Origin of the sequence: Micromonospora sp. NPDC049101 (genome assembly GCF_040648675.1) — a bacterium.
GTDB lineage: Bacteria > Actinomycetota > Actinomycetes > Mycobacteriales > Micromonosporaceae > Micromonospora.
In genome coordinates this window covers 56432-114102 of record NZ_JBEZED010000021.1, presented here as the reverse complement: position 1 = coordinate 114102, position 57671 = coordinate 56432, and the positions used below count along the sequence as shown (strand labels likewise).

At 72.1% G+C, this 57671-nt stretch carries 45 protein-coding genes (2 of these 45 running past the window's edge); 13 read left to right on the top strand and 32 right to left on the bottom strand.

Going from position 1 to position 57671, the window contains the following annotated elements; genetic code table 11:
* Window positions 1–5930, top strand: partial view of an SDR family NAD(P)-dependent oxidoreductase gene (locus tag AB0B57_RS26010; protein WP_357074979.1) — the 3' portion only. 2752 nt of this gene lie to the left of the window's left edge; only the last 5930 of its 8682 coding nucleotides appear in the window; the start codon falls outside the window, past its left edge; its stop codon occupies window positions 5928–5930.
* Window positions 5931–5985: 55 nt separating this feature from the next.
* Here AB0B57_RS26010 and AB0B57_RS26005 read toward each other — a convergent pair whose 3' ends face one another.
* The 14 genes from AB0B57_RS26005 to AB0B57_RS25940 all read right to left on the bottom strand — a co-directional run bounded on the left by AB0B57_RS26005 (window position 5986) and on the right by AB0B57_RS25940 (window position 20790).
* Window positions 5986–6927: a kinase gene (locus AB0B57_RS26005; protein ID WP_357074948.1), complete on the bottom strand. Its 942-nt coding sequence runs from the start codon at window positions 6925–6927 to the stop codon at window positions 5986–5988.
* Window positions 6924–8189: an ATP-grasp domain-containing protein gene (locus AB0B57_RS26000; RefSeq protein ID WP_357074945.1), complete on the bottom strand. Its 1266-nt coding sequence runs from the start codon at window positions 8187–8189 to the stop codon at window positions 6924–6926. Before AB0B57_RS26000 ends, AB0B57_RS26005 begins: the two co-directional genes overlap by 4 nt.
* Before the next feature lie 11 nt (window positions 8190–8200).
* Window positions 8201–9490 (bottom strand): MFS transporter, encoded by a 1290-nt coding sequence (locus tag AB0B57_RS25995; protein ID WP_357074942.1) that lies wholly within the window; start codon window positions 9488–9490, stop codon window positions 8201–8203.
* Window positions 9475–10074 (bottom strand): TIGR00730 family Rossman fold protein, encoded by a 600-nt coding sequence (locus tag AB0B57_RS25990; protein WP_357074939.1) that lies wholly within the window; start codon window positions 10072–10074, stop codon window positions 9475–9477. The genes AB0B57_RS25995 and AB0B57_RS25990 overlap by 16 nt, the downstream gene beginning before the upstream one ends.
* Window positions 10075–10162: 88 nt before the next feature.
* Entirely contained in the window at window positions 10163–10735 is a 573-nt protein-coding gene (locus AB0B57_RS25985) for a non-canonical purine NTP pyrophosphatase (protein ID WP_357074936.1), read from the bottom strand.
* A 16-nt stretch (window positions 10736–10751) separates the two neighbouring features.
* Window positions 10752–11432: a YqcI/YcgG family protein gene (locus AB0B57_RS25980; protein WP_357074933.1), complete on the bottom strand. Its 681-nt coding sequence runs from the start codon at window positions 11430–11432 to the stop codon at window positions 10752–10754.
* Between the two features lie 52 nt (window positions 11433–11484).
* Entirely contained in the window at window positions 11485–12141 is a 657-nt protein-coding gene (locus AB0B57_RS25975; RefSeq protein WP_357074930.1) for a class I SAM-dependent methyltransferase, read from the bottom strand.
* A 28-nt stretch (window positions 12142–12169) separates the two neighbouring features.
* Window positions 12170–13276: a pyridoxal-phosphate dependent enzyme gene (locus tag AB0B57_RS25970; protein ID WP_357074927.1), complete on the bottom strand. Its 1107-nt coding sequence runs from the start codon at window positions 13274–13276 to the stop codon at window positions 12170–12172.
* Complete coding sequence (locus tag AB0B57_RS25965; protein ID WP_357074925.1) at window positions 13273–14070, bottom strand: SAM-dependent methyltransferase; 798 nt, start codon at window positions 14068–14070, stop codon at window positions 13273–13275. Before AB0B57_RS25965 ends, AB0B57_RS25970 begins: the two co-directional genes overlap by 4 nt.
* Window positions 14067–15221, bottom strand: a complete 1155-nt coding sequence (locus tag AB0B57_RS25960) for an ATP-grasp domain-containing protein (protein ID WP_357074922.1) — start codon at window positions 15219–15221, stop codon at window positions 14067–14069. The genes AB0B57_RS25965 and AB0B57_RS25960 overlap by 4 nt, the downstream gene beginning before the upstream one ends.
* A 121-nt stretch (window positions 15222–15342) precedes the next feature.
* Window positions 15343–16554, bottom strand: coding sequence for a hypothetical protein (locus AB0B57_RS25955; protein WP_357074919.1), 1212 nt, complete (start codon window positions 16552–16554; stop codon window positions 15343–15345).
* A gap of 1 nt (window position 16555) precedes the next feature.
* Window positions 16556–17500 carry a pyridoxal-phosphate dependent enzyme gene (locus AB0B57_RS25950; protein ID WP_357074916.1) on the bottom strand — a complete coding sequence of 315 codons (945 nt, stop codon included), beginning with the start codon at window positions 17498–17500 and terminating at the stop codon, window positions 16556–16558.
* Window positions 17501–18096: 596 nt separating this feature from the next.
* The gene (gene lipB / locus AB0B57_RS25945) at window positions 18097–18738 is read right to left on the bottom strand and encodes a lipoyl(octanoyl) transferase LipB (protein WP_357074913.1); all 642 of its coding nucleotides are present in this window, start codon (window positions 18736–18738) and stop codon (window positions 18097–18099) included.
* A 219-nt stretch (window positions 18739–18957) separates the two neighbouring features.
* Entirely contained in the window at window positions 18958–20790 is a 1833-nt protein-coding gene (locus AB0B57_RS25940) for a DUF2079 domain-containing protein (protein WP_357074910.1), read from the bottom strand.
* A gap of 225 nt (window positions 20791–21015) precedes the next feature.
* Here AB0B57_RS25940 and AB0B57_RS25935 point away from each other — a divergent pair, with 225 nt between their 5' ends.
* A complete protein-coding gene (locus tag AB0B57_RS25935; RefSeq protein WP_357074907.1) occupies window positions 21016–22269 on the top strand; it encodes a PHB depolymerase family esterase in 1254 nt (417 codons plus the stop codon).
* 183 nt (window positions 22270–22452) lie between these two features.
* Here the strand turns inward: AB0B57_RS25935 and AB0B57_RS25930 are convergent, their stop codons facing one another.
* Entirely contained in the window at window positions 22453–23352 is a 900-nt protein-coding gene (locus tag AB0B57_RS25930) for a TIGR01777 family oxidoreductase (RefSeq protein ID WP_357074904.1), read from the bottom strand.
* A gap of 310 nt (window positions 23353–23662) precedes the next feature.
* Between AB0B57_RS25930 and AB0B57_RS25925 the strand changes: the two genes are divergently transcribed.
* Window positions 23663–24514 (top strand): NmrA family NAD(P)-binding protein, encoded by an 852-nt coding sequence (locus AB0B57_RS25925; protein WP_357074902.1) that lies wholly within the window; start codon window positions 23663–23665, stop codon window positions 24512–24514.
* 28 nt (window positions 24515–24542) lie between these two features.
* On the opposite strand, the gene AB0B57_RS25920 is transcribed toward AB0B57_RS25925, so the two are convergent.
* On the bottom strand, window positions 24543–25541 hold the full coding sequence (locus tag AB0B57_RS25920) for an aldo/keto reductase (RefSeq protein WP_357074899.1): 999 nt from the start codon (window positions 25539–25541) through the stop codon (window positions 24543–24545).
* Between the two features lie 56 nt (window positions 25542–25597).
* Here AB0B57_RS25920 and AB0B57_RS25915 point away from each other — a divergent pair, with 56 nt between their 5' ends.
* Window positions 25598–25975, top strand: a complete 378-nt coding sequence (locus AB0B57_RS25915; protein ID WP_357074897.1) for a MerR family transcriptional regulator — start codon at window positions 25598–25600, stop codon at window positions 25973–25975.
* A 22-nt stretch (window positions 25976–25997) separates the two neighbouring features.
* Here AB0B57_RS25915 and AB0B57_RS25910 read toward each other — a convergent pair whose 3' ends face one another.
* Complete coding sequence (locus tag AB0B57_RS25910; protein WP_357074894.1) at window positions 25998–26522, bottom strand: hemerythrin domain-containing protein; 525 nt, start codon at window positions 26520–26522, stop codon at window positions 25998–26000.
* Between the two features lie 98 nt (window positions 26523–26620).
* Entirely contained in the window at window positions 26621–27958 is a 1338-nt protein-coding gene (locus AB0B57_RS25905; protein ID WP_357074891.1) for a low temperature requirement protein A, read from the bottom strand.
* A 212-nt stretch (window positions 27959–28170) separates the two neighbouring features.
* Between AB0B57_RS25905 and AB0B57_RS25900 the strand changes: the two genes are divergently transcribed.
* Window positions 28171–29106: an SDR family NAD(P)-dependent oxidoreductase gene (locus AB0B57_RS25900; RefSeq protein WP_357074888.1), complete on the top strand. Its 936-nt coding sequence runs from the start codon at window positions 28171–28173 to the stop codon at window positions 29104–29106.
* 61 nt (window positions 29107–29167) lie between these two features.
* Here the strand turns inward: AB0B57_RS25900 and sucB are convergent, their stop codons facing one another.
* Both sucB and lpdA read right to left on the bottom strand, forming a co-directional pair.
* The gene (gene sucB, locus AB0B57_RS25895) at window positions 29168–31009 is read right to left on the bottom strand and encodes a 2-oxoglutarate dehydrogenase, E2 component, dihydrolipoamide succinyltransferase (RefSeq protein ID WP_357074885.1); all 1842 of its coding nucleotides are present in this window, start codon (window positions 31007–31009) and stop codon (window positions 29168–29170) included.
* Window positions 31010–31076: 67 nt separating this feature from the next.
* Window positions 31077–32468: a dihydrolipoyl dehydrogenase gene (gene lpdA / locus AB0B57_RS25890; RefSeq protein ID WP_357074882.1), complete on the bottom strand. Its 1392-nt coding sequence runs from the start codon at window positions 32466–32468 to the stop codon at window positions 31077–31079.
* Between the two features lie 178 nt (window positions 32469–32646).
* On the opposite strand from lpdA, the gene AB0B57_RS25885 reads away from it, so the two are divergent.
* Window positions 32647–32976: a hypothetical protein gene (locus AB0B57_RS25885; RefSeq protein WP_357074879.1), complete on the top strand. Its 330-nt coding sequence runs from the start codon at window positions 32647–32649 to the stop codon at window positions 32974–32976.
* Between the two features lie 108 nt (window positions 32977–33084).
* Here the strand turns inward: AB0B57_RS25885 and AB0B57_RS25880 are convergent, their stop codons facing one another.
* On the bottom strand, window positions 33085–34659 hold the full coding sequence (locus AB0B57_RS25880) for a leucyl aminopeptidase (RefSeq protein ID WP_357074876.1): 1575 nt from the start codon (window positions 34657–34659) through the stop codon (window positions 33085–33087).
* Window positions 34660–34821: 162 nt separating this feature from the next.
* Between AB0B57_RS25880 and gcvT the strand changes: the two genes are divergently transcribed.
* Window positions 34822–35952 (top strand): glycine cleavage system aminomethyltransferase GcvT, encoded by a 1131-nt coding sequence (gene gcvT / locus AB0B57_RS25875; protein WP_357074873.1) that lies wholly within the window; start codon window positions 34822–34824, stop codon window positions 35950–35952.
* 222 nt (window positions 35953–36174) lie between these two features.
* Here gcvT and AB0B57_RS25870 read toward each other — a convergent pair whose 3' ends face one another.
* From AB0B57_RS25870 to AB0B57_RS25860, 3 genes are all read right to left on the bottom strand, one after another.
* On the bottom strand, window positions 36175–37470 hold the full coding sequence (locus AB0B57_RS25870; RefSeq protein WP_357074870.1) for a DUF2314 domain-containing protein: 1296 nt from the start codon (window positions 37468–37470) through the stop codon (window positions 36175–36177).
* 67 nt (window positions 37471–37537) lie between these two features.
* Window positions 37538–38311, bottom strand: a complete 774-nt coding sequence (locus tag AB0B57_RS25865) for an adenosylcobinamide-GDP ribazoletransferase (RefSeq protein WP_357074867.1) — start codon at window positions 38309–38311, stop codon at window positions 37538–37540.
* Window positions 38301–40262, bottom strand: a complete 1962-nt coding sequence (locus AB0B57_RS25860) for a bifunctional adenosylcobinamide kinase/adenosylcobinamide-phosphate guanylyltransferase (protein ID WP_357074864.1) — start codon at window positions 40260–40262, stop codon at window positions 38301–38303. Before AB0B57_RS25860 ends, AB0B57_RS25865 begins: the two co-directional genes overlap by 11 nt.
* Window positions 40263–40541: 279 nt before the next feature.
* Here AB0B57_RS25860 and AB0B57_RS25855 point away from each other — a divergent pair, with 279 nt between their 5' ends.
* Together AB0B57_RS25855 and AB0B57_RS25850 are read left to right on the top strand one after the other, a co-directional pair.
* Complete coding sequence (locus tag AB0B57_RS25855) at window positions 40542–40742, top strand: hypothetical protein (protein ID WP_196918986.1); 201 nt, start codon at window positions 40542–40544, stop codon at window positions 40740–40742.
* The gene (locus AB0B57_RS25850; protein WP_357074860.1) at window positions 40742–41539 is read left to right on the top strand and encodes a site-2 protease family protein; all 798 of its coding nucleotides are present in this window, start codon (window positions 40742–40744) and stop codon (window positions 41537–41539) included. The genes AB0B57_RS25855 and AB0B57_RS25850 overlap by 1 nt, the downstream gene beginning before the upstream one ends.
* Before the next feature lie 109 nt (window positions 41540–41648).
* Here AB0B57_RS25850 and AB0B57_RS25845 read toward each other — a convergent pair whose 3' ends face one another.
* The 6 genes from AB0B57_RS25845 to nadA form a co-directional block, all read right to left on the bottom strand.
* The gene (locus tag AB0B57_RS25845; protein WP_357074857.1) at window positions 41649–42647 is read right to left on the bottom strand and encodes an aldo/keto reductase family protein; all 999 of its coding nucleotides are present in this window, start codon (window positions 42645–42647) and stop codon (window positions 41649–41651) included.
* Between the two features lie 44 nt (window positions 42648–42691).
* On the bottom strand, window positions 42692–47590 hold the full coding sequence (locus AB0B57_RS25840) for a WG repeat-containing protein (RefSeq protein ID WP_357074853.1): 4899 nt from the start codon (window positions 47588–47590) through the stop codon (window positions 42692–42694).
* Window positions 47591–47972: 382 nt separating this feature from the next.
* Window positions 47973–48533 (bottom strand): XRE family transcriptional regulator, encoded by a 561-nt coding sequence (locus AB0B57_RS25835; protein ID WP_357074850.1) that lies wholly within the window; start codon window positions 48531–48533, stop codon window positions 47973–47975.
* 169 nt (window positions 48534–48702) lie between these two features.
* Entirely contained in the window at window positions 48703–49296 is a 594-nt protein-coding gene (locus AB0B57_RS25830) for a DUF3043 domain-containing protein (protein ID WP_357074847.1), read from the bottom strand.
* Between the two features lie 104 nt (window positions 49297–49400).
* The gene (murA, locus tag AB0B57_RS25825) at window positions 49401–50756 is read right to left on the bottom strand and encodes a UDP-N-acetylglucosamine 1-carboxyvinyltransferase (RefSeq protein WP_124820727.1); all 1356 of its coding nucleotides are present in this window, start codon (window positions 50754–50756) and stop codon (window positions 49401–49403) included.
* Window positions 50757–50968: 212 nt separating this feature from the next.
* Window positions 50969–52168, bottom strand: a complete 1200-nt coding sequence (nadA, locus tag AB0B57_RS25820; protein ID WP_357074844.1) for a quinolinate synthase NadA — start codon at window positions 52166–52168, stop codon at window positions 50969–50971.
* Window positions 52169–52235: 67 nt separating this feature from the next.
* On the opposite strand from nadA, the gene AB0B57_RS25815 reads away from it, so the two are divergent.
* The 3 genes from AB0B57_RS25815 (at window position 52236) to AB0B57_RS25805 (ending at window position 55095) form a co-directional block, all read left to right on the top strand.
* Window positions 52236–53375: a glycerate kinase gene (locus tag AB0B57_RS25815; protein ID WP_357074976.1), complete on the top strand. Its 1140-nt coding sequence runs from the start codon at window positions 52236–52238 to the stop codon at window positions 53373–53375.
* A gap of 200 nt (window positions 53376–53575) precedes the next feature.
* On the top strand, window positions 53576–53944 hold the full coding sequence (gene erpA, locus AB0B57_RS25810) for an iron-sulfur cluster insertion protein ErpA (protein ID WP_238661535.1): 369 nt from the start codon (window positions 53576–53578) through the stop codon (window positions 53942–53944).
* Window positions 53945–54114: 170 nt separating this feature from the next.
* Entirely contained in the window at window positions 54115–55095 is a 981-nt protein-coding gene (locus AB0B57_RS25805; protein WP_357074841.1) for a carbohydrate kinase family protein, read from the top strand.
* 104 nt (window positions 55096–55199) lie between these two features.
* Here the strand turns inward: AB0B57_RS25805 and AB0B57_RS25800 are convergent, their stop codons facing one another.
* Both AB0B57_RS25800 and AB0B57_RS25795 read right to left on the bottom strand, forming a co-directional pair.
* Window positions 55200–55433 (bottom strand): sulfurtransferase TusA family protein, encoded by a 234-nt coding sequence (locus AB0B57_RS25800; RefSeq protein WP_357074838.1) that lies wholly within the window; start codon window positions 55431–55433, stop codon window positions 55200–55202.
* On the bottom strand, window positions 55430–56581 hold the full coding sequence (locus AB0B57_RS25795) for an aminotransferase class V-fold PLP-dependent enzyme (RefSeq protein ID WP_357074835.1): 1152 nt from the start codon (window positions 56579–56581) through the stop codon (window positions 55430–55432). The genes AB0B57_RS25800 and AB0B57_RS25795 overlap by 4 nt, the downstream gene beginning before the upstream one ends.
* A 289-nt stretch (window positions 56582–56870) precedes the next feature.
* Here AB0B57_RS25795 and coxB point away from each other — a divergent pair, with 289 nt between their 5' ends.
* A protein-coding gene (gene coxB / locus AB0B57_RS25790) for a cytochrome c oxidase subunit II (protein ID WP_357074832.1) crosses the window boundary here: on the top strand, window positions 56871–57671 show its 5' portion. The gene runs 171 nt beyond the window's last position; only the first 801 of its 972 coding nucleotides appear in the window; it begins with the start codon at window positions 56871–56873; the stop codon falls past the right edge of the window.

The window sequence follows — 57671 nt, the reverse complement described above, 5'->3', positions numbered from 1 at the left end:
CCTCACCCGAAGACCTGTGGGGCCTGCTGCTGGCCGGCGGTGACGCGATCACGACCTTCCCCACCGACCGCGGCTGGCCCGACGACCTCTTCGACCCCGACCCGGAGGCGTACGGCAAGTCGTATGCCACCGAGGGTGGCTTCCTGCACGACGCGGCCGACTTCGACGCCTCGTTCTTCGGCATCTCGCCACGCGAGGCGCTGTCGATGGACCCACAGCAGCGGCTGCTTCTGGAGACCTCGTGGGAGGCTTTCGAACGGGCCGGCATCGACCCCGCCGCGGTGCGGGGCAGCAGGACCGGAGTGTTCGCCGGAGTCATGTACAACGACTACGGCACGCGGATGCCGTCCGGAATGGAGGGTTTCGAGGGTTACCTCGGCAATGGCAGCGCGGCCAGCGTGGCATCCGGCCGGATCTCCTACACCTTCGGTCTCGAAGGCCCCGCGATCACCGTCGACACGGCCTGCTCCTCCTCGCTGGTGGCCCTGCACCTCGCGGCCCAGGCACTGCGTCAGGGGGACTGCACGATGGCGTTGGCCGGCGGGACCACCATCATGTCCCAGCCGTCCCTGTTCCGGGAGCTCAGTCGCCAGCGTGGGCTTGCCAGGGACGGCCGCAGCAAGTCGTTCGCCGCCGCCGCCGACGGGGCGGGCTTCTCCGAAGGTGTGGGAATGCTGCTGGTCGAGCGGCTGTCCGACGCGCGCCGTAACGGCCGTCGGATCCTCGCGGTGGTCCGCGGCACGGCCACGAACCAGGATGGGGCCAGTAACGGACTGACCGCTCCGAACGGGCCTTCGCAGCAGCGGGTGATCCGGCAGGCACTGGCCGACGGCGGCCTGACGGTCCGCGACGTGGACGCGGTCGAGGCCCACGGCACGGGTACGACCCTCGGCGACCCGATCGAGGCCCAGGCTCTCCTGGCGACCTACGGTCAGGGCCGACCGGAGGACGCCCCGCTCTGGCTCGGTTCGCTCAAGTCGAACATCGGCCACACCCAGGGAGCCGCAGGCGTGGCCGGCGTGATCAAAATGGTGCTGGCGATCCGGCACGGGCTGCTCCCCAAGACGCTGCACGTGGATGAGCCGTCCCCGCACATCGACTGGTCCTCGGGCGCGGTGAAGCTGTTGACCGAGGCCCGGCCGTGGCCGGAGACCGGGCGACCGCGCCGCGCGGGTGTCTCCTCGTTCGGCGTCTCGGGCACCAACGCCCACGTCGTCATCGAGCAGGCCGAGGAGGGGGAGGAGCCCGGTGCCGAGCCCCCGGCGCAGGACGTGCTGCCCTGGATCGTGACGGCCAAGACCGGCAGGGCGCTGCGCGCGCAGGCCGAACGCCTCCTCGACCTGGACGGCGCCGATCCCGTCGGGGTCGGCCGGGCGCTGCTGGCGACGCGCTCGACGTTCGACCACCGCGCCGTGGTCCTGGGCCGGGAGCCGGAGGACTTCAGGAACGGCCTGCGTGCCCTGGCCGAGGGTGCGACCGCGCCGAACGTGGCGCAGGGCACGGCCAACCTGAGCGGCAGGGTCGTCTTCGTCTTCCCCGGCCACGGCTCGCAGTGGCCGGGGATGGCGGCCGAGCTGCTGGAGGACTCGCCGGTGTTCGCGGCCCGGATGGCCGAGTGCGCCGCGGCCCTGTCGCCGTATCTCGACTGGTCTCCGCTGGACGTCATCCGGCAGGCGGCCGACGCGCCGTCCATCGAGCGCCTCGATGTGATGCAGCCGGTGCTGTTCGCGGTGATGGTCTCCCTCGCCGAGCTGTGGCGCAGCCACGGTGTCGAGCCCGCGGCCGTCGTCGGCCACTCCCAGGGGGAGATCGCGGCAGCCTGCGTGGCCGGCGCGCTGAGCCTTCCGGACGCCGCGCGCATCGTGGCGCTGCGCAGCCGCCTCCTCGTGGAGGAACTGCTCGGCCTCGGCGCGATGGCGGCGGTCCGGCTGTCCCCAGCGCTGGCGCAGGAGCGGATGGACCGGTGGCACGGCAGCATCGTGGTCGCCGCCGTCAACGCGCCGGGCGCCGTGCTCGTCGCGGGCGACCTCGCTGACCTGCACGAATTCGTCGCCGAGTGCGAGGCGGACGGGATCAAGGCCAGGGTGCTCTCGGCGTCGGCCGCGACTCACTGCCCCGTCGTGGACAGGGTGCGTGAACCGCTGGTGGCGCTTCTCGGCCCCATCGAATCGCGCCCGTCGTCTGTCGCCTTCTACTCCACGGTCACGGGCGGCCTGGTGGAGACCGGCGGGATGCTCGGCACCGAGTACTGGTTCCGGAACATGCGCGAGCCGGTCGCCTTCGAGACGGCGGTACGGGCGCTGCTGGCCGACGGGTACCGGATGTTCGTCGAGTCGAGCGCCCACCCCGCCCTCTGCACGGGGGTGCAGACCATCGCCGCCGACCTTGGCGTGGACACCGTCGTGGTGGGATCGCTGAGCCGCGACGAGGGCGGCTGGGAACGGTTCGCGGGTTCGCTCGCCGAGGCGTACGTGCGTGGTGTGCCGGTCGACTGGAAGCCCGTGCTGGGCCCCGGTGACGTGCGTGGCACGGAGCTGCCGACCTATGCCTACCAGCGGGAGCGGTTCTGGCTGGACGTCCCCGCCCGGCGACCGGGCGACATGTCGTCCGCGGGCATCGACGCCGCGGGCCATCCGCTGCTGGGTGCCGCCGTCGAGGTGGCCGACACCGGCACGCTCCTGCTCACCGGCAGGCTCGCCCTCGCCGACCAGCAGTGGCTGGCCGGGCACGCGCTGCGGGACACGGTCCTGCTGCCGGGCACCGCCTTCGTCGAGCTGGCGATGCACGCGGCCACCGAGGCGGGCAGCGACCTGATCGAGGAGTTGGCCCTGCACGCGCCGATGGTGCTGCCCGAGGACGGTGCGCTTCGCCTGCAGGTCCTGGTCGGTCCCGCGGACGGGTCGGGCCGCCGAACGCTTGGCGTGTACTCCCGGCCGGAGGGGCTGGACCTGCCGTGGACCCAGCACGCGGAGGGCGTGCTGGCCAAGGGCGCTGCCGGTCCGGCCGGAGCTGCCCTGACGCAGTGGCCCCCGGCGGGCGCGGAGCCGGTCGACCTCGACGGCTTCTACGCCGCGGTCGCCGAGGCCGGCTACACCTACGGACCGGCCTTCCAGGGGCTCCAGGCCGTCTGGCGTACCACTGGCGACAACGTCGAGGTCTACGCCGAGGTGGCCCTGCCGGAGGGGCTGCGCACCGCCGCCGGGTTCAGCGTGCACCCCGCCCTGCTGGATGCCGCGCTGCAGGCACTCGCCGCGGCGGGCGGCACCGACCCGGTGAGCCCCGGCGCTCCGGTGCGGCTCCCCTTCTCCTGGACGGGGGTGTCGGTGCACGGGGCAGCCCCGACCAGTCTGCGGGTGCGTCTCGCCCGCGTCGGCCCGGACACGGTGTCGATCGTGGCGGCCGACGAGTCGGGCACCCCGGTCCTGTCCGTCGACACCCTCGTCGTCCGTGCGATTTCCGAGGAGCACATCGCGCAGCTGCGCGGACGCCATCGCGACGCCCTCTTCCAGCCCGACTGGATTCCCGTCGCGCCCGGTCGACTGACGGCCGGGGGGCACCTGGAGGAGCTGGGCCGCGGCCGGTACGCCGATCTCGCGGAGCTGGTCGGCGCGGTGCGGGAGGGCGCACCGGTCCCGGACACGGTGGTGCTGTCCACCGGTGCGTTCGCGGGCCCGGGCGGGAATGCGGCGGCCGCCGCCCGTGCGGCCGCGCACCGCCTGCTGGCGGAGCTCCAGGTGTGGCTGGCGGCGGACGCGCTGGCCACGTCGAAGCTTGTCGTGGTCACGTCCGGCGCGGCGGTGGTCCGTCCGCAGGACGGTGTACGTCTCGATCAGGCCGCGCTCTGGGGCCTGGTCGGGTCGGCCCAGTCGGAGCACCCCGGGCGTTTCGTCCTCGTGGACAGCGACGGGCACGACGCGTCGTTGCGCGCGATTCCGGTCGCGGCGAGTTGCGGGGAGCCGCGGGTGGCCGTGCGGGAGGGTGCGCTGTGCGCGCCGCGGCTGGCCCGGGTGGCGCCTTCCGGCTCCGCCGAAGGCCCGTGGGATCTCGACGGGACCCTCCTGGTCACCGGGGGAACGGGCGGGCTGGGACGGCTGCTCGCCCGCCACCTGGTCCGGGAGCGTGGGGTGCGCCATCTGGTGCTCGCCTCTCGCCAGGGCCCCGAGGCGGACGGCGTGGCGGACCTGGTGGCCGAACTGGCGCAGACCGGGGCCGAGGTGACGGCCGTGGCCTGCGACGTCGCGGACCGCGAGGCCCTGCGGGGCCTGATTTCGGGGCTCTCCCGTCCGCTGACCGGTGTGGTGCACGCCGCCGCCGTCCTGGACGACGGCGTCGTCTCCGCGTTGACCCCCTCCCGTCTCGACGCGGTGCTCCGGCCCAAGGCGGACGCGGCCTGGCATCTGCACGAGCTCACCGCGGATCTCGACCTGAAGACCTTCGTCCTCTTCTCCTCCGCCGCGGGAATCCTCGGCTCGCAGGGCCAGGGCGCCTATGCCGCGGCGAACGCGTTCCTGGACGCCCTGGCACAGCACCGCCGTGCCGCCGGGCTTCCGGCGCAGTCGTTGGCCTGGGGCCTGTGGGAGGACCTGGCCCAGCGGACCGGCGACGACGTGACCCGCCTGGTCCGCTCCGGAGCGGTGGCGATGTCCGCGCAGGAGGGGCTGGACCTGTTCGACACCGCACTCTCCCTGTCGGCCCCGGTCCTGGTCCCCGCTCCCATGGACCCGCCGGCCCTGCGTTCCTGGGCCGAGGAGGGGACTCTGCCGCACCTGCTACGGGGCCTCGTGCCGCCGGCCCAGCAACCGGTGGCGCGTCCCGACGGTCCGCAGGCTCTTCGCAGCAGCCTGCTGGGCCGGGACGCCGCCGCGCAGGAGGCCGTTCTGGTCCAGCTCATCCGGAACCAGGTCGCCACCGTGCTCGGCTTCGGCGATCCGGACGAGGTGCGTTCCGCAAGCGGGTTCAAGGAGATCGGTTTCGACTCCCTGACCTCGCTGCAACTGCGCAACCGCCTCAACGCCGCCACCGGGCTCCGCCTTCCGGCCACGCTCCTGTTCGACCACCCCACGCCGGGAGACCTGGCCCGGCGGCTGCTCAAGGACCTCTCGTCCGACGGCGTGGCCGCGCAGGCACCGCAGCCGTCGTTCGGCTCGCTTGAGGTCATGTTCCGCCAGGCCTGCGAGCAGGGCAGATTCGATCAGGGCCTGGAGTTGGCGGTGACCGCCTCGGGGCTGCGCCCGCACTTCGACGAGACCTCGAGGGAGGTGAAGGTCCCGGACCCGGTCCGGCTGGCTCAGGGCCCGGCCGGCCCCCACCTGGTCTGCTTTCCGTCCCTGGTCGCCCTGTCGGGCGCCTTCCAGTACGCCCGCTTCGCGGCACCCTTCGCGGGCGTCTGCGAGGTCTCGGTGCTGCCGGAACCGGGCTACTCCGCGGGCGACCCGCTGCCCGCCTCGGTGCGCGCGCTGGCCCGCCTGCACGCCGACGCCGTTCGGACCGTCGCGAACGGAACTCCATTCGTGCTCGTCGGGTACTCCTCGGCCGGCTGGATCGCGCAGGCCGTCGCCGCTGAACTCAAGGCGCGGGGCCTCGTCCCGGCGGGCCTCGTCCTGATCGACTCCTACGCGCCGGACAGTCCCGTCCTGGCGTCCGCACAGGCGGGAATCCTTCGAGGGCTCTTCGAGCGGGAGCGGGACCTCGGCCTGATCGACGATGTGTGGCTCACCGCACTGGGTGCGTACTCCAAGATCTTCTCCGCCTGGACCCCGGACCAGACCGCCCTTCCCACCCTCCACATCCGGGCCGCGGAGCTTCTCGGCGGCGGGACCGCTCCCTCTGCCACGGACGCCGTGGAGGTCCCGGGAGACCATTTCACGATGATGGAGGACCACGCCGCCACGACCGCCAAGGCCGTCCTGAACTGGATCAACGCCCATTGAGGGTGCTGAGGTGGGAGCGGATCACCCGGCCGGTCCGGGTGATCCGTTCCCGCGCTCACCGGAGCCCGCTGCCACCCGCATCGTGCGGCGCCGGCAGGTCGAACGTGAGCCCCCGGTAGACGGACGCGTTGCCAGCGAGGCGGCGGCACGCGGCGACGGTCTTCCTCAGCTTCGAGCGGTACTCCGTCTCGGTGCCGTCGAGAAGAATGCCCAGCGTGGTGCCGCTGTGCGCGCACACCACGCCGAGGCCGTCCACGTCCCGGCAGGTCGCTCGCAACGCGGCCAGCAGCCGTTTCGGCCTCAGCCGCTGGTTCATCTCCGCACTGCGGGTCGCGACTCTGCCGACCTCCGTCAGGTTGCCGGTTCGGACCGCGGCGCCGAGACGGTGCAGCAGGTCCGCGTACTCGTGTTGGTCTCGTCGCGAGAAGGGCTTCGGGAGCCGGTTGAACTCAAGGGTGTCGATTTCACCGCCCTCGTCCACGCCGACCACCGACACCGGAGGCAGCGAACCGAGCGTCGACCGGATGCGGACGGCGCGGTGGTGAAAGGCCACCACGCCTGGGTACAGCACGCCGTCGGTCGGCTCGATGCCGCGCAGGTAGTCCTCGAGCTGCGTCGGGGTCAGCTCGATGCCGAGTACGCCGCACACGGCGTGTGCGGTCGCGACGAGGTCCGCCGACGAGCTGGCGAGCCCCTTACCCTCGGGGATGTCGCTGCGCAGAACCAGGTTGCCGCCCGTCGCCCCCGTCGCGTGGTCGGCGGCGATGAGACGGGCCAGGGTGAGGGCCTTGGTCTTGTGCGGTGGCCAGACCGTCACGTCGTGCAGTTCCGGGTCACGCTGGAAGGTCGCTGTGGACCACCGCGCGATGGGCATGGTGACCAGGAAGTCACCGTCCTCTTCCGGTAGCACTCCCTGCAGCAGTTCTCCGAAGGTGCCGTACGCCCTGCCGACGAAACGGTTCCGCGGGCGGCGCGTGCTGGCCTTCGGCGTGGTCATCGCCCCGCCACCACCGCAGACTCTCCCCGCTGCCGGTCCGCCACGGTCGTGAAGCGCAGTTCACCGACGGCCGCCCTGGCCCGGTCCAGGGCCTCGCGTGCCGACGTGCCCGTCGCCCACGCGTACGCGGGCCGGTCACGGGACATGGTCAGCGGCGAGATCCGGTCGCCGCGACCGACCGTCACCGATACGTCCCGCACGTCCGGGATCAGGCGGGCCGCGTCGATTCCGTCGATCGACTCGATGACGCCGTCGGCGGTTGGCTCGGCGTACCAGATCGCGGCGTAGAGCGGTGCCGTGTCGAAGCGACGCTTCGCCACCTCCAGTTCGTCGAGTACGGACATTCCCACGCTCTGCCGAACCAGCGCGTCAGCGAGGTCGATCGACGAGACTCGCGCAAGCATCTGCGGGATCTCGTCGCCGGCCAGCCGCAGGTGGGTTTCGATGATTCGTACGTGGTCCGGCGTGACGATCACCTCCGTGTGCGTGACACCGGTCTGGACCCCGAGGGCGTCGAGGGCCGCCCCGACCGTGCGCTCGATGTCCGAGCGGACCTCGGGCGACAGCGGGGCGGGCAGCACGTGACCGATCTCGACAAAGCCGCTGGCCAGGTGTTTCTCCGTCACACATGCCACCAGGTGTCGCCCGTGTTCGCTGACGGCCTCCACGCTGAATTCCCGGCCGTGGTGGAACCGCTCCACCATCACCTGCGTGACGTCGAGACTCTCGGCGGCGCTCGTGGTGTGTCGGAATGCCTGGTCGATCTCGTCAGCCGACCGGACGAGGACCACCCCGCGACTGCCCACGCCGCTCAGCGGCTTGCAGATCAACGGGTAACCGGCCTGGTCGCCGAAGAGGCGGATGTCCTCCACGGTGTGTGCCACGGCGGCTGGCGTGTCGTCCACCCCGGCCGCTGCCAGGCGTTGGCGCATCGCACACTTGTCGCTGATGTGCCGGTACGTCTCGGCCGAGGGTGCCGTCACGCCCAACGCCTGCGCGATCGCCGCCGTCTTGTCGGTGTCGTACTCGGTGTAGTTCGCCAGCCACGTCACGGGTGCGACGTCGTTGATGAATCTGGCAGCGGCCACCCACTCCGACACCGCCGCCGACTGGGGGAGCACGACCAGGCGATCGATCCGCTCGGGCTCCTGCAGGTACGGCACCGCCTGCTGCTGACAGATCACACTGGTCCTCAGGCCGGGACGAGCCGCCCGGGCGCGCGGCGGGAGTTCGCTGCCCGCGCCGACGATGAGCAGGTGCAACTCATTCCTCCTTAGTGAGCGGCCGGGGCGGCTGGCGCGGTGGACCCGCGGGTGTGCTGCTCGCGAGCGATCCGCTGCCGCTCGACGAGTCGGAGGGTCGATCGTCGGAAGCCGGCGCCACCGAGGACGAACGTGACCCCGAGCAGAGCCCAGCCGTACGGGCCGAAGCTGCTGACGAGCGCGGTCACCGCGGCCGGTCCGCAGACATCGCGGGCGGACTGACCGAGGCCGAACATCGCCAGGTAGGAGCCGCGCGCGTCGCTCGGGGACAGCGCGAAGGAGATCTCCCAGGCCGCGGCGGCGTGCAGGTTCTCGCCGAGGGTCAGCAGCACGGCGGCGACCGACACGAGCACAGCGGTGACGATCGGTCCGGCGATGCCGACAAAGCACAGGGTCACGCTCGACCCGGCCAGCAGGGCACCGGCCGCGACCGCTGCCCACGCCGCCTGGGGCACGGTCCGGGTGAATCTCGTCCACCACACCTGGCCGGCCGCGGTCAGAACGGTGTTGATGGCGAGGACGATGCTCACCATCGCCGTCGGTGCGTCCTTGTCGCTGGCCAGCCACAACGGCAGCGCCACGAACAGGACGGTGTCGTGCAGCGACAGCACGCCATTGAGGGCGCTCAGCCCGAGGTGTCGCCATCTGCCCACTCGCGCGGCGGGTGCGACGACCTCCGGAAGGGCCGCGGATGCCTCCACCGCGTCGGCGGCGGGGCGGATTCGCCACAGCTGGCTGGCGGTGAAGACGAACGACAGGCCGTTGGCCGCCGTCAGGAGCAGGAAGCCGGTGCGGAGATCCACGGTCAGCACGGCGGCGGCGGCGAGCGCGCCACCGGACATGCCGATGTTCTGGGTCGCCCGCATGACGGCCATCGTCTTCGTCCGGGCCTCGCCGTCGAACAGGCTGCCCACGAGGGCCTGGGTGAGGGGGTAGCTGGCCTTGTCCGCCACTCCGATGACGCACACCAGCACGAGGAAGCCGGTGAAGTCGTCCACCCAGAGGTAGGCGAGGTAGACGACCGCCCGCAGGAGGTGCAACGCGACGAGGGTCGGGCGGAATCCGATCCGGTCGGCGAGGGCGGCGATCGGCATGGCGGCGACCAGGCCGGCGGCGCCGGCTATCGAGATGCCCAGCGACACCTCCCAGGCGCTGAGGCCGATGACCCTCGTGAAGTACATGACGTTGCCGGCGTAGAAGAGGCCGCTGCCGAAGGTGCCGACCAGGGCGTTGACGACGAGGATGCGAGCGGGGCCGGGGGGAATGGCACGGGCCATCCGGGTCGCTAACCGCGGGGGCATGAGGGCTCCGCGTGCGGTGCCGTACCGTTCGCGCCGACGTGGTCGGCGGTCGTCGCCTCGATCAGGGCCATCGCCGTGGCCGGGTCCGGTGCGAACCGCACGAGCTGTGCCACCGGCAGGTCGAAGAAGCCGTCCTCCTCCATCCGCGTCAGCTGCTGCTGGAGCCCGTCGTAGAAGCCGCCGATGTTGATGATCACCACGGGCTTGTCGTGCACCCGGTGTCGCTTCAGCTCGATGACATCCGTCGCCTCGTCGAGGGTGCCGGTGCCGCCCGGCAGTACCAGGACGGCGTCGGAGCGTTCGAGCAGCAGCGCCTTGCGGGCGGCGAGATCGGCCGTGACGATCACCTCGTCCCCCTCGTTGAGCTTCTGCCGCAGCACCCAGCGCAACGACTCGACGGAGACCCCGATGAGGCGACCGCCCGATTCCTGGACGGCATCGGCCAGGATCTGCATCAGACCGGCCTCGGAACCGCCCCAGACGAGATCGTGCCCGTGGCCGCTGATCAGATTGCCGAGTTCCCGTACCGAGCTGGCATAGGACTCGTCGGTGTTGGTGGCGGATAGGAATACGCAGATTCGCACTGACGGGTCTCCCGTGTCTGGTCTTCGGTCGGGTCGGCGGTGCAGCGGTAAGCCAGGTCGTGGTGTCCGTGTGGACGGACACCCGGGCTCACGAGGGGTTGCGGTCGGGTTGTCGCTCCGCCAGCCAGGCCACCGCCTGGCGCAGGGGCGCGGCGCGCATGGTGTGGTGCATCCGCTCCGGGAACGACATCTCGCCGAGGGTCATGCCGGTGTCGCCGACCTCGAAGACGGGGGTCCATCCACCGAGGTCGCCGCGCGGGCGGACGATCCGTCCGGTCGTCTGCCCCTGCCACACGCCCGTCTCGTCGCGGTAGACGATCCCGACCGCGCTGACCGCGGTGGCCGCCGTCGGTCCCTCCGCGGTGAGTGCCTGGTACAGCCGGTCCGTGCCGAGTTCCTCGACGAACCACTTGATGAGGGCACCCGGCAGCGTGCGCCAGTGGTGCACGAAGAGCCCGGTGTCCTCGACCAGGACCGGCTTCGTGAGGCCGGCGGCCGCCACCTGGTGGAGCTTGTGACGAACGACCACCGCCGGATCGGGTGACTGGATCTCCGTCAGTTCGATGTCCAGCGGCTCGATCCCGGGGATGATCTCCCGGGCCTCCTCAATCTTGATCTTGTTCTGGCTGGCCAGGTAGGCGACGACCATGGGGGAGCGCATCCTCGGATTAGACGTGTCACAGGACTGGCATGTCGTACCACCGCACGGGTGGGTCGCCATGCGCCAGGGGGAGTACGAACTTGTGTGCCTCCAGCAGGTGGGTGTCGTAGGACTGACCGGCCCGGGCGAAGCGCTTCCGGATGCTCTTTCGCACCCGGCTCGGGTCCCGCCCGAGGCGGAGGTGGAACGAGCTGTCGGGTTGCAGCAGCACGAAGACCTGGTCCGCGATGCCGAAGGTGTACCTGCTGTGGTGGGAGCCGTAGAGCGGGGCGAAGACGGCCATGAAGTAGTCCATACCCGCGTACGACAGACGCCAGCGAGGCTGTTGGACCAGGTCCGGGTCCACCGCACGAGGCTGGCTCGGGTCGCCCCGTAGGAGAGCACGCACGAGGGAGTGTGTCAGGCGGCCGAGGCCGCGCAGGTCGGCGGCGTCCACCAGGGTGAGCGGGAACCGGAGGACGAACGCGTCGAGTCGGTCCCGTTCAGCTCGACCGGTGAAGCTGGTCAGGTCCGCCAGCGCGCGGTCCAGGTGATCGTCGATGGGGCCGCCTCGGTAACCCGGGGCCGCGACGAGGTTGGCTCCGCTGGCGAAGGGGCATCGCGTCTGCGCGGTCAGCGGGCGGATCGCCTGCAGGGCAGGGATCCCGTCCCCGGTGGGCCACCGGCCCGACTCGCTGTTGACAGTAGAGACAGTCACGGCATCGGGCTCCTCCACGAGACTCACAGGTCCGGACCCAGGTGTCGGAGCTCTAGTCGCGGTCGAGGCGACGTTCGGCGAGGACGTGCCCCCACTGGTGGTAGTGGTCGACCGGGTAGTCGAGGTGCGCCCGGTCGAGGGTGGGCGCCATCGCCCGGTTGTGGTGCACGTGCCACTCGGGGCGGCTGTGGAAGTACTCCTTCCACCACCCGGCCTCCGGGCAGTTGGGCCGGCCCTTGTACTTCTCCTCGTAGGGGAGCATGTAGTCCACGTAGAGCAGCCCACCCAGCCGTACACAGCCGCCCACCAGGTCGACCATGTCGGCGAGGTCGTGGCCGATGTTGTTCGAGTACTGGAGCGCACCGCTGGTGAAGACGCCGTCGAACCGACGCTCCGGCGGTGCGTCGACGAAACTGCCGTGGTGGATGTCGACCAGCTCCTCCAGCCCCTCCGTCTTGAGGCGGGCGGCGAGCCCCGGCACATGCACCCTGCCGCTGCTGTCCTCCTTGTAGCCGCCGAAGAGGGTGATCTCGTCGATGTCGGCCGCCCAGACCCTGATGCCCCGCCGGGCGGCGGGCAGCACGAACTTCCCGTCGGCGCAACCGAGCACGGCCAGGGTGAGCGTCTCGCCCGGCGCGGCCGGTGTCAGCCGCCGGAGGAAGTGGTAGAAGCGCTTCGGGGGTGCACCCCACAGACTCGCCGTCTTCATGGGTGTTGTCTCCTCGTTGCCGGGGCTGTCACAGCCCTTTGAATAGGTGAGAGGTGGTGATCAGTACTGTGCGATCGGCGGACGGAATGACGTCGCGTCGCCGTAGGTCGTCGTAGCCGGCCAGCACGGTGCAACTGCTGATCTCCCAGGTGTGCCCGTGTCGGCTCGCCCGCTCGTACCAACTGGTCGCCACGTCTTCGGGCACCACCACGACGCTGCCCGCACTACGGGTCACCGCGGCCTGGGCCTGCACGGTCGTGCTGTCCCCGGCGATCGAGTGGAGGCTTCCGGCGCTGTCGGGGAAGCGTGTCGCGATGTCCCGGCCGGCGAGCACCGCGGACAACCTGGGGAAGGGTTCGACCAGGTGAAGGCGTGGCACGGGACCGCCCGTCCGGGCCGACCACTGGGCGAAACCGAGGTGGATCCCCCACGCCAGGTCGCCACGGCTCGACGGAATCACGACGTGGTCCACCCCGCCGGGTACGTCGGCCGCTATCTCCCAGGCGATGGCCTTGTAGCCCTCGATCCCGAAGCAGCTACTGCCGATGACGATGTCGGCGACGTTGGAGACGGCCAACGAGTCGTCGCGGTCGGCCGCCTCCTTGACGTACCGGACACGTTCCTCGTCCGTGTCGAAGGTGCGCAGGTCCGCTCCGAGCCCGCGCAGCGGCCCCGCGAGCGATTCGGGCAGCCAGGTGAAGCCGGCCACCACGGCCCGCAGGCCGACGGCGGCGGCGAAGGCGGCCGTGGCCAGCCCGGCGTTGCCGGAGGATCCGACGACGACACGCTGGTAGCCCGAGGCCTTCGCGTGGGTCACCGCCATCGCCGCGAACCGGTCCTTGTGGGATCCGGTCGGATTCGCCGCCTCGTTCTTGACGAGCACCCCGTCGAGCCAGGGCAGTGGGAACAGCGGCGTGTGCCCCTGGCCCAGATTGGGGACCACCGGGTACGGCACCAGTTGGTCCTGGCGTACCGCCTCGGCGGGGTAACGGCAGAACAGGTTCGAGCCGTGGCCCGCCGCGGCACAGGAGGGACATCCCAGCGAGTAGTCGCCGACCGGATGCTGGGTGCCACATCGAATGCACTCGAGGGCGGTGACGGCGGTGCCGGTCGGCGGTCGTACCGCGTCCGTCATGTCACGTCCCAGATGTACCCGTGGGCGGAGGCGTGGTCGACGCCGGGTACGCAGAAGACGGACTCGTCATCGGACCGCTCCCACAGGTGCAGGCTGTCCTGGAGAGGCGCCTGCTCCGGCTTGTCACCCCGGTCGTCCCCGAAGCCACTGAACAGGTAGGTGGGTGTGTCCGCCGGCCGGTGCCGCAGGAGCGCGTCCCGCAGGAGCAGGAAGCGCCGGCGGGCCAGGTCGGCGGCCGGCACGTCGGTCGGGTAGCGCTCCGGCTTGGCCTCACCGTTGTGGCGCAGCATGTAGGCGACGACGCCGAGCCCTGCGGCGGCAACGCCCTCGACCTGCCGTCGGATCTTCTCCTCGGTGTGGCTGTAGAGGCAGAGCGAGATGACGCAGATGCCGCCGTTGAACGGCGCCCCCAACCGTGCCGACGCGTACTGCCAGGCCGAGAGCCCGGGGAGGACCCGCACCCGCGGCAGGCTCCGAGCATCGGCGATGGCAGACAACTCGCTGATGAGCGGGCCGGCCATGCCGAGGAGGCCAGGATCCCCGCCGGACACGATGACCACCTGTGCGCCGGCCTGGGCGCGGTCCAGGGCGGAGCGTGCCCGAGCGGCGAAGACGTTGTCGGTGGTGTCGGTGAGCGTCTGCACGTCGAAGCACTCCGCGCCGTCGCGCACCAGGTGCCGCACGGAGGCGATGAAGTCCTCGTGCCCGATGACGACGTCCGCCTCCTGGAGGCTGGTCCGTGCCTCGCTTGTGACATCCCCGCCATAGCCGATGCCGATTACCGAGATAGTCACTCCTGCACCACCAATTCGAGTTCCTCCTGCACTGCGGCCAGGGCTTCTTCCACCTGTTGCTGCGTGTCGGCGGCGACGATCACAAAAGCGGGTCGGTCGCCGAGCACCTCCTCCGTGGTGATCTCGTCACCGACGTGCCACGGGAACTCCAGCTGAACGACGTGCGGCAGGTATCGGGCTCGGTGCACCCCGCTGTGGGCGCGCACCCGGCCGGGCGACGGTCGCAGGAAGCGCACCGCCGCGACGCGGTGGTACTGCGGCGTGAGGTGCGTGGCTGGGGCCAGCCCCAGCCGGGCTGCCAGGGCCAGCCGCACCATGTCGATGCCGAGGGCTGCCTGGACCAGCTCGCGGATCTTGCCGCCGCCGTGGCGGGTGTGGGTTTCGAGGACTTTCGGTCCGTCGGCGGTAAGGATGATCTCGGTGTGGGTCAGGCCGTGGCGTACGCCGACAACGTCCAGGAACGTGCGGACCGTGTCTTCGACCGCACGGGCCTCGGCGGGGCTGAGTGCGACGGGGAAGATGTGCCCGTACGCGACGAACTCGGTGGCGTCGCCCTTCGTCCCCAACTCGGTGCTGGTCAGCCCAATGATCGTGTGCTGCCCGTGCTGGCTGAACGCCTCCACCGACAGCTCGCGTCCGCGCAGTTCCGGCTCCGCCAGATAGGGATAGCCGTCGGACGGCGGCGAGTCGCCGGTCTGGTAGCGCTTGACACCCTCCGAGCCGACGCCGGCGACGGGCTTGACGATGTACGTCTCTCGGGCCTCGCGCAGGAACGCCGCGAACTCATCCTGGCAACCGAGCCGGAGCCAGGGCAGCCGCAACTGCGGTGTCTCGTCCAGGCTTTCCCGCATCAGCGACTTGTCGATCGTGCGGCGGACCACCTCGGGGCTGTTGTCCGGCACACCGAGCAGGGCGTTCACCTCGGCGGACAGGCTCATCGCGACCTCGGTGAGCGTGAGGCAGGCGTCGGCTCCGCCGATTGCGGCACGGGCGATGGCGACGATGGACTCGGGGCCACGTTTCAGGTAATCCGCGTCCGCGAGAGCGCAACTGCCGGCGGGCAGATCCAGGATCGAGACGAATGTGGGCGTGTCGATCACGAGCACGTCGGCGCCGAGACGCGTTGCCTCCTCGACGGTGTGTCGGGTCACGCCGAGGAGAATCAGTTTTGCCTTCACCTGTTTGCCTGTCGGAATGGCGGCATCAATGTAGAGGCCCCTTGTCTGTCGAAGCCAGGACGGGAGGCGCTGTAATTGTTGGTGAGCGCTACAGCTATTCGAGGACGAGGCGAATGTGACGGGCGCCAGCATGCGCCCGGCGCAGCGCCTCGCCGGGGGTGGCACCGGTAGCGGTGACCGTCCCGTAGTTGGCGCTCTGATCTGTCGTGTTCTCCACGACGGTGCCCGGCCCGAACACCTCGTGCCAGCGCACGTTGCCGGGGAAGAATGCCAGATCCTCGACTCCGAGGATCTCAGCAAGGCGTCCGGGACGGGGCAGGTGCTTGTCCACCTGCGCGAAAGCGGCCGCCTGTGGTGCGGTCCTCGCCAGCTCGACGTGCTGCTGGCCCAGGTCCGGGACCAGTGCCTGACTGATCATCAAATGGTAGGGGCTGATCCCGTTCACCATTTCGATGCTCTCGCCGATCAGGCCACCGCCGAGCCGGCTGTTCACCTCGACGATCTCGAAGCCGCTGCCCGTGTCGACGAATTCGACATGCGACGGACCGACGCCACGGTCAATCGCCTCAAGCACCGCCGCCACCCAGCGGCGGACCCGGTCCTCCCAGTCCGTCCCGCGGCCGACCGGATAGGTCATGTCGAGTTCCCGGAAGTCGGGTAGTTCCGAGATGGTCCTGCTGGTGACGCCGCAGAGCAGCGTCCCGGCGGTGGTGGTGTAGGTTTCCGCGCTGTACAGGGGGCCGAAGGCGTAGGGCTCGACGGCCACCCGCTCCGGCGGCAGGCCACCCTCCACCAGCCGCGAGATCATCTTCTCGGCGTCCTCGACGGACCGGGCCAGCAGGACGTCACGGCTACCCGTGCCGGCCGCGTCCTTGACGATCAGCGGCCCGGACCAGGGCTGCTCGCGAAGGCCGAGCCAGTGCGTCGCGCGGGCGGCCCTGCCCTTGCTGAGCCCCGCGTCCACCAGGGTGTTGCGGACCCAGACCTTGTCCCTGAGGCGGTCCGCGTGGCGCAGCACGTTGACGAAACCACGCTCCGCGGCGAGCATTTCGGCAGTCGCTGCCCAGGTGTCGGTGTTGGAGATAAGGCCGTCCACGGGGGCGAGCGCATCCAGGGCGCGGCGAATCGCGTCGATGTCGAACGTGTCGACGTCGACCACCCGCACGTGGGGGTGCCTGGCCAACTGCCGCCGGTAGTACTTGCGGTCGAAGGTCATCAGCACCAGATCGATCCCGCGCTCCTCGGCGGCGCGGGACAGCCGATCCAGGCCGAAAGCCAGAGCCTCCAGCAGCACGACCCTCGTCATGTCACAGGCTCCGCTGTGGCGTGGAGAAGGCGGTGCCGTGCCGCACCCAGTCGGTCCTGCACCAGGGCAGACGAAGGTCGTCCTGGTGGGTGATGAACAGCGGCAGCGACGGGTCCCGGGTCACCACCGGATCGGTCGAGGCGAAGACCTCCGGTACGTAGCGGTGCCCCGTGTCGGCGGCGACGAAGACGACCGGCTCACCGCGCCTCGTCGGACGCTGCTCCAGCGCCCAGCCCGCGGTCAGGTACGCGGCTCCGCTGGACAGGCCGGCGAACACGCCGTGGTGGCGCAGCAGGTCGACGCTGCCGGATCGGGCGTAGTCGAAGCCCATCCAGTGCACGGACCGGAAGGCGGCGTAACGGATGTTCCCGAAGTAGATGCCACTGCCGAGACCGGAGATCAGGAACTTGGGATCGTTGATGTCCTGGCTGCCGAAGGACACGCTGCCGAAGGGCTGGACGCCGATCAGGTCGACGTCGACGCCGACCTCACCCAACGCCGTCGCCAGGCCACCGGAGGACGCCCCGCTGCCCACTCCGGTCACCAGCGTCACCCGGTCGGCGCGCAGGCTTTCCGCGAGTCTGTGGGCGATCGGCTGGTAGCCGGCGTAGTGGACCGGGTCGTGATACTGGCTCATCCAGTGCGCCCGCTGGTGGTCCTTGACGTATTCCACCACCCTTTGGACGCGCTCCGCCTGATCGAGGCTGGCATCCCGCGTGGCACGTGGCTGGTCGACCGTCGCGCCGAGGAACTCCAATTGTGCCTTCAGTGTCAGGTCCACACTGGGAGACGCGACGATATGGCATTTAAAACCGAACTTGTGGCACGCCAGCGCCAATGAGTAGGCATAGATTCCACTGGAACTGTCGACAAGCGTGTCCCCGGGCCTGATGCGGCCCTCGTCCATCAACTGCTGAACAGCGCCCAGTGCGGAAGCAACCTTCATGGTCTCGAATCGGAGAACATAAAGGTTGTCTCTCAGGCGTATCAGATCCTCACGCGCTAACGCGTCGGCAACATGGTCAAACAAATTATCCCCCGTTATTTCAGCCAACCCTCATGTGCGGGTTCGCGGATATCGTCGCCACTCACTGCTGGAGCTGGCGCAACTGGGACCACGGGCTACATGCCGGGCTGTCACAGCTCCATGCGAGGCGACGTCATCGTGACGGGAACGTTAGTCGCAACAGGCATAGACGGCAACCCCAGTATGACTGTCAGATAGGTAATCGCGATCTACCTGCGAAAACACTGTCTTCTATGGCTGTTGCCGTTCGCCTGGACAGTGCGAATCCGATGGCCGGGCCGTCGTTGAGTCGCGCGGGTTACGCCCCCCGCCCGCCCGCCCAGCCCGGGCAGGCTGGCACCGGCGTCGCGCAGTGACTGGTCGAGCGGGAAGCCGCCGCTCGGCGTCGTGTCGCCGTCAGCCGAGCGGACTCACGCGCCAGGGGAGCGGATGGCCCGCCGCTCGGCGTCGTGTCGCCGGCCGCTGGGCGGACTACACGCGTCAGGGGGAGCGGACGGCCCGCCCTGGCGCGTGAGTCAGGCCGCGATGAGGGTGCCGAGTCGGCGCTCGACCACCGGGAGCACGTCGGCGACAGTGATCGGGCGGCCCAACTCGGCGGTGAGCGAGGTGACCCCGGCATCCCGGATGCCGCACGGCACGATCCGGTCGAAGGAGGTCAGGTCGCAGTCGCAGTTGATCGAGAAGCCGTGCAGGGTGACGCCCCGGGCGACCCGGATGCCGATGGCGGCCACCTTGCGGGCCGGCCCCCGGTCGTCCTCGGGCACCCAGACACCGCTGCGCCCCTCGACCCGGCCGGCGGTCAGCCCGAACTCGGCGCACACGTCGATGAGCAGCTCCTCCGTGCGGCGGACGTACGCGACCACGTCCACCGGGTCGGGCAGCCGCAGGATCGGGTAACCGACGAGCTGCCCCGGCCCGTGCCAGGTGATCTTGCCGCCGCGGTCCACGTCGACGACCGGAGTGCCGTCCGTGGGCCGGTCCCACGGCTCGGTGCGCTTGCCCGCGGTGTAGACGCTCGGGTGCTCCAGCAGCAGCACGGTGTCGCCGCGCTCGCCAGCGACAACCGCCTCGTGCAGGCGCCGCTGCTCGTCCCAGGCGGCCTGGTAGTCGAGCAGGCCGGCGCGGACGGCCGTCAGGCCGGGAGTCGTCGTCGTCACGGCGTCCAGCCTAGTCCCGATGTCGGCAATCGTCCCTGGTGAGCCGCCTCACCGGCGGCCCCGCCGCACCGACTCGGGCCCCCGACACCGGGTCGGTCGGGCGGCGACGGCGCGGGCGGCCGACGACGGCCGAGCACGACGCCCCCGGTAGGTGGGCGCGGCGTCGCGGGCCGGCAGCGGGAGGCTCGGAGGCAAGCCGGTCCCGCGTTTCCGGCGCGGCTACCGGTCCGCCGGTGGGATCCGCCAGAGCCAGACGTCGTCGACCCGCTGCGGCTCGCCGAACAGGGCGGTGCCGGTACGAAGCAGCGCCTCCTCGTCGACCTCGAACTTCGCGCCGTGCACCTGGTCGGCGAGCACCACCGTCTCGATCCGCCAGTGCCGCAGGTCCGACTGCACCTCCCGGATCGTTCCGTCGGTGACGATCGGCACCAGCCCGGTCCGGCCGGCCTGGTCCATCAACGCGCTCAGCGTGCGGGGCACCGGGCCGATCCGGCCCCGCCCGTCCGGCCCGCCGGGGCCGAGGAAGAATCCGCCGGGGATCTCGAACTCGCCCTGCCGGTGCGCCAACGCGTACGCCTGCCAGCGTTGACCGTCCGGGTAGATGTCCACGGTCAACGGCACCGGGGTGAGCACCCCGTCCGGTGAGACGTAGTCCCGCCAGGTGCCCGAGGTGATGAACCGGGGAATGGGCTCCCGCTCGTCGGTCAGCAGCGGGGTGGGCAGCAGCGGCACCAGGGCCACCGCGAACCCGATCAGCCAGGCCAACTCCGTGGAGCGGTGCCGGGGTGGTGCGGCGCGCAGGTGGTCGACCGCGTACGCCAGCAGCAGCCCGATCACCGGCGCGACCACCAGCGCCAGCCGGGCCGGCAGCGCGGCGTTCACCACCGGCAGTTGCCCGAGCAGGTCGAACGGCATGGGCAGGTCGATGCGTCGCCCGTCGACCTTGGCCACCGGCCCGAAGGAGAGCACCGCGAAGATCAGCGCGAGGACGCCCAGCGCCCAGAGGGTGGCCCGGCGGCCAGCGTCGGCCCACCGCCAGAGCGCGACGAAGCAGACCACGGTGAGCACCAGCAGCGGAACGCCGAAGAACGAGTTCTCCTCGGTCGGGTTCGGGGCCAACGAGGTGCCCAGCCCCGCCTCGCCGGCCAGCGAACGCCGCGGGAACGCGGCGAACGCGGCGATGTCCTCGGAGTGGATCACCGGGTCGAAGCCGGTGCCGTGGAACCGTTGCGGCCCGGCGAAGTGCAACCACAAGGGGTACGACAGCAGCACGCCGGCCACCACCGCGGTCACCCCGAGCCCGCGCAGGAAGGTGGGCAGCGCGGCGCGGGCCTCGGCCCGGTTGACCGGATGCAGCGCCCAGACCGCGACGAACACCCCGAGCGCCAGCGCGGTGAAGAAGAGCCCTTCGGCGGCGATGGAGAAGGCCACCGCGACCAGCACGCCGAGGAGCACTCCGTCGCGCAGCCAGTGCCCGGGGCGGCGCAGCGCGAACAGGCGCCAGATCAACAGCGGCACCAGCCAACCGGCGGTCCAGTTCAGATGGGCGTTGGCGTGCGAGACCATGCCGGGGGAGTAGGCGACGAACAGGCCGCCCACCCCGGCGGCCAGCCGGCTGCGGACCAGGTGCCGGGAGAGCAGCCAGTACCAGACCAGTGCCGTGGCGAGCAGGTTCAGGGTGAGGATCACCAGGAACGTGGCCGGCGGCCCGATCAGGTACGTGAGCGGGGCGAAGACCACCGCGTACACCGTGATCGAGGTGTTGACCGCGAGGTTCACGCCGTCCGGGACGTTGATCAGGTACGTGAAGAGCGGGTTGTCCCCGTGGGTGACCGCGTGGCCGCCGAAGGCCAACAGCCACTCGAAGAGCGCCTGGTCGCTGGAGTTGACGGTGATGGTGCGAACGTTCGGGTCCCGCCACAGCCCGCTCGTCACCCAGACGGCGAGCGCGAGCGCCACCAGCACGACGATCAGGTCGGCCCGGCGGTCCCGGACGACGCGCGGCGGTGACGCGGGTGCGGGCCCGGTGGCCAGCGACGGGGAGGACGGCACGCAGCGGACGTTACCAACCGGACCTGGACAGGCCGGTCAGACCTGCGAGGAGGGGACCGTTGTTGTCGCGTGAGGCTGGGGAGGACTCGCGTCGACGGTTCGGCGTACACCTCGGCGGCCGTGAATGTGTGAGCGCGCCCCATGTCAGGGCGGCGACACATCGTCGTAACGTCACGGCAATTCGACCGTGACCCAGTTCACAGTCCGCTGCCTCAGGAGGCCGCCGTGCGCCGCTCCTCGTCCATCCTCACCCGGCTGATCGGCGCGGGCGTCGGGCTCGTCCTCGCCGCAGCCGGCGCGGTCGCCATCGCCGCACCCGCCCAGGCCGCCACCCTCACCCAGGTGACCGGGTTCGGCTCCAACCCGGGCAACCTCGCCATGTACGCCTACCGGCCGGACAACCTGCCGGCCAACTCCCCGGCCGTGGTGCTGTTGCACGGCTGCACGCAGACCGCCGCCGGGTACTTCGCCAACTCCGGCTACCAGAAGTACGCCGACCAGTGGAAGTTCTCCCTGATCGTCGCCCAACAGCCGGCCGGCAACAACGCCAACTCCTGCTTCAACTTCTTCGAGGCCGGCGACACCGCCCGGGGCCAGGGTGAGGCGCTGTCCATCAAACAGATGGTCGACCACGCCAAGGCGAACTTCGGGGTGGACGGCTCCCGCGTCTTCGTCAGCGGGTTGTCCGCGGGCGGGGCGATGAGCGCGGTCATGCTCGCCGCGTACCCGGACGTCTTCGCCGCCGGATCGATCATCGCGGGCATCCCGTACCGCTGCGCCACCAGCATGGTCAACGCCTTCAGCTGCATGAACCCGGGCGCGGACAAGACCCCGGCCGCCTGGGGTGACCTGGTCCGGGGCGCGTACTCCGGTTATGCCGGCCCGCGGCCCCGCGTGGCCATCTGGCACGGCACCTCGGACCCGACGGTCGCCCCGCTCAACGGCACCGAGTCCCGCGACCAGTGGACGAACGTGCGCGGCATCTCGCAGACCCCGACCAGCACCTCGTCCCTGCCCGCCAACACCAGCCTGGAGGTGTACGGCAACGACGAGGTACGGCTCTACCGGGTCTCCGGCATGGGCCACGGCACCCCGGTCGACCCGGGTTCCGGGGCCGACCAGTGCGGCACCGCCGGGGCGTACTTCCTGGACACCATCTGCTCGACGTACCGTGACGCGCTCTTCTTCGGCCTGAACGGCGGCGGCACCACCCCGCCCCCTACCCCGACGGCCACCCCTACCCCGACCCAGACGGCCGCCCCGACCCCGACCCAGACGGCCGCCCCGACCCCGACCCCGACCACGCCCCCGACCTGCGTGACGGCCAGCAACTACGCGCACGTGGCGGCGGGCCGGGCCTACCAGTCCGGCGGCTACGCCTACGCCAACGGCTCCAACCAGCGCATGGGCCTCTACAACACCTTCTACACCAGCACCCTCAAGCAAACCGCCCCCACCCACTGGGTAATCGGCTGCTAACCCCCTGCCCGCCCTGCCCCCCACCCCCCTGCCCCCGTTGATCATGGGGTTATTGCCACGACACGCCGATGGGAGTGGCAATAACCTCATGATCAACGCGGCGGGCGGGCGGCGCGGCGGGCGGCGGGGCGGCGCGGCGGGGCGGCGGGGCGGGGCGGGGCGCGGCGGGGCGGCGGGGCGGGGTTAGTTGGTCAGGGCTTTTTGTAGGGCTGCCGGGAGGGTGGGGTGTTGGTACGGGAAGGCGGCTCTCGTCAGGACGGCGGGTAGGACCCTGGTGCTGGTGAGGGCCTCGTGGGCGAAGCCGCCGAGGGCCACCTTGAGGGCCAGCGCGGGGATCGGGATGACCGCCGGGCGGTGCAGCTGCCGGGCCAGCTCGCGGGTGAACTCGGCGTTCGTCACCGGGTTCGGGCCGACCACGTTGACCGGGCCGGCGATGTCATCGCGGTCCAGCAGGAAGAGGGTCGCGTCCAGCCAGTCGACGAGCGAGATCCACGGCAGCCACTGGCGGCCGCTGCCCAACCGCCCGGCGATGCCCAGCTTGAACGGCAGCAACTGCGGCTTGAGCAGCCCGCCGTCGCGGTGCAGCGGCAGGCCGGTGCGCAGCCGCACCACGCGTACCCCGGCGTCCTCGGCCGGTCGGGTCGCGGCCTCCCACACCCGGCAGACGTCGGCCAGGAAGCCCTCACCGGCCGGCGCGTCCTCCTCCACGGCCCGGTCGCCGGTGTTGCCGTACCAACCCACGGCCGAGGAGTTGAGCAGCACCCGGGGCCGGTCCGCGGCCGGCAGCCCGGCGATGGTGGTCGCGAGCGTGGTGGTGCTGTCCACCCGGCTGGTCCTGATCAACCGCCGGTAGTTGTCGTCCCAGCGCTTGTCGCCGACGCCCGCTCCGGCCAGGTTGACCACCGCGTCCGCCTCGGCGACCACGGCCGGGTCGAGCTGCCCGGCGGCGGGGTCCCACCGCCGCTCCTGCGAGTCGCGCGGCGACCGACGGACCAGCCTCGTGATCTGGTGCCCGTCCGCCGTGAGCCGTTCGGCCAGCCGAGTGCCGAGGAAGCCGGACGCGCCGGCCAGAAGGATGCGCATACCCCCATCTTCGTCCAGAACGCGCTTGGCGGATGCGTGGGGCCGGCCACGGGGGTGTGTCCGGCAAGAAATCTGTGCCAGCACGCCGACCCGCGTGGAAAACGCAGGTCAAGGGGCGTCCCGGCCGCCGAAAAAGGTGTGCCGCGCGCATTCGGGGTCACCGCGTTTCCGCAGGTCAGAGCAAACATGAATACGTTATTCGCAATTGCTTCCGGCGCGGATCTGACCGACCATGAGCCAATCCGAGAGCGCTCCCGTTTGGCGGGGTTGGCTCGCCGTGCCCGCCGACGGGCGACCCTGAGGAGGAACCATGCCGATTCTGGTGACCGGAGCGACCGGGACTGTCGGAGGCAGCCTGGTCCGGCAACTGGTGAACGCCGGCCACGACGTACGCGCGCTGACCCGCGATCCCGCGTCGCCGGCGGCCACCGCGCTGCCCGCCGGGGTGGAGGTGGTGGCGGGCGACTTCGCCAGGCCCCACACGCTGGTTGCGGCGCTGCGCGGCGTGACGCGCATGCACCTGGTCGCGATGGACGGGTACGGGCCGCTGACCACCGGCGCGGAGATCCTGGAACTGGCCCGACAGGCCGGCGTTCGCCGGGTCACCCATCTCGGCCACAACGATCCGAGTCGGGCGGACGACGATCCGATCGAGGCACCCCACCGGCCCCTGCACCGGGCCGTCGAGAACTCGGGCCTGGAGTGGACGCACGTCTTCCCTGGTGAGTTCATGGCCAACACCCGCGACTGGGCGGCCGGGATCCGCACCGAGGGGGTGGTGCGGGCACCGTTCGGGGACTGGAACAGCGCGCTGGTCCACGAGGCGGACATCGCCGCGGTCATCGTGGCCGCGCTGACCGAGGACGGCCACGCCGGCCGCGTCTACCAGCCCACCGGGCCGGAGCCGGTCCGCCGCCGCGACGCGGTCCGGATGATCGGTGAGGCGATCGGCCGCCCGGTGCGCTTCGACGAGCTGAGCCCGGAGCAGGCCCGCGAGCACTGGAGGGACCTCTACCCGGCCGAGGTGATCGAGTGGTTCCTGGAGATGGGGCGTCATCCCGACGGCAGCGGCTGGGTCGCCCCGGACGTCGAGCAGGTGACCGGCCGCCCCGGGCGCACGTTCCGGCAGTGGGCCGCGGAGCACGCGGACGACTTCCGGTGACGGCGCCCGGGGCGAGGGCCGTTGACGGTCAGGCCGCGTGGACCGGTCGCAGGTCGGCGAGCAGTCGCTCCACCTCGGCGTACGCCTCGGCGCTGAGCGGGCCGAGCGCCAGGGTCGCCAGGTTCTCCTCGGCCTGCGCCACCGTGCGCAGACCGGGAATCGGGACGGTACGCGGGCTGCGCGCCAGCAGCCAGCCGAGCGCGCCCTGCGCGAGGGTGCGCCCGTCCGCCGTGAGCGCCGCGCGGACCTGGTCGACCCGGGCCGCCCAGCGTGGCGTCGGTCGGCCGTCGGTGAACCACTCCAACCACTCCGGGGCGCGCCCGCGCACATCGTCCGCCCCGACCGCCCGGGTCGACCCGGTGAGCAGCCCCATCGCCAGCGGCCCACGGTTGAGGCTGGCCAGATCGTGGCTGTCGCAGACCGCCAGCACCGCCGCGTTGTCGCGCAGCACCGACTCGTCGTGCTGGATCGCGGCGCAGTGCCGGCCGGCGGCCGCGAACGCCTCCGCCGAGGCGGGATTGTCGGTGCTCCAGCCGTACGCCCGGATCTTGCCCTGGTCGACAAGGCCCTCCAGGGTGTCGACCAGGTCGAGCGCGGCGGGCACCGGCAGCTCGTTGATGTGCAGTTGGTACAGGTCGACGTGATCGGTGCCGAGCCGGCGCAGTGAGTCTTCCAGGCTGCGGACCGCGAACGTCGGGCTGGCATCACTACCGAGCCACCGCCGGGTCTCCTCCTCGCTGACGTTGCCGAACTTGGTGGCGATCACCGCGCGGTCCCGCCGGCCGGTCAGCGCCCGACCGAGGATCCGCTCGCTGTGCCCGGCACCGTAGTTGCTGGCCGTGTCGAACAGGGTCACCCCGAGATCGAGCGCCCGGTGGATGGTGCGGATCGACTCGTCGTCGTCCACCTCACCCCAGCCGTACGGCTGTCGGTCGTCGCCCCAGAGCGGTCCACCGATCGCCCAACACCCCATGCCGATGGCGCTCACCTCGATGCCGCTGTGTCCCAGCGTCCGTGTCGTCGTCATGGCGACCAGCCTCCAACCTGGAGCGCACTCCAGGTCAAGCACTACCATCGCGGAGCATGAACGGTTACGCCCCCTCAGAGGCCGCCCGCCGCAGTGGCTTCAGCCTGGACACCCTGCGGTACTACGAGAAGATCGGGCTGCTCGCCGACGTGGAGCGGACGGCGGGTGGGCAGCGGGTCTTCACCGACGACGACCTCGGCTGGCTGGTGCTGTTCCGCTGCCTGCGCGACACCGGGATGCCGATCGCGCAGATGCGCCGCTACGCGCAGCTGGCCCGCGAGGGCGAGCACACCGCCGACGAGCGGCGCGACCTGCTGCGCCACCACGCGGCGCGGGTGGAGGAGCAGATGCGCCTGCTCCAGCGCCAGTACGACCACCTGCGGGAGAAGATCCGCTTCTACGAGCGGCCGCCCGGCCCGGCGTCGCCGGAGTAATCGGCGCTGGGCGGGCCGTCCGTCAGGTCGGCGGTGCGGTCAGGCCGAGGAGTTCCTCGGTCGTCCCGGGTTGGCCGGTGAGCGCGTTCAGCGCGCTGACCAGCCGTTTCTCCTCGTAGCGGAAGTGCGACTCGAGCAGCGCGGCCAACCCGTCCAGCTCGGCGCGCACCTGGGCGAGTGGCAGCGCCGGGTCGCCGGCGAGCAGCGCCTCGACCCGTTCCAGGATGCCGGCCACCACCTCGTGGTCGGTGATCAGGTTCGCGATGACCGGGCGCAGCTCGGGGACCTGGTTGGCGAGCAGTCGGAACGCGCCCGCGTCCTCACCGGAGTGGTGTCGGCCGAGTGCGGCGCAGAAGGTCAGGCAGTGCGCCCGCAGGTCCCGGGACGCCCGCGCGTCGCCCGAGGTGTCGAGGCCGGCCCGAAGCCGGGCCAGTTCCGCGCTGAGCCAGAGGTGGATCTCGATCATCTGATTGCCGACGGCGGCGAGCCGGCCGGCCGGTGAGTTGCCCGGGTGCACGTTCGTCCCATGCTGTCCCCGCGCCTCCATGCCCACGGCGGCCTTCGAGCCGGGTGCACCGCGACGCTGCGCCGGAGTCTAGCTTGACCGGCCCGCCCGGTCGCACCCCGAACCGGGAATACCGGCGGTCACGGGGTGGTCGGCTCGTCGGTCTCCCGGACGTCGTGCCAGCGGGCGCGCCAGGCGGCCTCGTGGGCCTCGTGGCTGGTGCGCTCCTGGAAGACGGCGGCCCGCAACGCGTGCCGGGAGTCCGACAACACCAGCACCTCCACCGCCACCAGCCCCACGCAGATCACTGTCGCGAGGGTGAGGGCGCCCAGCCCCGGCAGGTGTTGGCCGACCGGCAGGGCGGCCGTCAACACCACGATGACACCGACGCGGGTCCAGGTGACGGTGTGCAGGGTACGTAGCTGAAACAGCAGGTTGACGGCGAAGTAGCAGATCAGCCCGCCGAACAGCATCGGCACGGCCGGGCCCTCGACCCGCTCGGCGATCCCGCCGGCCGGGTCGGTGATCTTGTGCAGGATCTGCTCGTTGCCGATCGAGAAGAGGATCACCCCCGCGATCATCGGCAGGTAGAGGTACGCGTACGCGTCCCGGGCCATCGCCACCCGCGGGCTGCCCTCGGACGAGTGCAGGGCGATCCGGGCGGCCGGCCCGACGAAGTCGAAGTGCGCCCACCAGAGGGCGGCCGTGACCACGATGCCGAGTGCGGCGGCCGTTACCGCCGGCCAGGTGACCGGCTTGCCGAGCAGGTTGCCGCCCACACCCGTGGAGATGATCGACTCGCCCAGCGCGATGATCAGGATGAGGTCGTAGCGCTCCGTCCAGTGTTCGGCGCTTGTCACCCCCCACCCCCAGGTGCCGACGATGAAGCCGGTGGCGTACTGCACCACCACCACCGCGATCCACAGCCCGTCGCGGACCAGGGCGGCCCGGTCCGGGTCGGTGATCTGCGGCGGGATCAGCGCGGCGGCCAGCAGCAGCACGATGCTCACCGCCAACTCCGGGGCGAACCGCCGCAGTTGCCGCCGCTCCTGCGGGCTGTCCCGCACCACGTGCTGATACAGGTACATGTGCACGGCCCGGACCACGACGTAGCTGACGGCCACCAGCATCGGGCCGCCGGCGCCGCCCTTCGGGTCGCTGAACGCCTGCGGCAGCGCCAACGCGAACGCGAACAGGGCCACCATGGCGATCACCATGAGCACCGGCACGTAGCCCTCACCGAGCCGGACCCGGGTGGCGACCAGGCTGTGCACCACCCAGATCCACCAGAGCACGGCGAGCACCAGACTGGCGTGCAGCAACTGTCGACCGGAGATGTTCGCGGCGGTCGCCCGGGTGATGATGAAGAACGAGAAGACGAAGACCAGGTCGAAGAAGACTTCGAACTTGTCCACCCGGGCACCGGGGGCGATCGGGACGGCGGGGCCCAGTTGTCCGCCCCGCCGGTAGCTGCCCACGGTCCCACTCTGGCAGCGTCTGGCCTGCTCGAAGGCTCGAACGGCGATGGCGGTGCGGTCGAGCGTTACCTCCGGCCTGGGGCGGGAAACCGCCGGGACCGGCCCTCGTTCGGTCCGGAGCGCCGTCGGTCGGCGCGGAGGCCGAATCACGGCCGCCAACGGCCTCCGGCAGCGGGCCGGTCGGTCCGACCCACCCCGGACAAGGATGGATCATGACGACGAACAACCCGATTACCACCTCGTTCGCCCATCACTCCACGGCCACGGACGTGATCCGGGGCGTGGACCTCGTCCGGCGGCGGGCGATCGTCACCGGCGGGTCGTCCGGCATCGGCGTGGAGACCGCCCGGGCCCTGGCCAGCGCCGGCGCCGAGGTCACCCTGGCCGTCCGCGACACCGACGCCGGGCAGCGTGCCGCCGACGACATCACCGCCACCACCGGCAACGACCGGGTCATGGTCGCGCCGCTCGACCTCGCCGACCACGCTTCGATCGCCGACTTCGTGGCGAACTGGGACGGCCCGCTGCACATCCTGGTCAACAACGCCGGCATCATGGCCGCCCCGGAGATGCGCACCCCGCAGGGCTGGGAGATGCAGTTCGCCACCAACCACCTGGGGCACTTCGCGCTCGCCACCGGGCTGCGACCGGCACTCGCCGCCGGCGACGGGGCCCGGATCGTCTCGGTCAGCTCCGCCGCCCACCTGCGCTCGCCGGTGGTCTTCGAGGACATCCAGTACGAGCGCCGAGAGTACGAGCCGTGGCAGGCGTACGGGCAGTCGAAGACGGCAAACGTGCTCTTCGCCGTGGAGGCGACCCGCCGCTGGGCCGACGACGGCATCCTGGCCAACTCGCTGATGCCCGGCGCGATCCAGACCAACCTGCAGCGCTACGTCAGCGAGGAGGAGCTCAACCGGATCCGGGCGGGCAACGCGGCGGCGTGGAAGACAGTCGAACAGGGTGCCGCCACCTCGGTGCTGGTCGCCGCCTCACCACTGCTCGACGGTGTGGGTGGGCGCTACTTCGAGGACTGTCAGGAGGCCGCCCCCGCCCAGCCCGGCGGGCGCACGGGCGTCGCGGCGTACGCGCTGGACCCGGAGGCCGCCGAGCGGCTCTGGAAGGTCTCGACCGACCTGCTGAAGAGCTGAGCGACGCAGACGAAGAGGCGCCCCGGTCGACGACCGGGGCGCCGCTACGCGATGCGCGGGATCAGGACAGGCCCAGCTCCGCCTCGAAGTTGCCGGCCTCCAGCCGCTCCTTGATCGCGACCAGGAAACGGACCGCGTCGGCACCGTCGATCAGCCGGTGGTCGTAGGACATGGCCAGGTAGACCATCGACCGGACCGCGACGACCTCGCCCAGATCCGGGTCGTTGACCACGACTGGCCGCTTGACCACGGCACCCGTGCCGAGCATCGCCGACTGCGGCGTCGGCACGATCGGCGTGTCGAAGAGGGCGCCCCGGCTGCCCGTGTTGGTCAGCGTGAAGGTCGCCCCGGCGATCTCGTCCGGGCTGATCTTGTTGATCCGGGTCCGCTCGGCCAGGTCGGCCACCCGCTTGGCGATGCCGCCCAGGTTGAGGTCACCGGCGTTGTGGACGACCGGCACGACGAGGCCCCGCTCGGTGTCCACGGCGATGCCGAGGTGCTCCGCGTTCGGGTAGCTGATCGTCCCCTCGGCCAGGTCCATCCGGGCGTTGACGATCGGGTACGTCTGCAGCGCCTCGACGGTGGCGAGAGCGAAGAACGGCAGGAAGGACAGCTTCACGCCGTGCCGCTGCTGGAACGAGTCCTTCGCCTGCGCCCGCAGCTTGGCGACCCGCGTGACGTCCACCTCGATGACAGTGGTGAGCTGCGCCATCTCGTGCAGCGACTCGTGCATCCGCTTGGCGATCGCCTTGCGGGTCCGGGTCAGCTTCTCGGTGGTGCCCCGCTTGCCGCTCGGCTGCGGCTTGACGGCCGGCTTGGCCGCAGCCGCCGACGGTGCGGCGGCCGGCTGCGCGGCGGGAGCGGGAGCGGCCTTGGCGGCCTTCGCCTTCTCGGCCGCGTCGAGGACGTCCTGCTTGCGGATCCGGCCACCCACGCCGGTGCCGTTGAGCGTGGACAGGTCGACGCCGTGCTCACTGGCCAGCTTGCGCACCAGCGGGGTCACGTACCCGGCGGCCTCCTCGCCGGCACCCGGCGCCGGGGCGGACGGGCGCGACGGCGCCGAGGTCGCCGCGGCCGGCTGCGCGGCCTGCTCGGTCTTCGCCGGCTGCGCCGAGCTCTCGGTCTCCGCGGCCGGTTCGTTGTACGACATGCCCGGCGTGGGCTCGTCGACCTTCGGCTCCTGCTTCGGCGCGGCCTTCGGAGCCGGCGCCTCCGCCTTCGGCTCGGGCTTCGGCTCGGGCTTCGCCTGGGTGGGGGCCGCACCGGCAACGCCGATGATCGCCAGGTCGGCGCCGACCGCCGCGGTCTCGTCCTCGGCGACCCTGATCTCCAGGACGGTGCCGGCGACCGGCGAGGGGATCTCGGTGTCCACCTTGTCGGTGGAGACCTCCAGCAGCGGCTCGTCGACCTCGATGGTCTCGCCGACCTGCTTGAGCCAGCGCGTGACAGTGCCCTCGGTGACGCTCTCACCCAGGGCCGGCATCTTCACCGCGGTGCCCTCGCCCGAGGAGGCGGCGGCCGGAGCCGGTGCCTCGGCCGGTGCCTCGTCCTGGGCCACCTCGTCGGCGGTGCCCTCGGCGGCGGCCGTCGGCTCGGTGACCGGCTCGACCGACTCGGCCGGGGCCTGCTCCTGCGGGGCGGCCTCGCCACCGCCGGTCGACTCGCCCTCACCGGCGATGACCGCCAGCTCGCTGCCGACCTCGGCGGTCTCGTCCTCGCCGACCACGATCCGGCTCAGCACGCCCGCCGCGGGCGACGGGATCTCGGTGTCGACCTTGTCGGTCGAGACCTCGAGCAGGGGCTCGTCGACCTCGACCGTGTCGCCCTCCTGCTTGAGCCAGCGAGTGACGGTGCCCTCGGTGACGCTCTCGCCGAGCCGGGGCATGGTGACCGATACCGGCATGTTCTGAGACTCCTTCATTCCCCTGGTGGGATCTTCGCCCGTCGCCGGACGCCGCGGTTGTGGATGATCAGGCGTGCGCGTGCAGCGGCTTGCCGGCGAGGGCCAGGTGCGCCTCGCCCAGGGCCTCGTTCTGGGTCGGGTGGGCGTGCACGAGCTGGGCGACCTCGGCCGGGTAGGCCTCCCAGTTGTAGATGAGCTGCGCCTCACCGATCAGCTCACCCACCCGGGCGCCAATCATGTGTACCCCGACCACGGGGCCGTCCTCCACCCGCACCAGCTTCACGAAGCCGGTGGTCTTGAGGATCTGGCTCTTGCCGTTGCCGCCCAGGTTGAAGTTGACGGTCTTGACCTTGTCGGCGCCGTACTGCTCCTTGGCCTTCGCCTCGGTCAGGCCCACCGACGCCAGCTCCGGGTCGCAGTAGGTGACCCGCGGGATGCCGACCTCGTCGATCACGGCCGGGGTCTGCCCGGCGATCTCCTCGGCGACGAAGATGCCCTGCTGGAAGCCGCGGTGCGCGAGCTGGAGGCCGGGCACGATGTCGCCGACCGCGTAGACGTTCGGCACGCTGGTGCGCAGCCGCTCGTCGGTCAGCACGTAGCCGCGGTCCATCTTGACGCCCTGCTCCTCGTACCCGAGGTTGGCGGTGTTCGGGCCGCGACCGACGGCGACCAGCAGCAGCTCCGCCTCGACGGTCTCGCCGCCGGAAATGGTCAGCTTGACGCCGTTCTCGGTCTTCTCGACCTTCTCGAACGGCTTGCCGACCTTGAAGTTGATCTTCCGCTTGCGGAACGCCCGCTCCAGCGCCTTCGACGACTCCTCGTCCTCGGCGGCGACCAGCCGGGGCAGCGCCTCGACGATCGTCACGTCCACCCCGAAGGACTTCCACACGCTGGCGAACTCGACGCCGATCACGCCGCCACCGAGCACGATCACCGACGACGGCACCCGGTCCATCATGAGCGCGTGGTCGCTGGTGATGATCCGCTCGCCGTCGACCTCCAGGCCGGGCAGGCTCTTGGCGTACGAGCCGGAGGCCAGGACGATGTTGCGGCCGGTGTAGCGCTTGCCGTCGACCTCGACGACGTTCTTGCCGACCAGCTTGCCCGCGCCGGCCACGAAGGTGATGTTCTTCGAGCTGCCCACCAGGCCCTGCAGGCCCTTGTACAGGCGGGAGATCACACCGTCCTTGTACGAGTTGACCCCGGCCATGTCGATGCCGATCAGCTCGGCCTTCACACCGAACTGCTCCGACTCGCGGGCCTGGTCGGCGATCTCGGCGGCGTGCAGCAGCGCCTTCGTCGGGATGCAGCCGTTGTGCAGGCAGGTCCCGCCGAGCTTGCCCTTCTCGATCAGCGCGACCTTCAGGTCCAGCTGGGCGGCGCGCAGCGCCGCCGCGTAACCGCCGCTGCCACCTCCGAGGATGACGATGTCGAAGGTCGCTTCGTTCGGCTCGCTCACGTCCAACTCCCAGGTCGCGTCGCTGCATCGGGGGTCACGGGGGTGTAACACAGACACACCCCACCTCGGTCATCTTGTCACCACCGGGCACAGGGTGCGTACCGAGGTGCCCAACGACACGTCATCGACACGTACCCTTGGCACCGTTGTCGATGACGCACGGTGGGGGAGAGGTCCGGTGGGGTTGTTCCGGCGCCGCAAACAGGCGGCTGTGCCGAGCCGTGATCGTGTCGCCGATCGTGGCGACCTGGACCATCTGGAGAACTTCGTCCGGAGCCGGCGTGGCGTCGAGGCGTTCATCGAGCCGCGGACGACGGTGACCGAGACCACCGTCATCCTGATCGCCGACGACGGGGAGTGGACCCGGCGGCGCATCGACGGCCCGGACGGCGCCCGGCGCTTCGCGTACCGGATGGGCATCCCGGTGTACGACGTCCGGCTGATGGGCTACCCGCAGCGGATGCGCGACTTCAACGAACGGCGCAAACGCCGCCCCGAGCGGCACTGAGGCGCGAAGCCCGCCCGAGCGGCACCGAGGCGCGAACGCCGCCGCGAGCGGCAGCGAGACGTGCGGAAGGGCCGCCCGCGTCGGCGGGCGGCCCTTCCCGGAGCTTCGTCAGCCGTTGGCGGCGACGTCCTCGACGAGCTGCACCAGCATGCGGACCGGGACGCCGGTGCCGCCCTTGGTCCAGTAGCCGGTCGGCTCGCCCGAGTGGTAACTCGGGCCGGCGATGTCGATGTGCGCCCAGGCCACGTCGTCGGTCACGAACTCGCGCAGGAACACCCCGCCCTGCAGCATGTGACCGGCCCGGTCCATCCCGGCGTTGACCTGCGAGATGTCCGCCACGTCGGACTCCATGCCCTTACGCACGTCGTCGGGCAGCGGCATCGGCCAGGCGGGCTCGCCGACCGCGTCGCCGGCCACCTGGACCCGCTCGCACAGCTCCGGGGTGCCCATCACGCCGGCCACCCGCTTGCCCAGCGCGACCACCTGGCCACCGGTCAGGGTGGAGGTCTCGAACAGGTAGTCCGTGCCGTCCGCGCAGGCACGGGCCATGGCGTCGCCCAGGATCATCCGGCCCTCGGCGTCGGTGTTGAGCACCTCGACCCGCTTGCCGTTGAACATGGTGATCACGTCACCCGGCCGGTAGCTGGTGCCCGACGGCATGTTCTCCGCCATCGGCAGGTAGGCGCTGACCGCCACCGCCGGCTTCAGCGCGGCGATCGCCAGCATGGCCGCGCCCACCGCGGCCGCGCCGCCCATGTCGGACTTCATCTCCCACATGCCCTGCGCCGGCTTGATCGAGATGCCGCCGGTGTCGAAGGTGATCCCCTTGCCGACAAGCGCGACCCGCTTGCCGTTGCCGCCGTTCTGCGGCGTGTAGGTGAGCTTCACCAGCCGGGGCGGGGCCTCCGAGCCCTGACCGACCGCGACGATGCCGCCGTAACCGCCGGCGGCCAGCGCCGCCTCGTCCAGCACCTCGACGCCGAGGCCCGCGTCCCGGGCGGCACCGGCGACCGCGTCGGCGAACGACGGCGGCCGCAACTCGTTCGGAGCGGTGTTCACCCAGTCCCGGGTGAGCCGGACCGCGTTCGCCACCACCTGCGCCCGGGTGACCTCCGCCTGGGCGCCCGCGTCATCGGCGTCCGGCACCGCGATCAGCACCTCGGTCACCGGCTCCCGCCGGGTCGGCTGCGGACGGGTCTTGTAGCCGGCGAACCGGTACCCGCCGAGCAGCGCGCCCTCCGCGACCGCGCGCAGCTCGGCCGACGCGTCCGCGTCGTCCGGCAGCGGCATCGCCAGCGCGACCCTGGGCGCGCCCGCCAGGGCCCGGATCGCCGAACCGGCGGCCCGGCGCAGCGTCTCCGGGGCCGGGGCGGCACCCGACGGCTCCGGGCCGAGCCCGACCGCGGCGACCAGCGGGGCGGTCACGGTGCCCAGCGTGGCCAGCTTGATGACCTCACCCGGCCCACCGGTCGCGCCGAGCAGCGCCAGCGTCTCGGTCAGCTTTCCGTCGAACGCGGCGGCGATGCTCTCCGCGCCGCTGGCGAGCAGCAGGGTGCCGGCGAGGCCGCTCGTGGCGCCCTGCTCTCCGGTCTGGCTGTGCACGCCGATCACGATCGCGTCGACGGCGAGCTCGGCCGGATCGGTGTCGACCAGGCTCAGGTTGGTGGTGCGGGGCGATGTCACTGAAGCTACTCCGGGCGGGCCGGGCCGGTCGCGGCGTCGCGTACCGGCGGTGAAGGTCTTCGGCGGAACGTACCCGCCGAACGTCATGGTTGTCCCGCCGACAGCGCCAGCGGGCTCCCGCCGATGCTAACCAGCGACCTGGCCCCCGGTAAGTTGCCACCCATGACCGACGTGACCTCCGACGCCGCCGCGACCCGGCTGCGTCGTTCCCCGCTGCACGAGCGGCACACCGCCGCCGGCGCCAAGTTCGCCCCCTTCGGGGGCTGGGAGATGCCGCTGGAGTACGCCGGCGGCGGGGTGCTCAAGGAGCACACCGCGGTGCGGACCGCGGTCGGGGTCTTCGACGTGTCGCACCTCGGCAAGGCCCGGGTCAGCGGCCCCGGCGCGGCCGACTTCGTCAACTCCTGCCTCAGCAACGACCTGGGCCGGATCGGGCCGGGCCGGGCGCAGTACACGCTCTGCTGCGACGACGCCACCGGTGGCGTGGTGGACGACATCATCGCCTACCTGTACGCCGACGACCACGTGTTCCTCATCCCGAACGCCGCGAACACCGCCGAGGTGGTGCGCCGGTTGCGCGCCGCCGCGCCCGCGCAGGTCACCGTCACCGACGAGCACGACGGGTACGCCGTACTGGCCGTGCAGGGCCCCCGCTCGGCCGAGTTGCTGACCGCCCTCGACCTGCCCACCGAACACGGCTACATGAGCTTCTCCGCGGCGAGCCTGGCCGGGGTGGAGCTGACCGTCTGCCGTACCGGGTACACGGGCGAGCTGGGATACGAGCTGGTGGTGCCGGCGGAGCACGCGGTGACCGTCTGGGACGCCCTCTTCGCCGCCGGGGAGGCGTTCGAGCTGCGGGCCTGCGGCCTGGCCGCCCGGGACACCCTGCGTACCGAGATGGGCTACCCACTGCACGGGCAGGACCTCTCGGTGGATATCACCCCGGTGCAGGCCCGCTCGGGCTGGGCCGTCGGTTGGGACAAGCCGGCCTTCTGGGGCCGCGACGCGCTGCTCGCCGAGAAGGCCGCCGGCCCCCGGCGTACGCTGCGCGGCCTGGTGGCCGTCGACCGGGCCATCCCCCGCCCCGGCATGACCCTGCACGTGGGCGACACCCAGGTCGGCGAGGTGACAAGCGGCACCTTCTCCCCAACCCGCAAACAGGGCATCGCCCTGGCCCTGCTGGACACCGACGCCAACCTCGCCGAAGGCGACGAGGTCGAGATCGACATCCGAGGCCGCCGAGCCCCCCTGACCCTAACCAAACCCCCCTTCGTAACCCCCTCAGTGAAGTAACCCACCCCCACCGTCCCCCGTCCCCCCGTCCCCCCGTCCCCCGTCCCCCTCCCCCCACCACCGTCCCAGGCCCCGTTGATCATGGAGTTATAGCCGCCGCCGCCGGCGTGTCATGGCTATAACTCCATGATCAACCGGGGCGGCGGGTGGGGGTGGGCGGGGCGGCGGGTGGGGGTGGGGCGGGGGTGGGTGGGGGTGGGGGTGGGGGCAGTTGGGGTGGGGTTAGCGGGTGGGGGTGGGGGGTTCGCCGGAATCTAGGACTGCCTGGGTCCAGCCGCCTTCGATGACGCCTGTCGCGTCCAGGATGGCCCAGTCGACTACGTCTGCCGCCTCCACCACCACCGGGGCGCCGATGCGCACGCTCGGGTCGGTGTTGGCGTCGCTGGCGCTCACGCCGACGATCCGCTCCGGGGCCTCCCAGGTGGTGACGCCCGCCCAGACGTACTCCGGGCCGTCGTCGCCGGGCAGGCCGTACTTGACCACCAGCTGCGACTCCGCGGGCAGCCGGCCGGCGACGAACCGGGCCCGCGCGTCACCCAGCGCCGCCCGCGCGGTGGCGACCGCCCGGCTCATCGCGTCACCGGAGCGGGCGTAGCGCACGTCCGGCTGGATTCCGGAGAACAAGGTCGCGCAGGCGGCGGCGTAGTAGCGCCCGTCCGGGCCCGGGTGGCCGGCGGGTGGGCGCAGGCTCAGGAACGAGTCGGCCTCCGGGTCGGTCGCCGGGTCCAGTTCCAGGCGCAGCAGCACCGGGGCCGTCGCGCCGTGTTGCTCCGGATTGCCGTACGCCACCGCGATGTCGTGCCCGGTGACCGTGGCCAGCACCGGCAGTTGCACGAACGCCGGCACCTCCTCGCCGGTGAGCCCGTCGGTCCAGTCCCGCAGCAGTCGACGGGCCGCCCCGGTCATCACCGCACCCCAGGCGCGGGTGAGGTGGTCGGGCACCCCCTGGGTCTGCAACTCGAGCAGCCCGAAGCGGCGCAGCCCCTTGGTGGTGAACCACAGCCCCTCCCTGTCGGACGAGTACGGCACCAGCACCCAGTCGACAAGTCGGACGCGGCCCTGCTCGTCGGGGAGCGAGCGCAGCGCGGTCGCCGGGTCGAGGAACTGCAGGCCGAAGACGTCCACCACGTCGCTGTCGACGGACTCCGCCACGGCGGCCGCGACCGCGCGGGCCGCCCACTCGTGCGCGGGCGGCCAACCGGGCCGGTATTCGGCCTGTACGACCACCAGGTGGCTCGCCGCGGCCAGCCGGGCCAACTGCTCCTCGGTGGCGCCGAACGCGGTGAGCAGGTCCGGCGGCAGCTCGGGAAAGTCGGCGATCGGCCGGGTGTCGACGCTCATCAGCGGGCTGTCCAGCATCTGGCGGGCCAGCCCGTGCACCGGCTCGGCCAGCCGGCCGGTCAGGGCCGCCACCGCGGTCTTCGCGCTGACCTTCGGCAGCCCCGCCATCGGCACCAGGTAGGTCGCGCTGAGCGACTCCGGCACCGGTACGGGCAGGAAGTCGTCCGTGATGAGCATGCTTGTTTCCCCCGGTGGCCGTGCCGGTGCTGTCGAGCCGAACGCTACCCGGCCCGCCGGGCCCGGTTCAGGCGGACAGCACGACACCCAGGTAGACCAGCGTGGTGACCACCTCGACGGTCGCGCCGAGCACGTCGCCGGTGATCCCGCCGAGCCGGCGTACCACGTGGGTCAGCAGCGCGAGTGCGACGGCGAGCGCGGTGGCGACGGCCAGCGGCCCCTGCCACGGGCGGCCCGGCACCGCGGGCACCGCCAGCAGCGCGACGGCGACCGCGCCGACGGCCACCGCCACCGGGCCGACCGTGCCGGCCACCAGCGCGCCGAGCCCGTCCGGTCGGGCCGCCGGCACTCCCCGCCGGCAGGCCACCGTGACCCCGAACCGCCCGGCAGCGGTCGCCGCGACCACCGCCGCGAGACACGCCAGCCCGGACCGCCCCACCAGGTCGGCGAGCGCCGCCGACTGCACCAGGAGTACGACCACCAGGGCGACCACCCCGAACGGGCCGACGTCCGGCTTCTTCATGATCTCCAGTGCGGCTGCCCCCCGCCGGTACGAGCCGAGCGCGTCCACGGTGTCGGCCAGCCCGTCCAGGTGCAGCCCGCGGGTGAGCAGTGCGGCCGCGCCGACCGTCACACCCGCGGCCACCAGTGGGGGAGCGAACGCGCTGGTCAGCAGCAGCACCCCGGCCAGCAGGACGCCGAGCAGCGCGCCGACCACGGGGGCGAGTGCCATCGCGATGCCGGCGACCGGGCGGTCGATCCGCCCGGCCCGCACCGGCAGCGTGGTGAACGTGGTGACCGCCAGCCGGGTTCCCGCGAGGAACCGCGTCTCAGCCGGCACGCCAGCCCGACGCCGGCTGCTCGTCCGCCCCGGTGCTGGCCGGACCCGGGCCGGCCGGCTCCGGCTCGGCGTAGTCGGGCTCGGCGTAGGCCGACTCCGGTTCGTCGAGGACCGGGTCGGACTCCTCGTCGCCCCCGAGCGACGGGTGGACCGGCAGTGCGGCGGCCAGGGCGAGCACCGAGCGCAGCAGCGGGAGTGCGACAAGCGCGTTCGCGCCCTCGCCGAGATCCATCCGCAGGTCGAGCAGCGGGGTGAGGCCGAGCACGTCGGCGGCGAGCCGCACCGACGGGTGACCGCCGTGGTCGGCGAGCAGGCACCAGTGCCGGGCCTGCCCGGCCAGGTCGCGGCTGACCATGCCGGCGGCCACCCCGACCGGCCCGTCGAGCAGCACCGGCACTCGCCGGGCGGTGGCGCCGAGCAGCACGCCGGTGGCCACCGCCACGTCGCCGCCGCCCAGCTCGGCCAGGATGTCCTTGGCGCCGCGCGGCGAGCGGTGGGTGCGGTGCAGCGCGTCGCGGACCGCCGCGCAGCGGATCATCCACGCCGCGTCGTCGATCTCGCCGGAGTCGGTGATCACCCGGCCCAGCACGGCGGGCGGCTCCGCGCCCGCGGTCGCGGCGAGCACCGCCGCGGCCGCCGCCTCGGTGCCGGCGCCGCACGCCCCCAGCACCAGCAGCTGTACGCCGGCGTCGGCGGCCTGCTCGGCGAGCCGCCAGCCGTAGCGCAGCGCCGACTCCACCTGATCGAGCGAGAGCGCCGGCTGGTCCTCCATCGGCGCGGCGGTGGGAGTGTCCACCACCTGCAGGCTGGCGCCACTCTCGGCGGCGAGTCGCGCCAACGCGCCCCGGCCGGCGCGGGCCTGCGCGGCCCGGCGCGCCGACTCACCGGCGACGGTGCCGGCCGACGCCCCGCCGGCGTGGTCGCCGTGCAGCAGCAACACCCGCACCGAGCCCCAGGCCTGGGGGGTGGGGGTGCCCTGGGTGGTGGCGGCGAAGCCGACCACCCGGTCCAGCACACCCAGCCCGGCGCCCGGTACGTCCAGCGTGGCCAGTCGGTCCACCGCCTGCGGGCCCGCGAACTCGTCGGGCATCGGCAGCTCCATGCCCGGCTGGATGACCAGCCCGGTGGCCACCATCGGTAGCGCCATGGTCGGGGCGGCCCAGGGGTTGCCGGGCTCCTGGGTCGGAACGACCGGCGGCGCGTGGGTCAGCACGTCGGGCAGCTGCACCTCGGGGGTGGGCTCGGCGTCGGCCAGGCTGCCGGGGGCGGCTGGCTCGCTCGCATTGCCGGCGGCGGTGGCGCCGCCGGGGGCGGTGGCGCTGCCCGGGGCGGCCGGGGTGGTGGCGCGGCCGGGGGCGGCTGGCTCGGTCGTGCTGCCGGGGGTGGCCGGGGTGGTCGTGCTGGCGGCCGGCTTGAGCCACACCGGCTGGCCGGCGACCACCAGGGCCACCGCGTCGCAGGCGTCGGCGACCGCGCGGTTGGCCGCGCCCAGCGCGTCGGTGAACGCCCGGCCCAGCGGGGTGGTCGGCACCAGTGACAGCCCCACCTCGGGGCTCACCAGCACCACCCGGGCCGAGCAGGTGCGGATCGCGTCGGCCAGCTCGTCGATCGTCGCCACGTCGTTGGCCGGCTGGTGCGCCGGGTCGAGCAGCACCGTCACCCAGCCGCCGAGGTCGTCCACGAGCAGCGTCTCGTTGGGCTCGGCGGACGCGAGCACGTCGGCCAGCCGGCGCGGGTCCTCGGTGGTCTCCTCGGTGGTCCAGCTGCCCGGCCGCCGGGCGCGGTGCGCCGCCAACCGGGTCGCCCACTCGGTGTCCTCCGGGTCGCCCTCGGGCGCGGTGGCGAGGTAGCGGACCACCGGCGCGTCGGTGACCAGGGACTCGGCGAACTCGGACTTGCCGGACCGGATCCCGCCGAGCACCAGGACCGTGTTCCACCCGTCTACGGACATGCCCGTACCTTAGTTCGCCTCGTCCGAGTCCGGGCACGTCGCCCCAGCCCTCCCGAAGATCCGCGTCCCGCCGCGCCGATCTTGCACTTTCGGTCGCCGAGATGCGTGGAATGCCTTCTATATCCCGGCAGAAAGTGCAAGATCGCGGAAGGGGCGGGTGGGCGGCTCGATTGATCTTGCGGGGTTCTGCGGGGTGAGCGCGCGGCTGTTGTGCTTTGGGCCGACTACGCTGGCGAGGGTTCGTCCCACGGGGACTTCAGCGGCGAGGGGAGACGCGGCATGGCGTGGAGCTGGCGGTACGAGGGCACGGACGGCCAGACGGTCGAAGGACCGGCGGAGTCGTTCAGCAGCCAGGCCGATGCCGAATCCTGGATCGGTCAGACCTGGCGGGAGCTCGCGGCGTCCGGCGTCACCTCGGTCGCGCTCGTCGAGGACGACCGGGTGGAGTACCGGATGAGCCTGCTGCCCACGGCCGAGTGATGGCCTACGACCGGCCGGGAGCCGACGGGCTGGTCCTCGGCGTACCCAAGGCGGCGTTTCGGCCCAGCCCGGTCTTCCTCGGCCTGGTCGCCCTCTTCGCGGTCAGCGGGGTGCTGGCGTGGAACGGTTACGGCAGCGTCCGGTTCAACGTGTTCCTGTTCGTGGTGTCCGGCTGGCTGGTCTCGCTCTGCCTGCACGAGTACGCCCACGCGGTGGTGGCCTACCGGGCCGGCGACCGGGACATCGCCCACCGCGGCTACCTGACGCTCAATCCGTTGAAGTACACCCACCCGCTGCTGTCGATCGTGCTGCCGGTGGCGGTGGTGCTGCTCGGCGGCATCGGCCTGCCCGGCGGGGCGGTCTGGGTGGACCGGCACGCCATCCCGGGCCGACTGCGGCACACACTTGTCAGCCTCGCCGGGCCGGCGACAAACGTGCTGTTCACGCTGGTGCTCGTGTTGGCGGTGCGGCTCGGCACCCAGTCGGGCGGGCCGGTGGAGTTCTGGGCGGGGGTGGCGCTGCTCGCCTTCCTGCAACTCACCGCGAGCGTGCTGAACCTGCTGCCGGTGCCCGGCCTGGACGGCGGCAACATGATCCAGCCGTGGCTCAACCCGCAGTGGCGCAAGATGTACGACCTGTTCGCCCCGTACGGCTTCCTGCTGCTCTTCGCACTGTTGTGGAACCCGCGCATCGGCGGCTGGTTCTTCGACGCGGTCTTCGCGATCGGTGACCTGCTCGGTCTGCCCTCGTGGCTCTACGCCACCGGCCTGGAGCTGATCCGCTTCTGGCAGGGCTGACCGCCCCGGCGAGGGGCAGGGCTGACCGCCCCGGCGAGGGGCAGGGCTGAGGTGACCGGACCCGGCCCGGTCGGCGCGAAACCCTCGCGCCGGCCGGGCCGGAACGGCGTCAGGGACGCTGCGCGGGGGACTCGGTCTTCGCCGGGTCCCGCTCGACGATCGGCTCGACGATGTCGTCGATCGCCTTGAGCAGGCCGGCGTCGAGCTTCACCCCGGCCGCCTTGACGTTGTCGTGCACCTGCTCGGGGCGGGACGCCCCGATGATCGCCGACGAGACGTTCGGGTTCTGCAGGACCCATGCCACGGCGAGCTGGGCCATGCTCAGCCCGGCCTGCTCGGCGAGGGGCTTGAGCTGCTGCACCCGGGTCAGCACGTCGTCGTTCATGAACCGGGAGATGAAGCCCGCGCCGGACTTCTCGTCGGTGGCGCGGGAACCGGCCGGCGGCGGCTGCCCCGGCAGGTACTTGCCGGAGAGCACGCCCTGCGCCATCGGCGACCAGACGATCTGTCCGATGCCCAGTTCCTCGCTGGCTGGTACGACCTCGGTCTCGATTACCCGCCAGAGCATCGAATACTGTGGTTGGTTGGAGACCAGCGGGACGTGCAGCTCCCGGGCGAGCGGGTGCGCGGCGCGCAGTTGCTCGGCGGTCCACTCGGAGACCCCGATGTAGTGCGCCTTGCCGGCGTGCACGACGTCGGCGAACGCCTCCATCGTCTCCTCCAGCGGCGTGCTGTAGTCGTACCGGTGGGCCTGGTAGAGGTCCACGTAGTCGGTACGCAGCCGGCGCAGCGAGCCGTTGATCGACTCCATGATGTGCTTGCGGGACAGGCCACGGTCGTTGCGGCCCGGTCCGGTCGGCCAGTAGACCTTGGTGAAGATCTCCAGGCCCTCCCGGCGTTCGTTCTCCAGCGCCCGGCCGAGCACGTCCTCGGCTCGGGTGCCGGCGTACACGTCGGCGGTGTCGAAGGTCGTGATCCCCGCGTCGAGTGCGGCCCGGACGCAGGCGAACGCGGCGTCCTCCTCGACCTGCGACCCGTGGGTGATCCAGTTGCCGTACGAGATCTCGCTGACCATCAGGCCGGAACGGCCCAGGTGTCGGAATTCCATGTACCGACCCTAGCTCTAGTGGATCACCGGTGGCGATCGGCGACTCAGAGCACCGGGTTGGCGTCGGTGAGTAGCCGGTCGATCTCCTCCAACACCTCGGCGCGATCGCGGTGCACCGGGTCGATGAGCGGCACACCCCGCCGGTCCAGTGCGCCCCACCGCCCGTTGCCGCTCTCGACCAGGAACGCCACCGGGTGGATGACCAGCATCGGGTGCGCCGGCGGGACCAGCACCGTGCCGGTGCGGTCCACCACACCGCGCCGGCCGGCCACGTCGACCACGGCGAGCCCCTCGTCGGTGAAACCGTCGACCTGCCGACCGTCGGCCAGCTCGGTGACGAACCCGTGGTAACGCGTGGGCACGACGATCCGGCCCGTCCGGTCGACCGCCCCCCACCCCTCGCGCCGCACCGCGGCCAGCCCGCGGCGGAACGGTCGTACCTCGGCGAAGTTGGGCGCCACCTGCACCGCGCCGGTCGCGTCGATGGCCGTCCAACCGCCCTCGCCGACCACCCAGGCCAGACCGTCGCTGAACGGGTGCGCGGCCCGGTAGGAGGGCGGGATCACCGTCGTACCGAGCAGGTTGATCAGCGACCACCGGTCGGTGTCCGGCCGGCGCACCCAGGCCAGCCCGTCGTGGAATGGTTGCGCCTCGGCGTACCGGGCCGGGATGACCACGTCGCCGTCCGGGCCGGTGTAACCCCACAGCGGCCCGTCCCGGTCCGGCACCGGGGGCCGGTCACGGTCGAGCACCTCGTCCCGACCCCGGCGGTACGGCCCGAAGCCGTCCGCCGTGGCCCGGACGGCGACCGCGTCGAGGGCCACCCGGATTCGGTCCAGCAGTTCGGCGTCGCCGGCGCCGCGCAGGTCGAGCGCCTGCTCGAAGTGCTGGCAGGCTTCCATGAGCCGTCCCTGGTCGTAACACGACCGTCCGGCGTGCTCGTGGAGTGCGGCCCGCAACCGGTCGGGTAGCTCGACCGAATTGGCCTGGGCGAAGAGCTGGTCGGCCTCGGCGAAGTTGCCGCGCCAGCGCAGGACGTGGGCCAGTCGCGCCTGGGCCAACGCGGTCCGGCGCAGCTCGCCGGTGGCCTCGGCGTAGGTGAGGGCGAGCCGACCATCGGCCAGCGCGTCGTCCAGGTCGCCGAGGATCCGCGAGGTCACCGCGCGCAGGCTGAGCAGTCGGGCCCGGGCGCGGTTGTCGATCGCCGAGCCCAGCTTCTCGGTCAGCCGCCGCCGGATGGCCCGCAGGTCGTCCGGCTCCGTCAGCTCCTCACGCAAGGTGACCGGGTCCAACCGCCAGCGGTACGCCGCGAGAACCTGCTCCGGGTCGCCTGGGTCGGCCAGTGACGGGCCGATCGCCGCGGGCGCAGCGTCGCCGGGTGGTGCCGAGACGGGCGCGTTCTCCCCGCGCGAGCCGGTCCTCGGGCCGGGAACCGATGAGGCAGGCGGTCCGGAGACGGGCGGTGCGTAGGCCGCGTGTGTCGACGCGGGTGGTGCGGAGTCGGGCGCTGCCGGGGCGGCGGGCGGTCCGGAGACGGGTGGTGCGTAGGCCGCCTGTGTCGACGCGGGTGAGGGGGACTCAGGGGTAACGGACGCCGACTCTGTCGACGCGGGTGGTGCGGACACGGGCATGGGGGCGATCGGTGGTGCGGGGACGGGCGGTGGCACCGAAGATGGCGGCGCGTACGCGGGCGGCGCATACGCGGGCGGCGCAGACACCGGTGTCGCGGAGACGGGTGCCCCGAAGGTCTGCTCCGCGGAGGCGGGCGGTGCGGAGACAGATCGCGTGGCGGCCGTAGGCGCGGGCGCTGGCGGTGCGGAGATGGGTGCGACGGGCGGCGTCAGGGTCGGCGGTGTGTGGTCGTCCCGGCCCGGGGCTCCCGGGATCCGTGCTCCCGAGCCTGGCGGTCCCGGTATCGGTGCATCGTTGTCATCAGACATTGCGGGCGGGGCCGGCAGTGCGACGTCGTCCGACCAGTCGTCGGCTCGCGAACCGTCCGTCAACCCGGTGGTGCTCGGGTCGCCCTCGGCATCGGACGGCGGGGCGTCGTCCGTCCGGTCGGGCGTAACGGCATCGGTGTCCCCGACCAGGCGAGCGGCGGCCGGTTGGTCGTCGACCTCGACTACGGCTTCGGGCTGGTGAGCCGGCGTCGCGGTGGAGGGGGCACCGGAGTCGGGCCGGTCATCGTTCTGCACCGATTCGGGCCCGACAGTTGCCTGCGCGTCGTCGAGCGGGTCGCCAGCCCAGGTGCCGGTGGTCGGGCGAGCGGGCGGCGCGGACACCGACCCAGGAGAGTCAGCCGCTGTCGACCTGCCTGCCTGCTCGTCGATCAGATCGCGACGCACGTCAGTGGTCGATGTCGACAGACCCCGATCCCCCGTGCCCGGTGCGGTGGACAGCTCGGGGTCGCCGGCCGTCGACTCACTCTCGGTCGACTCGGACCGCTGCGGGTCACTCTCGGTCGACTCGGACCGCTGCGGGTCATTGTCGGTCGGCTCGGACCGCTCCGCGGCATTGTCGGTCGGCTCGGACCGCTCCGCGTCAAGGTCGGTCGGCCTGGACCGCTGCCGGTCATCATCGGTCGACTCGGACGGGCGCGGTTCGTTGTCGGCTGACTCGGACGGTTGCCGGTTCGGCGCGGGCTCGCTCGGATCGGGGTCGGCGGGCTGAGCGGGGCTGAACCACGCGTCCGGCCCGCGGGTACCCACAACCTCGTCCGGGTCCGAAACGGGGGCGACCGGCTCTTCCGAGGGCGGCGGCGGTACGTAGCGGCGCGGTGTGCCAGGGGCGAGCGGGAGTGCCACCTCGGCGGCCGGGGGTTCCGGCGCCGTCGGTGTCGGGGCGGGCGGGGTCGTCGCCGGGGCCGGGACCTGCCAGGTGGGCGGTGGCGCGACAGCCGGCCGCGCGACCGCCGGCGGAGACATCCGATCCGTGGGGTGCGGCCGGTCGGTGGGGTGCGGCCGGTCGGTGGGGTGCGAGCGGTCGGTGGGGTGCGGCCGGTCCGTGGGGTGCGGCCGGTCCGTGGGGTGCGGCCGGTCCGTGGCGTGCGGCGGCCTGCGGTGGTCGGTGGGAGAGCCGGTGCCCGACCCGTCACCGAACTGGCGGCGGTCTGCGGTCGGCTCGCCGTCGCGCCGCTGGTCCGCGGTGTTCGGGCCGGGGTAACGCGGCGGTGGGGTGGGGCGCACCCCGGCAGTCGGTGCCGGTTCGGCCGGTGTCCGGCGCGCAGGCGGCAGTGGGACGTCCGAGCGCTCGTCGGAGGTGGGCGGGTCCACCGGCGCGGGCAGGTACTCCAGCCGAAGGCTTGCGGCGGGTGGACCCGAGACGGGCACCTCGGAGGCTGGGGAGACCGGGGCAGCCGACACCGGTCGGTCCCGGCCGGGTGCGGCGGGGGAGACGGGCGATGGCGGCATCGTTCGCTCCGGCGGAACCGGCACGACCCGGCTGGACGGCGACGGAGCCGTCGCCGCTGGGCGTACCGGGCGCTCGTCGTAGCGCGACGGGGTGACCGCCGGTCGCTCGGGCCGGGCGTCCGGTCGCGCCGGGGTACCCGACTCGGGGGTGCGGTGCGGGTCGCTGCGGTGGCCCGGCTCCCGGGTGCGGTCCGGGCGCAACGGACCCGGCGGCGGCCAGGGCAGGCTGCCGTCCGGCCGTTGACTCGACTGCGGCCGAGGCTCGCGGTAGGCGTCGTCGTGCGCCCGTTCGTCGCGGTACGCGTGCTCGCGCGGCCGTTCGTCGCGGTAGGCGTTGTCGTGCGCCCGTTCGTCGCGGTACGCGTGCTCGCGCGGCCGTTCCTCGCGGTACGCGTTGTCGTGCGCCCGTTCGTCGCGGTACGCGTGCTCGCGGTGGCCGTCCGGGCGGGCTTCCTCACGCGGGCGCCGGTCCGGGTACGCCTCGGCGCGGGCCGCGGTCTCGCGGGGCTGCTGCCGGTGCGGGTCGCTGTCGGCTCGACGCCGATCGTCGTCGCGGCGGGGATGATCGGGCAGCTCCGGCTCGGGGCGGTGCCGTCGACCGCCGTTGGGTGGCGGTGGTGCGCCGGCTCCCTCGTCGGCGTGGTAGCGCCGATCCGGGCGGCGGGCGTCGTCGGCGGCGCGGTCCGGGTGCCCGTCGGCGCGGTATCGCGGGCGGCCGTCCACGGCTGCCCACTCGTCGGCCCCGTCGGCGACCCGGTCCTCGGCCGGCCGGCCGTCGCGGTCCCGGGTGGGTCGTCCGCCGTACCCGTCGCCGGGGTGGCGTTCGTAACCGGCGGCCGGTCGCTCGTGCGTGCCGCGCCGACGCGGCGAATCGTCCGGCTCCGGCACCCAACCGGAGTCGGACCGGGGGGCGGGGGAGACCGGTGGCGTGCCCGGGTGGCCCCGGTCCCGCTCGGCGGGCTCGGGCCGCTGGCGGCGGCTGTCGTACCGCTCGGAGGAGGGCTGGTCCGGGTGCCAGGCGGCCTCCCGCGCCGGGCCTCGCTCGTCGCTGGGCCGTCGGTCGGACCAGGCGGTACGCCGGTCCGACTCGGGGTGGCGACGATCGTCGCGTCGGGGCGGTTCGGGGAGTGGCCGGCGGTACGGTTCATGGTCGTAGGTGCGGGGGGCGGTGCCGTCGTTCCGGCCGTAGGCGGACGTGTCGGCCGAGCGGGCGTCGCTCCGGGGTCGGCCGTAGCTCGGTGTCTCGCCCGGCTCGTCGTCCACCCAGGACCGGCCGTGGACCGCCGACTCCTCCGGTGGTTCGTCGGCCCAGGACCGGCCGAGGTAGGTGCCGTCCGGGCGGGTGGGCGCGAGCGACGGCACCTCGGCTCGGCCGCTCACCGTCGCGCGGCCGCGCGGTGGCGGCTGGTGCACCGCGCCGATGTCGCCGGGATAGCGCTGGCCGGGGAACTGGGGGTGCCACTCGGTGGTCGGCTCGACCACCCAGGACGGCTCGTTCGGGTCTGACCACCGGTCGGGGTAGCGGCCGCTCATCGGCCGAGCCTGTCGCCGTGCCCGGCCGCCCGGCCGGTTCCCGCCGGAGGCGAGCCAACCGCAACCGCAACCGGGTGCTCGCCGGGCGTCCGGTCGCCGCCTGCCACGCCCCGGTGGCCGGCTCGCGTCCGCTCGCTCACGGCGTTGTCACCTCGTTGCAAATTGTCGTGCGGGGGCCTCGCGTGCCGGTCAGGTCGCCCGCGCCGACGGGCCGTGGCTGCGGATGGAGGGTAACGGCGTGGACTTGCTCACCGCCACTGTGGTGCCGCCCACGGGCGCAAACGTTATCCCAATGGTTTCGGACATTTGGTCCTATAACCCAATCTGGTCTTCGACCCTACCGCATTCGACTGCCGCCTGGCTCGGGCGGATCGTCGTCCGGTCAGGGATGCTCCAGGATGAGGACGGCGAACGTGCCGGGTGCGAGCGCCTCGTAGCGGTGTGGGGCATCGCCGGGGAACGCCGCGTAGTCGCCGGGGTCGAGTTCGATCGGGGCCGTCTCAGGGCCGACCCGCAGCCGGCCGGCGGCGACCACCACGTGCTCGACACTGCGCGGGGTGTGCCCGTCCGCGGCGCGGGCCGCGCCCGGTTCCAGCTCGATCAGGTAGACGTCCCGGCGCAGGTGTGCCGTCCCGGCGCTGAGCAGTGTGCCGGTGAAGTCGGCCTGCTCGGAGCGGACCCGAGACCCGTCCCCGGCCCGGATCACCCGTACGGCGGCGTCGAGGGGCTCCACCAGCCGGCTGAATGGCACGCCGAGTGCCACACCCAACGCCCAGAGCGTCTCCACGCTCGGGTTGCCGGTGCCGGACTCCAGTTGGGAGAGGGTGGACTTGGCCACCCCGGCCCGGCGGGCAAGCTCGGTCAGCGAGATGCCCACCCGTTCCCGCTCCCGGCGCAGGGCGGCGGCGATGGTGGCCAGCGGGGCGGCGGGTTCCGGAGGCATGCGTTCGCTCCATTGGATCAGCGTTCGTTGCGACGAACAGCAGCAGGTGCTTGCCAGCGTCCCCCTGGCCGAGCAAGATCCGCGCAACTAACGGGAAACTGCTGCCTCCGAGACGTCGGAGACAGCAGTTTCGCTGAAGTCGTGGTGGTGCGTGGACGGGGAGCCGGGGTCAGACCTTGTCGCCGAGGTTGACCTGCGGGGCCGGGGCGCGCATCCGCCGGAAGGTGATCGACCGCATGACCGCGTAGAGGAAGAGCGAGCCCATCCGCTGGTCGGTCTTCGGGAAGCGCTCCCGGACCAGCTTGCTGATCTTGCGGCAGATCAACACCGAGTCGATGACCACGCCCAGGGCCAGCGCGCCCCAGAGCACGTTGGAGATCAACCGGACCGGGTCCGGCATCGCCGCGTTCGACCCGATCAGCACGATCAGCGCACCGCCGAAGAACCAGGTGCCGACGGTACGCCGGGAGTCGACCACGTTGCGGGCCAGCAGCCGCTCCGGGCCGCGGTCGCGGGGGCCGCCCTCACGGCGGAACTCCGACGCGGCCTCGGCGCGCAGTTGGCGGCGACGCTCCCGCTCCTCCTCCTTGGTGAGGGGGCGAGTGGGGCCGGCCGGGCGACGGCCGACGGTTGGCCGCTTCGGCGTCTCCCGACCCTTGGCCGGGGTGTAACCCCGGGAACGCTCGGCGGTCTCCTCGGTGGTCACCGATGAGACGGCCTCGTCGACGAGGTCAGTGGACTTGCGGCGAAAGAGCGACGGCACGCGGCAAGGGTAGCCAACGATCCGCGCCCGGTGCACATCGCGGTGCACCGGGCGCGGATCGAGGTCGCAAGCGCGGCCGGGTGACGAACGGGAGGTGTGCGAGGTTACGGACGCTCGGCGTGCGCGCCCAGGTCGGCGAGCTTCGCCTCGAAGTCCTCGTAGCCGCGGTTGATCAGGTCGACGCCGTACACCCGGGAGGTGCCCTCGGCCGCGAGCGCCGCGATCAGGTGGCTGAACCCGGCCCGCAGGTCCGGGATGACCAGGTCGGCGGCGTGCAGCTTGCTCGGCCCGGCGATCACCGCGGAGTGCTTGAAGTTGCGCCGGCCGAAGCGGCACGGGGTGCCGCCGAGGCAGTCCCGGTAGACCTGGATGTTGGCGCCCATCGAGTTCAGTGCCTCGGTGTAGCCCAGCCGCTGCTCGTAGACCGTCTCGTGGACGATCGACAGGCCGCGGGCCTGGGTCAACGCCACGACCAGCGGCTGCTGCCAGTCGGTCATGAACCCGGGGTGCACGTCGGTCTCCAGCGCCACCGCGTTCAGCTCGCCGCCGGGGTGCCAGAAGCGGATGCCGCCCTCCTGCCCCGGGTCGCCCAGCTTCGGCGCACGCGCGTCGGTGACCTCGTACTCGCCACCGACCGAGCGGAAGATGTTCAGGAAGGTCATCATGTCGGCCTGCTGCGCGCCGAGCACCTCGACGTGACCGCGGGTGGCCAGGGCGGCAGCCGCCCAGCTGGCGGCCTCGATCCGGTCCGGGATCGGCCGGTGGGTGTAACCGTGCAGCTTCGGCACGCCCTGGATCTCGATCACCCGGTCGGTGTGGACCTTGATGATCGCGCCCATCTTCTGCAGGATGCAGATCAGGTCGATGATCTCCGGCTCCACCGCGGCGTTGCGCAGCTCGGTGACGCCCTCGGCCATGACCGCGGTCAGCAGCACCTGCTCGGTGGCGCCGACGCTCGGGTACGGCAGGGCGAACTTGGTGCCGTGCAGGCCGTTCGGTGCGGACAGGTGCAGGCCCTCCGGCCGCTTCTCGACCGTGGCGCCGAACTCGCGCAGCGCCTGGAGGTGGAAGTCGATCGGGCGCGGGCCGATGTGGCAGCCGCCCAGGTCCGGGATGAACGCGTGCCCGAGCCGGTGCAGCAGCGGGCCGCAGAACAGGATCGGGATCCGGCTGGAACCGGCGTGCACGTTGATCTGGTCGGTGCTGGCGCTCTCCACGTTCGCCGGGTCGAAGACGAGCTCGCCGTCCTCGGCGCCGTCGGTGACCTTGACGCCGTGCAGGCCGAGCAGACCCCGGACCACCTCGACGTCGCGGATCTTCGGCACGTCGAACAGCCGGCTCGGGCTGTCGCCGAGCAGCGCGGCGACCATCGCCTTCGATACCAGGTTCTTCGCGCCGCGCACGCGGATCCGCCCTTCGAGCGGAGTGCCTCCGTGCACAACCAGGACGTCGTCGGTCAACGCAACCTCCAGCGCGTCGGTGCTGCCGTGTTGTTGGTGGGGCGCCTGAACGCTGTCGCTACCCCGGATGCGGCCAAGTCGAAACGGCCCGCGTATGTCGTCGCTCCGGCAGCATAGCCCTCGGTGACGAAAAAGGACTCGGTCACATCGGCGTGTGTGGCATTAATCGGTGATCCGGCGCTTTTGCGTACCAAGAGCACTACGGATCGTGATCAGGACGCCGCCGGCGGCGGGGTGTCCGCGCCGGGCAGGGCGAGCATCTGGTCCAGTGCGACGCGGGCGTGGTGGGCGGTGTCCGCGTCCACCGTGATCTGGTTGACGACCCGGCCCGCGACCAGCTCCTCAAGCGCCCAGACCAGGTGTGGCAGATCGATCCGGTTCATCGTCGAGCAGTAGCAGACGGCCTTGTCCAGGAACATGACCTGCTTGTCCGGGTGCGCCAGCGCGAGACGGCGGACCAGGTTCAGCTCGGTGCCGAGCGCCCACGCCGAACCGGCCGGAGCCGCCTCGACGGCCTTGATGATGTACTCGGTGGAGCCCACGTAGTCGGCCGCGGTGACCACCTCGTGCCGGCACTCCGGGTGGACCAGCACGTTGACGCCGGGCACCCGCGCCCGTACGTCGTTGACACTCTCGAGCGTGAACCGGCCGTGCACCGAGCAGTGCCCCCGCCAGAGGATCATCTTGGCGTCGCGCAGCTGCTCCGGGGTGAGCCCGCCACCGGGCTTGTGCGGGTCGTAGAGCACGCAGTCGTCAAGCGACAGGCCCATCTCCAGCACCGCCGTGTTGCGGCCCAGGTGCTGGTCGGGCAGGAAGAGCACCTTCGAACCCTGCTCGAACGCCCAGTCCAGGGCGCGCTTGGCGTTGGACGAGGTGCAGACCACGCCGCCGTTGCGGCCGACGAAGCCCTTGATGTCGGCCGAGGAGTTCATGTACGTCACCGGGACGGTCTCACCGGCGATGCCCAGCTCGGTAAGCGTGTCCCACGCGGCCTCGACCTGGCCCAGGACCGCCATGTCCGCCATCGAGCAGCCCGCGGCGAGGTCCGGCAGGATCACCCGCTGGGCGTCGGTGGTGAGGATGTCGGCGCTCTCGGCCATGAAGTGCACGCCGCAGAAGACGATGTACTCCGCGTCCGGACGGGCCGCGGCCTCCCGGGCCAGCTTGAACGAGTCGCCTGTCACATCGGCGAACTGGATCACCTCGTCGCGCTGGTAGTGGTGCCCCAGCACGAAGACCTTGCTGCCCAGCTTCGCCTTCGCGGCCGTGGCGCGGGCCACCAGATCCGGGTCGCTGGGCGCCGGCAGGTCGCCCGGACACTCGACGCCGCGCTCGGTGTCGGGGTCGCTGCCCCGACCGAGCAGCAGCAGAGCCGTCGCGGTGTTGGAGGGTTCCACCCAGGTCGAAGTCACGTAGCCATGGTCCCACAGCAGGAGCGCGACGCAGCTTCGCGCGGTGTGGGCTGCCACACTGCTCGGCATGCGCGTGCTGCTCTGCCCGGACAAGTTCGCCGGCACCCTGTCCGCGCCGGAGGTGGCCGCCGCGGTGGCTGCCGGTTGGCGCACCGTCACCGACCGCGACGAGCTGCTGATCCGGCCGCTCTCCGACGGCGGGCCGGGCTTCGTGCAGGTGCTCGCCGAAGCCCTCGGCGGCCGGCGGGTACCGGTGTCGACAGTTGATCCGCTGGGCCGGCCGGCGGCCGGTGAGATCCTGCTCACCGCGGACGGCGCGACCGCCTACCTGGAGAGCGCGCAGGCCTGCGGGCTGCACCTGCTCAGCACCGCCGAACGCGACCCGAAGACCACCACGTCGTACGGGCTGGGCCTGCTCGTGGCCGCCGCGGTGGAGAGCGGCGCACGGACGGTGGTGATCGGGCTGGGCGGCTCCGGCACCAACGACGCGGGAGCCGGAATGCTCGCCGCGCTGGGCGTGACCCCCCTGGACGCCACGGGCGCCGCGCTGCCGTACGGCGGGGCGGCGCTGGCCCTGGTCGACGCCCTCGACGGCGCGCCCCGGCTGCGCGGCGTCCGGCTCGTCGCCGCCACCGACGTGGACAACCCGCTGCTCGGCCTGCACGGCGCGAGCAACGTGTTCGGTCCGCAGAAGGGCGCCGACCGGGCGGACGTGCTGCTGCTCGACGCGGCTCTGGAGCGCTTCGCGGCCGTGGTGGGGCGGGATCTGCCCGGCTGCCCGGCCGGGCTCGGTGCGCTGCCCGGCGGCGGCGCCGCGGGTGGCCTCGGCGCGGCCGTCCTCGCCCTGGGTGGAGGCTGCGAGTCGGGCATCGACCTGGTCACCCGGGCCACCGGACTGGACGCCGCACTGGACAGCGTCGACCTGGTGATCACCGGTGAGGGATCGTTCGACCACCAGTCGCTGCGCGGCAAGGTGGTCGCCGGAGTGGCCGGCGCCGCCCGCGACCGGGGGGTGCCCTGCGTGGTGGTGGCCGGGCAGGTGAGCACCGGCCGACGCGAGGCCGCCTCGGCCGGGGTCACCGATGCGTACAGCCTGGTCGAGCACTTCGGTGGCGACCAGGGCGGCGGGCTCGACGCCGCCCTGAGCCGGCCCGCGGAGGGGTTGCACGACCTGGGCGCCCGGCTGGCCCGGCAGTGGAGCCGCTGAGGCTTCCGAGCGCCCGCCAGCGGGGCCGCTGAGGCTGCCGAGCGCCCGCCAGCGGGGCGACCTGCGGCGGCGATCACGCCACGCGGGTGAGCCTGGCCGGGGCGGCGTACCATCAGCGGAGGACCACAACCGGGAATCACTGGACGGCGCACGGCGTTGGCCAGTGCGTCCGGACCCACACCGCGCAGGGAGACTTCCACGTGACCACGCCAGCGCAGACCGAGTCGACCGAGGCCCAGGCCCCTACTTCCGTCGTCCTCACCGACGTCGCGGCGCAGAAGGTCAAGGCCCTGATCGAGCAGGAGGGCCGCGACGACCTGCGGCTCCGCGTCGCGGTGCAGCCGGGTGGCTGCTCCGGCCTGCGGTACCAGCTCTTCTTCGACGAGCGTTCGCTCGACGGTGACGTCGTCACCGACTTCGGCGGTGTCGGGGTCGTCGTCGACCGGATGAGCGCCCCGTACCTGTCCGGCGCGACGATCGACTTCGCCGACCGGATCGACGCCCAGGGCTTCACCATCGACAACCCCAACGCGGGCAACTCGTGCGCCTGCGGTGACTCGTTCAACTGAGTCACACCACTCCAGCGCAGACGGGGCCGTCCTTCGGGACGGCCCCGTCTGCGCTGGTGGGGCTGGGAGCGGTCCCGAAGTGGCGGTGACGGGCCGGTCACCGAGGTCCCACCGGCAGGTTGCCGGGCCGGTAGGCTGACCGCGCCCTGCTCCCTACCCCGAGGGTTGATATGAAGATCGCCGTGACCGGCTCGATCGCCACCGATCACCTGATGAGCTTCCCCGGTCGCTTCGCCGACCAGCTCATCGCCGATCAGCTGCACAAGGTGTCCCTCTCCTTCCTGGTAGACGATCTGGTGCTCCGTCGCGGCGGCGTGGCGGCGAACATCGCCTTCGGCATGGGGCAGTTGGGCCTGCGCCCGGTGCTGCTCGGCGCGGTGGGGGCGGACTTCGCCGACTACCGCTCCTGGCTGGAGCGTCACGGCGTCGACTGCGACTCCGTGCACGTCAGCGAGGTGGCGCACACCTCTCGGTTCGTCTGCACCACCGACACCGACATGTGCCAGATCGCGTCGTTCTACGCCGGCGCGATGAGCGAGGCCCGCAACATCGAGCTCGCCCCGGTCGCCGACCGGATCGGCGGCCTGGACCTGGTGCTGGTCAGCGCCAACGACCCCGAGGCGATGCTGCGGCACTCGGCCGAGTGCCGCACCCGTGGGTACGCGTTCGCCGCCGACCCCTCCCAGCAGCTCGCCCGGATGCCCGGCGAGGACGTGGTGGCGCTGATCGAGGGCGCCGACTACCTGATGACCAACGACTACGAGAAGTCGCTGTTGCAGAGCAAGGCGCAACTGACCGACGCCCAACTGCTGGACCTGGTCAAGGTGCGGGTCACCACGCTGGGCAAGCACGGTGTGGAGATCGTCGGGCGGGACATCGACCCCATCCACGTCCCGATCGCCCGCGAGACCCGGGCGGTCGACCCGACCGGCGTGGGCGACGGCTTCCGGGCCGGGTTCTTCACCGCGCTCTCCTGGGGTGTCGGCCTGGAGCGCGCCGCCCAGGTCGGCTCGCTGCTGGCCACGCTGGTGCTGGAGACCGTCGGCACCCAGGAGTACGACATCCGCGCCGACCTGTTCGTCAAGCGCCTGGCCGAGTCCTACGGCGACGAGGCAGCAGACGAGATCCGCCCCCACCTCCTCCCGGCCTAGCCCTCACCCCAGCTTCGCCGATCTTGCACCTTGTGTCGCCGTATCGCGGCTTTTGTGTCCTTTAGCCGGGGCAGAAAGTGCAAGATCGGCGTGGGGCTTGGGGGTTAGTGCAGGCGGCGGACGTCGTAGGCGGGGCCGTCTGGGCCGTTTACCGCGCCCACGAACTCCTGGCCGCGCATCCGGCACCAAGCGGGGATGTCGACCGCCGCCGCCGGGTCGTCGGCCAACACCCGGACCACCGTGCCGACCGGCACCTGCGGCAGCCGCCGGGCCGCCGCGATCACGGGCAGCGGGCACCGCTGACCCCGACAGTCGATCACCTCGTGTGGCATCGTCACAGCCCCACCACCCCAGCCTCGGCCCGCAACCCGGCGACGATCCCCGGCAACTCGCCGAGGAACCGCTCCACGTCCGCCTCGGTCGTCTCCCGATGCAGGCTGACCCGCACGTTGCCGTGCGAGAGCACCCCCATCGCCTCCAGCACGTGCGACGGGCGCAGCGTCGACGACGTACAGGACGAACCGGACGACACGGCGAAGCCCCGCCGATCCAGAGCATGCAACAGCGCCTCCCCGTCGACGTACAGGCACGAGAAGGTGACCAGGTGGGGGAGCCGGAGCACCGGGTCACCCACCACCTCCACGTCGGGCACGTCCACCGCGACCCGCGCCCGGATCCGATCCACGAACGCGGCCAGCCGGGTCGCCTCCGCCGCCGCGTCGGCCGCCGCCGCGCGCAGGCTCGCCGCCGCCGCCACCACCGCGGGCAGGTTCACCACCCCGGGGGTACGACCACCCTCCCGCTCGTCGGCCGGCCAGGGCGACTCCCAACGGGTGCCCTTACGCACCACCAGCACCCCCACCCCGGGCGGGCCGCCCCACTTGTGGGCACTCGCGGTGAGCACCGACCAACCGGCCGGCAGGGGCACCCGGCCAACCGACTGCGCGGCGTCCACGTAGAGCGGCACCCCCACGTCGGCACAGTCGGCGGCCGCCTCGGCGACCGGTTGCACCGTCCCCACCTCGTGACTGGCGGTGATCAGCGCGGCCAACGCGACACCGGGGGCCCGGACCGCCGCCGACCACGCGGTCAGGTCCAGTCGGCCCAACCTGTCGACCGGCACCCCGGTGGCGGTCCCGCCCCTCGCGACGTGCCACTCCGCCGCGTGCAACACCGCCGAGTGCTCGATCGCCGAGTGCACAAACGCCGACCCGACCCGGTGCCGCCCCGCCAGGCCTCCGAGCACAGCCCCGTGGGCTGCGGTCGTACCGCTGGGGGTGAACGACACCTCGTCGGCACGGGCGCCGAGGGTCACCGCGGTGGCCTCGCGGGCGGCGTCGAGCAGTTGCCGCGCCCGACGGGCCTGGGCGTAGAGCTTGCCCGGGTCGGCCCAGCCGTCGTCGAGCGCGGCCAACAACGCCTGCCGCGCGACCGGATGCATCGGCGCGGCGGTCGCCGCGTCCAGGTAGACCGGGGATGCGCTCACAGATCCGCCTTCGTTCGCGACTGCGGGGCTCGCAACCCCGGCTCACTCCTCGCGCTCACGGTGCCGTCGCTCGTTCGCGACTGCGGGGCTCGCAACCCCGGCTCACTCCTCGCGCTCACAGGTTGCAACGCTATCGCGGCGGTATGCCCAGGATCCCCCCGATGGGGGCGGACAGTGACCCCACCACGGTCGAGTCCGTCATGGTCGAGTAATCTGCGACCGTCGGTGACGCCTTTGCCGCCGGTGCTGACGAAAGACGCACCGCGGCGCGCTAGGGAGGCAGGACCAGGTGGTCGCAAGGAGTTCGGAGGTACGGCCGTCGGCCGTACGGCACAGCGCTTCGCCAGGGGTCGGTGGACGCCGGGGGCGTGGTGCTGGTCGGTTGGCCGGGCTCGGTCTCAGTGGCGTGGCGCTGCTGATCCTGCTCACGGGCTGTGACGTGGGTCAGACCTTCCACGGCTTCGGCTGGCCGCAGGGCGGCATCTCGCCGGAGTCCAAGCGGATGTACGACCTGTGGATCGCCTCCTGCATCGCCGCCCTCGCGGTCGGCGTCTTCGTGTGGGGCCTGATCTTCTGGTGCGTCGTGCGCTACCGCAAGCGTGGCAACGCGCTGCCGGTGCAGACCCGCTACAACCTGCCGATGGAGTTCCTCTACACCATCGCGCCGATCCTGATCGTCTCCGTGCTCTTCTACTACACGGCGATCGTGCAGACCGACGTCGACAAGCTGTCGAAGAACCCGGACGTCACGGTCGAGGTCGTCGCCTTCAAGTGGAACTGGCAGTTCAACTACCGCGACGGCCAGGGCACCGAGGCCCGCACCACCGCGTCGACGCTCGGCACCAGCGAGGTCATTCCGGTGCTGGTGCTGCCGACCGGCCGGTCCATCCGCTTCGAGGAGACCAGCCGCGACGTCATCCACTCGTTCTGGGTGCCGGAGCTGCTCTTCAAGCGGGACGTCATGCCGGGCAAGATCCGCAACGTGTTCGAGGTCTCCAGTCTGGACGCCGAGGGCGCCTACGTCGGGCGCTGCGCCGAACTGTGCGGCAGCTACCACGCGTTCATGAACTTCGAGCTGCGGGTGGTCTCG

Excerpts from the sequence above, each read along its gene's own strand:
- AB0B57_RS25955 (WP_357074919.1), bottom strand. The coding sequence starts at position 16,554 with ATGACGAGGGTCGTGCTGCTGGAGGCTCTGGCTTTCGGCCTGGATCGG.
- AB0B57_RS25835 (WP_357074850.1), bottom strand. The coding sequence starts at position 48,533 with ATGCCTCCGGAACCCGCCGCCCCGCTGGCCACCATCGCCGCCGCCCTG.
- AB0B57_RS25995 (WP_357074942.1), bottom strand. The coding sequence starts at position 9,490 with ATGCCCCCGCGGTTAGCGACCCGGATGGCCCGTGCCATTCCCCCCGGC.
- AB0B57_RS25850 (WP_357074860.1), top strand. The coding sequence starts at position 40,742 with ATGGCCTACGACCGGCCGGGAGCCGACGGGCTGGTCCTCGGCGTACCC.
- AB0B57_RS25870 (WP_357074870.1), bottom strand. The coding sequence starts at position 37,470 with ATGCTCATCACGGACGACTTCCTGCCCGTACCGGTGCCGGAGTCGCTC.
- AB0B57_RS25855 (WP_196918986.1), top strand. The coding sequence starts at position 40,542 with ATGGCGTGGAGCTGGCGGTACGAGGGCACGGACGGCCAGACGGTCGAA.
- AB0B57_RS25975 (WP_357074930.1), bottom strand. The coding sequence starts at position 12,141 with ATGAAGACGGCGAGTCTGTGGGGTGCACCCCCGAAGCGCTTCTACCAC.
- AB0B57_RS25950 (WP_357074916.1), bottom strand. The coding sequence starts at position 17,500 with ATGAAGGTTGCTTCCGCACTGGGCGCTGTTCAGCAGTTGATGGACGAG.
- AB0B57_RS25925 (WP_357074902.1), top strand. The coding sequence starts at position 23,663 with ATGCCGATTCTGGTGACCGGAGCGACCGGGACTGTCGGAGGCAGCCTG.
- AB0B57_RS25920 (WP_357074899.1), bottom strand. The coding sequence starts at position 25,541 with ATGACGACGACACGGACGCTGGGACACAGCGGCATCGAGGTGAGCGCC.
- AB0B57_RS25845 (WP_357074857.1), bottom strand. The coding sequence starts at position 42,647 with ATGGAATTCCGACACCTGGGCCGTTCCGGCCTGATGGTCAGCGAGATC.
- AB0B57_RS25985 (WP_357074936.1), bottom strand. The coding sequence starts at position 10,735 with ATGCGCTCCCCCATGGTCGTCGCCTACCTGGCCAGCCAGAACAAGATC.
- AB0B57_RS25860 (WP_357074864.1), bottom strand. The coding sequence starts at position 40,262 with ATGTCCGTAGACGGGTGGAACACGGTCCTGGTGCTCGGCGGGATCCGG.
- AB0B57_RS25805 (WP_357074841.1), top strand. The coding sequence starts at position 54,115 with ATGAAGATCGCCGTGACCGGCTCGATCGCCACCGATCACCTGATGAGC.
- AB0B57_RS25900 (WP_357074888.1), top strand. The coding sequence starts at position 28,171 with ATGACGACGAACAACCCGATTACCACCTCGTTCGCCCATCACTCCACG.
- AB0B57_RS26005 (WP_357074948.1), bottom strand. The coding sequence starts at position 6,927 with ATGACCACGCCGAAGGCCAGCACGCGCCGCCCGCGGAACCGTTTCGTC.
- gcvT (WP_357074873.1), top strand. The coding sequence starts at position 34,822 with ATGACCGACGTGACCTCCGACGCCGCCGCGACCCGGCTGCGTCGTTCC.
- AB0B57_RS25815 (WP_357074976.1), top strand. The coding sequence starts at position 52,236 with ATGCGCGTGCTGCTCTGCCCGGACAAGTTCGCCGGCACCCTGTCCGCG.
- AB0B57_RS25910 (WP_357074894.1), bottom strand. The coding sequence starts at position 26,522 with ATGGAGGCGCGGGGACAGCATGGGACGAACGTGCACCCGGGCAACTCA.
- AB0B57_RS25930 (WP_357074904.1), bottom strand. The coding sequence starts at position 23,352 with ATGCGCATCCTTCTGGCCGGCGCGTCCGGCTTCCTCGGCACTCGGCTG.
- AB0B57_RS25970 (WP_357074927.1), bottom strand. The coding sequence starts at position 13,276 with ATGACGGACGCGGTACGACCGCCGACCGGCACCGCCGTCACCGCCCTC.
- AB0B57_RS25915 (WP_357074897.1), top strand. The coding sequence starts at position 25,598 with ATGAACGGTTACGCCCCCTCAGAGGCCGCCCGCCGCAGTGGCTTCAGC.
- sucB (WP_357074885.1), bottom strand. The coding sequence starts at position 31,009 with ATGCCGGTATCGGTCACCATGCCCCGGCTCGGCGAGAGCGTCACCGAG.
- AB0B57_RS25840 (WP_357074853.1), bottom strand. The coding sequence starts at position 47,590 with ATGAGCGGCCGCTACCCCGACCGGTGGTCAGACCCGAACGAGCCGTCC.